This is a genomic window from Streptomyces sp. NPDC039423 (assembly GCF_055598725.1).
In genome coordinates, this window is sequence record NZ_JBVKAH010000001.1 from 1,227,430 (window position 1) to 1,271,974 (window position 44,545).

The window sequence follows — 44,545 nt, forward strand, 5'->3', positions numbered from 1 at the left end:
GTCCGCGGCGGGCTCCGCGATCCACGCGCCGTCCGCCGCGTCACCCAGGGGAATCAGCCGGCCCAGGCCGATCCGGCTCCGCACCGCCGCCATCCATCCATCAGCCGTCGTCATTCCTCCAGCCTGCCGCATCCCAGGCGCGAGATCCGGAAACCACCCTTAATGTGAGCGAAGGAGTCCAAATCCTCCCGAAGGGAAGCGGTGATGACTGACGCGTCGCAGTCAGCCCAATCAGCCCAGTCCGACCAGGCGGCGAGGGCCGCGCGGATCAGGGAACCGGCGGCCGAGGAAGCCCGGAGGACGTCCATGGCCAAGCGAAGCGGCAGCGGCGGTGACCCGGCGTCCCGTGGCCATACCACCATCGCGGACGGGGTCGTCGAGAAGATCGCCGGACTGGCCGTGCGGGACGTCGCCGGCGTCCACGCGATGGGCAGCGGAGTCTCCCGCACCTTCGGCGCGATGCGCGACCGGGTGCCCGGCGGCCGCCCCAGCGTCAGCCGCGGGGTGAAGGCCGAGGTCGGGGAGGTCCAGACGGCACTCGACCTGGAGATCGTCATCGAGTACGGCTTCCCGATCCACGACGTCGCCCGGGCGGTGCGCACGGACGTGATCTCGGCGGTCGAGCGGATGACCGGTCTCGAAGTCGTCGAGGTCAACATCGCCGTCAGCGACGTGAAGCTGCCGGAGGACGAGGAAGACGAGCCGGAGTCCCGGCTCCAGTAGGCAGCCAGGTGAGGAGCGCACGATGAACATGGCGATGGTCGGCCTATTGGCCGGAATGGCGCTCGGTTTCGCCGGATACTTCGGCGGCTTCGGGGCGTTTCTGCTGGTAGCCGCGTTGGGAGCGGTCGGCTTCGTGACCGGGCGGTTCCTCGACGGGGACCTCGAACCCGGTGACCTCTTCCGGAGCCGTGACCGTTACGACCGGCGGCGGTGACGCGGTGACGGGGGCCCTGGCGGCGGAACGCGGATCGGTCACCATCGCCGACCGCGTGGTGGCCAAGATCGCGGCGCGTGCGGCGCGCGAGGCGCTCGCGGGCGCGGCGGAGGACGAGGGCGGCGGCGGTCGCGGCGGTCTGCCCGGCACGGGAGGCGGCCGGCCGCCGCACGCGACGGTGGTCGTGCACCGGGATACCGCGCGCGTCCGCATCAGCCTGGAGCTCGGCTACCCGTCCGACATCGGCGCCCGCTGCGGCGCCGTACGCCGCCATGTGACCCGGCGCGTGGAGACGCTGGCCGGCCTCGCGGTACCCGAGGTCGCGGTCCAGGTGGAACGGCTGCACTCCTCGTACACCCGCGACCACGACAAGGGACGGGGGAGGGTCCGATGAGCACGATCGCGTCCCACGCTCCCGAGCCCGAGCCCGAGCCGGAGTCGCAGCCGGCGCGGGAGCCCGGGCAGGGGACGGTCCCGGTGCCGGAGGACGCCCCGCCGGGGCGCGCGCACCGCTTCTGGTCCGTGCGGCGCGTCCCGGCAGCCCTGCTGGCGCTGCTGGTGCTCGCCGGCGCCGGACTGCTGCTGTACGACGTCGCGTCCGTGCAGGCGGGGCGGCCCGGCATGCGCTGGCGCCGGGTCCTCGCCGACGACCTGGCCGCCCGGCAGCTCGACGACGTGGCGGTGCTCGCCGGCTCGGCGGTCGCGATCGCGCTGGGCCTCTGGCTGCTGGCGCTCGCCTGCACGCCCGGCCTGCGCGCGCTCCTGCCCATGCGGCGCGGTGCCGATCTGCGCGCCGGGCTGCGGCGGGAAGCGGTCGAGACGGTGCTGCGCGACCGGGCGATGGCGGTGTCGGGCGTGCAGTCCGCGCGGGTACGGGCCCGGCGGCGCAAGGCCGTGGTACGGGCCGTGTCCCACTTCCGCGAGCTCGGCGACGTACGGACCGACCTGGACGGCGCGCTGCGGGCCGCGGTCGACGAGCTGGGCCTGGCCCGGCCGCCGCACCTCGCGGTGCACGTGGCGCGACCGCCGCGGAAAGGGTGAGGACATGCTGAGGACCGTCAACCGGGTGCTGCTGGGTCTGGCCGGGGCCGCGCTGCTGTGCGTGGGCGGGGCGATGCTCGTGGCCGGCCTGGACCTGGGCGTGCCGTCGTGGTGGCCGTGGCGGGGCCCCGACGCCGTGGTGCTCACCGAGTCGGTGCGCACGCGGTGGGCGTGGGGGGTCGTCGTCGCGGTGCTGGCGGCGGTGGTGCTGCTGGCGCTGTGGTGGCTGCTGGCCCAGCTTCGGCGGCCCCGGCTCGCGGAGGTGCTGGTCGACAGCCGGGACGGGGAAGGCGTAGTGCTGCGGGGCCGGGCGCTGGAGGGTGCCGTGGCGGCGGAGGCGGAGGGGCTGGACGGCGTGTCGGGCGCCCGTGTCCGGCTGGCCGGCCGCCGTACGGCACCGTCCGCGCGAGTGTCGCTGCTGCTGGAGCCCCACGCGTCCCCGGCGGCGGCCCTGGCACGCCTCCGGGACGGCGCGCTGCGCCACGCCCGCGAGTCGGCGGGCCTCCCGCACCTCCCCGCGGAGGCCCACCTCCGGGCCGCCAAACACCCCGCACGCCGCGTCACCTGACGGCCCGCGGCCCGGAGGTGGGCGTCCGTCCGGCGCCCGGCGCCCGGCACCGCCGCCGGGCGCACCGCCCCGCGGGGCGGCCGGAAGCCCCCGCCGGCCGGCCGGAAGCCGTGCCGGGCGGTCAGAAGCCGTGCCGGGCGCCGCCGTCGACGGGGAGCATGACGCCCGTGAGGTACGAGGCGGCCGGCGAGAGCAGAAACGCCGCGGTGTTGCCGAACTCCTCCGGGGTGCCGTAGCGGCGCAGCGGGATCCGGGACTCGTTGGCGGCGCGGGCGGCGGCCTCGTCGCCGGACAGCGCGTCCAGTTCGCGGACCCGGTCGGTGTCGATACGGCTCGGGAGCAGGCCCACGACCCTGATGCCGCGCGGGCCCAGCTCGTCCGCGAGCGACTTGGCGAAGCCCGCCAGGCCCGGCCGCAGCCCGTTGGAGATGGTCAGCCCCGGGATCGGCTCGTGCACCGAGCCGGACAGGACGAACCCGATGACCCCGCCCTCGGGGAGCGCGGCCGCCGCCGCCCGGGCCATCCGTACCGCGCCCAGGAACACCGAGTCGAACGCCGTCCGCCACTGGTCGTCCGTGCTGTCCGCCGCCCACCCCGGGGGCGGGCCGCCCACGCTGATGAGCACGCCGTCGAAGCGCCCGAAGTGCGTCCGGGCGGCGCCGATCAGACGGTCGGGGGCGGACGGGTCGGCGTTGTCCACCGCGACCCCGACCGCGCCGTCACCCAGCGCGGCGGCGGCCCCGGCCACCGCCTTCTCGTCGCGCGAGGACACGACGACCTTCGCGCCCTCCGCCACCAGGGCCCGCGCCGAGGCGTTGCCCAGTCCGCGGGAGGCGCCGGTCACGACGTACACACGGTCCTTCAGTCCAAGATCCATGGGCCTATCCTGCCGCCTCCTCCCGCGCCAGGGCGAGGGCCGTCCCCACCAGGCCGATGTGACTGAACGCCTGGGGGAAGTTGCCGAGCTGCCGCCGCGCGGCGGCGTCGTACTCCTCGGCCAGCAGCCCCACGTCGTTGCGCAGCGCCAGCAGCCGCTCGAACAGCTCCTTCGCCTCCTTCGTCCGGCCCGTCATGCGCAGGGCGTCCGCCATCCAGAACGAGCAGACGAGGAAGGTCCCCTCGTCGCCGGGCAGCCCGTCGACCGGCACGCCCTCGGTGCTGTACCGGCGGATCAGCCCGTTGTGGTTGAGCTCGGCCCACACCGCGTCCACCGTGCCGACCACCCGCGGGTCGTCGGGCGGCAGGAAGCCGACCCGGGGGATGAGCAGGGTCGCCGCGTCCAGCTCCCGGGAGCCGTACGACTGGGTGAAGGTGTTCCGCTCCGGGTCGTACCCCTTCTCGCACACCTCCCGGTGCACCTCGTCCCGCATCGCCCGCCACCGGTCCGCCTCGCCGCGGAGCGACGGGTCCCGCTCCAGGGTGCGCACCGCCCGGTCGGCGGCCACCCACGCCATCACCTTGGAGTGCACGAAGTGGCGGCGCGGTCCGCGCACCTCCCACAGCCCCTCGTCGGGCTGCCGCCAGGTCGACTCCAGGAAGCCCAGCAGGCTGAGCTGGAGGTTCCAGGCGTGCGACTGGGACGCGAGCCCCGCCTCGCGGGCCAGGTACAGCGCGTCGATGACCTCCCCGTACACATCGAGCTGCAACTGGCGCACCGCGGCGTTGCCGGTCCGCACCGGCGCCGATCCGGCGTACCCGCGCAGCCATGGCAGCTCGGTCTCCGGCAGCCGGCGCTCGCCCGAGATGCCGTACATGATCTGGAGGTCCGCAGGGTCGCCGGCCACCGCCCGCAGCAGCCAGTCGCGCCAGGCCGCCGCCTCGTCCAGGTAGCCGGCGGACAGCAGCGCCCCGAGCGTGAGGGTGGCGTCGCGCAGCCAGCAGTAGCGGTAGTCCCAGTTCCGCACGCCCCCGATGTCCTCCGGCAGCGAGGTCGTCGGCGCGGCGACGATCCCGCCCGTCGGGGCGTGCGTCAGCGCCTTGAGCGTGATCAGCGAGCGCATCACGGCATCGCGGTGGGGCCCGTCGTAGGTGCACTGGGCGGCCCAGGACTCCCAGTCCTCCAGCGTGTGCTCCAGCGACTCGTACGGGTCGATCAGCGGCGGCCGGGGGTGGTGCGAGGGGTGCCAGGTCAGGACGAACGCCACCTTCTCGCCCGCGCCCACCGTGAACGAGGAGCGGGTGCTGAACTGCTGACCCCACGTCTTGACCTCGGGCTCGCTGCGGAGCCATATCGCGTCGGGGCCGGCGACGGCCACCCGGTGCCCGTCGGTCCGGCGCACCCACGGCACGATGTGGCCGTAGTCGAAGCGCAGCCGCAGCACCGAGGCCATCTCCACCGTGCCGCTGACGCCTTCCACGATGCGTACGACATCGGGGGCCTGGTCGCGCTGCGGCATGAAGTCCAGCACCTTCACCGTGCCGGTGCGGGTCTCCCAGAGGGACTCCAGGACCAGCGAGTCACCGATGTACCGGCGCCGTGTGCAGGCCTGGGCGTCTTTGGGGGCGATCCGCCAGTGGCCGTTGTCCTCGTCGCCCAGCAGCGCGGCGAAGCAGGCCGCCGAGTCGAACCGTGGCAGGCAGAGCCAGTCGATCGAACCGTTCCTGCCCACGAGTGCGGACGTTTGCAGATCCCCGATGAGGGCGTAGTCCTCGATGCGTTGCGTCACGCTCTGGCGTGTTCCCGCCACGGTGTACCGCTAAGCAAGCGCGTACGTCACTCCCGGTGCCGCGCCGGCGCGGCACCGGGTCAGGCCGGGGCGTGCTCGGCCGGTTCGGGGGCGGCCGGGGGTGCCGGGTCGGACGCCGCCGCCTCGCGGTCGCGCTTCTCACGGCGTACCAGCACCACCCAGCCGACCGGAACGCCCGCGGCGAAGAGCCACCACTGCACCGCGTACGCCATGTGCGGGCCGATGGAGTCGTGGTCGGGCTCCGGGATGAGCTCCGGGGTGTCCCCGGCCGGGACCGGCGCGGTCTGCTCCAGGTAGCCGCCCAGCACCTGGCGGCCGAGGCTCTTGGCCTGCTGCCCGCTGTTGATCAGCATGACCTGGCGGGGCGGCAGCCCGCTGAGGTCCTTGATGCCGCTGGCGCCGGTCGTCTCGTCGGCCTTGAGTCGGCCGGTGACGGTGACCTCGCCCCTGGGGGCGGGCGGTACCTCGGGGAAGGACATCTGGTCGGCTGCGGCGGGGATCCAGCCCCGGTTGACCAGGACGGCGCGGCCGTCGGCGAGGATCAGGGGAGTGAGCACCAGGACGCCGATCCGTTCGTCGGCGTTGGTCCGGCGGCGTACGACGACCTCGTGGGCGGTGTCGAAGGTGCCGGTGGCGGTGACCCGGCGCCAGTAGTCGGGGCGGGGCACGGTGTGGCCGGGGGAGGTGAGGTCCGTCACGGGGACGGGCGCCGCCTCGAGGTTGTCCGCGATCAGCCCGTTCTGCGCCACCCGGTGCTCGTGCCGGTGGAACTGCCAGAAGCCCAGCTCGACCATCACGGGGATGAGAACGAGGGCGATGAGGGTGAGGATCACCCACTGCCGGGACAACAGGAAGCGGTACACGGCTTCGACCGTACCTGCTCGTGTCCGGCCGCCGGAGAGCGGGTCCGGCCGCCGGGTCCGTGCCTGCTGGTCCCCCGGGTCCGGCCGCCGTCCGGGTCGGGGCCGCCACCGGGGGGCCTGGGCGGCGCCCCGGTGACGGCCCCGCCGGGTGCCGTCGGGTCACACCTTGTCGACGATGCCCACCTGACCCTTCTCCGCGCGGGCGCAGTGCGCCCCGCAGAACCACTGGCCGTCGGCCTCGACGCCCTGGCCGATGATCTGGACCCGGCAGTGCTCGCAGATGGGCGCCATGCGGTGGATGGCGCAGGCGAAGCAGTCGAAGACGTGCACCGCGCCTTGCGCGTGCACCTCGAAGGACATGCCGTAATCGTTTCCGCAGACCTCACAACGTGCCATGCGCCACAGGGTGCGGTCCGGCGCTCCGCGAGGAGCGGCGAAACGCCCGGCGGTCACCCGTCTGCCTACTCGTCTGCCGGGGCCACGTCACGGAGCAACTGGGTGAACGCCGCCTCGTCGACGATCGGCGTGCCGAACGCCGTGGCCTTGACCGTCTTGGAGGTGGCGGCGTCCGGGTCGTTGGTGACGAGCAGGCTGGTCAGCCGGGAGACGCTGCTCGCCACGTGCAGGCCCGCCTCGACCGCCCGGTCCTCCAGCAGCTCCCGGTCGATGGAGGTGTCACCCGAGAACGCCACCCGCATGCCCTGCTTGAGCGGCTTGTCTGCTTCGTACCGCCCGGGGTTGGGGTACGGGCAGGCGGGCCGCTTGCGGGACGGCCGCCAGCCGTTCCCGTGGTACGAGGTCTGCCGGGGCACTCCCGGGGCGGCCGGCGAGGACGCCCACTCGGTGAGCGGACGGCATTCCAGCAGCGGCAGCCGCACGCCCCGCTCCGCCGCCGCGTGCAGGCTCGGACGGAACGCCTCGGCCAGGACGCGGGCGTCGTCCAGCGCGTTGTGCGCGCGCCGCTGCACCACACCGAAGTGCGTGGCCAGCGACTCCAGCTTGAAGTTGGCCAGCGGCAGGCCCAGCTCCTTGGAGAGCGCGATGGTGCACAGCCGCTGCCGCACCGGCGCGGTCCGCTCCGCCCGTGCGTACTCGCGGGCGATCATCGACCAGTCGAACATCGCGTTGTGCGCGACGAGGACCCGGCCGTCGAGCCGCTCGGAGAACTCCGCCGCGATCTCCGGGAAGAGCGGCGCCCCCTCCAGTACGTCGCTCGTCAGGCCGTGGATCCACACCGGTCCCGGATCGCGCTCGGGGTTGACCAGCGTGTACCAGTGGTCCTCCACGTTTCCCTGCGCGTCGAGCCGGTAGACGGCAGCGGACACTATCCGGTCGTCGCGGGCGAGGCCGGTGGTCTCCACGTCGACGACCGCGTACCCCTGGGTCGGGTAGGCGGTCGGCCACGGTGCTGCTGTCGTACGGTCGTCGAGCATGGTCACTGAGAATAGAGGCCGCCACTGACAATGGCGCCGCCGGGTTTGCCCCGAGGGGTCGTCCTGTTGACGCCGGGTGCCCCTGGAGCCGTTCCGCGAGAGCGGGTTGACGCCGCCGCGGCATGTCCCATTCGTACGGATACGTTCCGCCTCGACGTGGTGCGGAGTCCGGCGCGGCGGGCCGGCCGGGTGCCAACCCGCCCGTCACGGGCCCTCGTTCGTGGCTCCCGGGGCGACCGGGCCGTCGACGCGGCCGGCCGCACCACCCCCCTCAGGGTGGACCTCACGGCCTGCCCGTCGGTCCGTCGGCCCCGCGCCGAGGGCGGTGGAGTCCCGAACTCGCCGGACCGACCCGCCTCCTGGCGGCCCCGGTGTCAGGCCGTGGCCCACCGGGCGGGGTCCGTGCCCCAGAGGCCCGAGGGGCGGGCCCAGTTCGCCGGGGCGCCCTCGTACGCGATCGGCGGCAGCGCGTGGCGGAGCCGGCCCATGGGGCTGTCCGTCTCGGTCGTCCAGCGCTCCGGATCGTGACCCGTGCTCCCCGCGGGCGGCCCGCCCGCCGCCGGGCCCGCGTCCCCGGCCAGGCCGTGCACCAGCCAGTGCGCGGTCTGCGTCAGGGCCAGCCGGGCGAGCCACGTCCCGCCGCCGTCCGGGCCGAGCCGCCCGGTGAGCGCCCGCAGCACGGCGGCGGCCAGCAGGTAACCGGTGCCGTGGTCCAGGGCCTGCGCGGGCAGCGCGCCCGGCTCGTCGGCGGAGCCCTCCAGCACGGCGATGCCCGTCGCCGCCTGGACCAGGCTGTCGAAGCCGCGCCGCTCCCGCCACGGCCCGTACCGGCCCCAGGCCGACAACTGCGCCACCACCAGTCCGGGGCGGCGCTCGGCGAGGGCCTCGGGGGAGAGCCCGAACCGGTCCAGCGCGCCCGGCCGGTAGCCGGTCACCACGACGTCGGCGCCGGCGAGCAGGTCCTCGAAGACGCGGTGGTCCGCGCCGCGCCCGAGGTCCAGCGTCGTCGACCGCTTCCCCATCCCGGTGTCGTTGTGGGCGTCCTGGCTCTCCGGGAGCCCCGGCGCGTCGATCCGCAGGACGTCCGCGCCCAGCAGCGCCAGCGTCCGCGTGGCGACCGGCCCGGCCAGCACCCGCGTCAGGTCCAGCACCCGCACCCCGGCGCAGGGGAGCCGCGGCGTACCCGGCGTCCGGCTCCACGCGCGCGTGCCCCCCGCCCGGGTGGGGGCCGGCGCCTGCGCCCCGCCGATCCGCTCCAGCGTCAGCAGCGGCCGGCCCGCGACCAGGGCGCCCTGCTCGTGCGCCGCCCACCGCCGTACGTCCCGGGCGGCGACGGCCAGGCCGCCCGCCGCGTACACGGTGTCCTCCACGTCCGTGGCGCGGCGCCCGGCCACCGCCTCGGCGACCGCGTCCACCCCGGCGTCCCCGGGCAGGCCGAGCGCGACGAGCAACCGCTCCCGGTGGTGCGGGTAGTTGGCGTGCGTGCGCACCCAGCCGTCGGCCGCCCGCCAGAACCGCGACAGCGGCGCGAACGTCGCCGCCGCCCGGCCGTCGACCCTGACCAGCCGGTCGCTGAGGAACGCCGTGGCGACCGCTCCGTCGTCGACCCGTACCCGGGGCACCGGACCCCCGGTGCGCGCCGCGGCGAGCTCGGCGGCCGCCAGGGAGCAGACCGCGACGGTCGCCCGCGCCAGCTCGCGTACCGGCAGCCGCGCGGGGAGGCCGTCGGTGGGCCCGCCGTAGGAGACCCGATCCAGAAGGGCCGGATCGGCACCCAGTGCCGCCCATGCCTGGGACGTACCCGGAGAAACATCGCTGCTCATGGCAGCACTATGGCACTCAGTGCCACCTTCGCGGAAGATCCCGGACACGACCGGGCCCGGACACGACCGGGACCCGAGCCCGACCCGGACCCGCACATGACCGGGGCCCGAACCCGAACACGACCCGCACACGACCGGGCCCACGGCACGACCGGGCCCCGGGCACGGTGGCACGCACCGCACCCGGGGCCCGGGGCCGCTCACGGCTCCGCCGCGTCAGCGGCGCACCGCGTCCAGCGCGTCGGTCAGGCCCGCGCCGTAGAAGCCGTTGCCGCGCTTGCCGCCCTCGCACACCGCGTCGACCGTGCCGTCACCGTTGATGTCGTACGGGTCGGTGCACGCCATGGGGTCGGCCTGCTTGTACAGCAGGGCCTTCACCTCGGCGGGCGAGGCGTGCGGGCGCGTCGACCGGATCAGCGCGGCCACACCGGCCACGTGCGGCGACGCCATCGACGTACCGGCCTTGTAGCCGTACTTGCCGCCCGGCAGCGTCGACAGGATCAGCCCGTTGGTGGCCGGAGCCTCCGGCGGCTGGTACGCCGTCGAGTCACCGCCCGGGGCGGCGATGTCCACCACGCCCAGGCCGTAGTTGGAGTACGAGGACTTCAGGTCCTTGGCGCCCGTGGCGGAGACCGTCACCACACCGTCCAGCATGGTCGGGACGTCCGGGCACACCTCGGGGTCGACGACCCGCTCCACCGGCGTGGTGTCGTTGGGGCTGGTCTTGTCGGTGACCTCGTCCGCCGCCAGGTCCGTACGGGAGTTGCCCGCCGCGGCGACGTTGACCGCGCCCTTGCGCTCCGCGTACCGCGTGGCCCGCTGGAGCGCCTCGACCAGGGCGCCCTGGTCGAGGTCGTTCTTGCACGTGTACAGCCACGGGTCGACGTAGTAGCTGTTGTTCGTCACCTCGACGCCGTGCTCGGCCGCCCAGACGAAACCGCAGACCACGGACTCGGTGTAGAAGAACCCGTCGGGGTTGGACACCTTGATGCCGGAGACCTTCACGCCCGGCGCGACACCGGTGACGCCGACCCCGTTCTTCGCGGCGGCGATGGTGCCCGCCACGTGCGTGCCGTGGTCGCTCTCCGTCGGGCCCGGCCGCCAGGAGCCGTCGGTGGTGTCCGGCGCGCCCGTCACGCAGTTCGCGGACGCCGCGCGGTCGAAGTTGGGGGCCAGGTCCGGGTGGGTGTCGTCGACACCGGTGTCCAGGACGGCGACGGTGACCCGCTTGCTGCCGAGGGACTTCTCATGGGCCTTGTCCGCCTTGATGGCCGGCAGGTCCCACTGGAGGGGCTCGAAGGGGTCCTGGTCATCGCTCGCCCGGTCGGCCGCCGAACGGGCCTCCGCGGCGGACAGGGGCTGCTCCGCACCGATGTCCGTGGTGCTCTGGGCGGCCAGGGGAGCGGTCCTGGTGGCCCCCGCCGACTTCACGCCCCGCACCCCGCGGATCGTGGCGGCGAACTCCGGGTTCTGCGAGTGGACGACGATGACGCCGATCTGGTCATAGGCGATCACCACGGTGCCGCCCGCCGCGGCTATCGCCTTCTTCACCGCCTTGACGGTGGAGTGACCACCCGTCACGTTCACGACGTACGACATCTTCGCACCGGTCGTCGCGGCGGCGGTGACACCGCCGGCGCCCGGCGCCCCCTCCAGCGGGGCGGCCGAGGCCCCGGCGACCGGAACCAGACCGAGTGAGGCCGTGAGCGCCAGGCCGGCGGGCAGCGTGAGTATTCGCCCGCGTCCGGATCGCAGATGAGCCATGGGTTCTCCACATCATCCGTGAGATCCGCCCGCACACCGGTTGTGTGTGGGCGGGTACATGACGAGCGAAGCTATCGCCGATCATCCCGGCCCATCAATGACTTCGGGGAAGAAAAACGCCGCAGGTGAACCGCGTCGCCACGGCTTCCGTGCCGTTGACAGGGGAGAGCACGAGCGAGTACCGGCCCCCACCGTGAGGTTCTTGTCCATGCCCAGCGCACCCGCGTCACGAGGAGATTCCGTGGTTACCGATGCACCGCCGCCCGACGGCGGTACGGACACCAGTCCCGCCCAGCCCACGACGGAGGCGTTCGTCGAGGTGCAGGAGAGTGCCGAATTCGGCGAGCTGCGCCGCGCCCACCGCTCCTTCGCCTTCCCCCTGACCGTCGCCTTCATCGCCTGGTACCTGCTGTACGTGCTGCTGTCCAACTACGCGGGCGGCTTCATGGGCACCAGGCTGTTCGGCAACGTCAACGTCGCGCTGGTCCTCGGCCTCGGCCAGTTCCTGACCACCTTCCTCATCGCCTGGTTCTACTCCCGGCACGCCGCCGGGACGCTCGACCCCAAGGCCGAGGCCATCAAGTCCCGTATGGAGGCCGACGCATGAGCAGCACCGCCACCACCCTGCTGGCAGCCGCGTCCGACGCCTCGGAGCACCGGCCGCTGATCATCACGCTCTTCGGCGCCTTCGTCGTCGCCACGCTCGCCATCACCGTCTGGGCCGGCCGCCAGACCCGCAGCGCCTCCGACTTCTACGCCGGCGGCCGCCAGTTCACCGGCTTCCAGAACGGTCTGGCCATCTCCGGCGACTACATGTCCGCCGCGTCGTTCCTCGGCATCGCCGGCGCCATCGCCCTCTTCGGGTACGACGGCTTCCTCTACTCCATCGGCTTCCTGGTCGCCTGGCTGGTCGCCCTGCTGCTGGTCGCCGAACCCCTGCGCAACTCCGGCCGCTACACGATGGGCGACGTCCTCGCGTACCGGATGCGCCAGCGCCCCGTCCGCACCGCCGCCGGCACCTCCACCATCGTCGTCTCGATCTTCTACCTGCTGGCCCAGATGGCCGGCGCGGGCGTCCTGGTGTCCCTGCTGCTGGGCATCACCTCGGACGGCGGCAAGATCGCCATCGTCGCGCTGGTCGGCATCCTGATGATCGTGTACGTGACCATCGGCGGGATGAAGGGCACCACCTGGGTGCAGATGGTCAAGGCGGTCCTGCTGATCGCGGGGACCCTGCTCATCACCTTCCTGATCCTGCTGAAGTTCGGCTTCAACCTGTCCGACCTGCTCGGGGCCGCCGCCTCGAACAGCGGCAAGGGCGCCGCCTTCCTCGAACCGGGCCTCAAGTACGGCGCCAGCGGCACCTCGAAGCTGGACTTCATCTCCCTGGGCATCGCGCTGGTGCTCGGCACCGCGGGCCTGCCGCACATCCTGATCCGCTTCTACACCGTGCCCACGGCCAAGGCCGCCCGCAAGAGCGTCAACTGGGCCATCGGCATCATCGGAGCCTTCTACCTGATGACCATCGTGCTCGGCTTCGGCGCCGCCGCCCTGCTGGAGCCCGGCGACATCATCGCCTCCAACAAGGCGGGCAACACGGCCGCCCCGCTGGCCGCCATGGAGGTCGGCGGCGGCGGTGACTCGGCGGGCGGCGCGATCCTCCTCGCCGTGATCTCCGCGGTCGCCTTCGCCACCATCCTCGCCGTGGTCGCCGGGCTCACCCTCGCCTCGTCGTCGTCCTTCGCGCACGACATCTACGCCAATGTGATCCGCCGCGGGCAGGCCACCGAGAAGGAGGAGGTACGCGCCGCCCGCTGGGCGACCGTCCTCATCGGTGTCGTCTCCATCGCCCTCGGCGCGCTCGCCCGTGACCTGAACGTCGCCGGCCTGGTCGCCCTGGCCTTCGCGGTCGCGGCGTCCGCCAACCTGCCGACCATCCTCTACAGCCTGTTCTGGAAGAGGTTCACCACCCAGGGCGCCCTCTGGTCCATCTACGGCGGCCTGCTCGCCTCCGTGACGCTCGTGCTGTTCTCGCCGGTCGTCTCCGGCAAGCCCAGCTCGATGTTCCCGGACGCCGACTTCGCCTGGTTCCCGCTGGAGAACCCGGGCCTGGTCTCCATCCCGCTGGGCTTCCTGCTCGGCTGGCTGGGCTCCCTGCTCTCCAAGGAGGAGCCGGACCGGGGCAAGTACGCGGAACTGGAGGTCAAGTCCCTCACCGGTGTCGGTGCGCACTGATCCGCACACCCTGTGCGACCGTACGCGGCCGCGCCGTGGGGATCGTCGTAGATCCCTACGACGCGGCCGTGCCTCTCCTGTGGACAACGGCCCGTGTCGTCGCCGGTGGGGTCACGTAGGCTCCTTGGTATACGGAACCTGGTAACCGGGGGAGGGCGCCCACAGTGCTCATCGACACATACGGCCGCGTGGCCACCGACCTGCGCGTCTCGCTCACCGACCGGTGCAACCTGCGGTGCACGTACTGCATGCCCGAAGAGGGCCTCCAGTGGCTGGCCAAGCCGGATCTGCTCACCGATGACGAGATCGTCCGCCTGATAGACATCGCCGTCACCGCGCTCGGCATCACCGAGGTCCGCTTCACCGGCGGCGAGCCCCTCCTGCGTCCCGGCCTGGTCGGCATCGTCGAGCGCTGCGCCGCCCTCGAACCCCGCCCCAGGATGTCCCTGACGACCAACGGCATCGGCCTCAAGCGCACCGCGACCGCCCTGAAGGCCGCCGGACTGGACCGGGTCAACGTCTCCCTCGACACCCTGCGGCCCGACGTCTTCAAGACCCTGACCCGCCGCGACCGCCACAAGGACGTCCTGGAAGGCCTCCAGGCCGCCCGGGACGCCGGACTGACCCCGGTCAAGGTCAACTCGGTCCTCATGCCGGGCCTCAACGACGACGAGGCCCCCGACCTCCTCGCCTGGGCCGTGGAGAACGACTACGAGCTGCGCTTCATCGAGCAGATGCCGCTGGACGCCCAGCACGGCTGGAAGCGCGACGGCATGATCACCGCCGGGGACATCCTGGAGTCGCTGCGCACGCGCTTCACCCTCGACCCGGAGCCCGACGAGGCACGCGGCTCGGCGCCCGCCGAGCGCTGGATCGTCGACGGCGGACCCCACCGGGTGGGCGTCATCGCCTCCGTCACCCGCCCCTTCTGCCGGGCCTGCGACCGCACCCGGCTCACGGCCGACGGCCAGGTGCGCACCTGCCTGTTCGCCCAGGAGGAGACCGACCTCAGGGCCGCCCTCCGCTCGGACGCGCCGGACGAGGAGATCGCCCGGCTGTGGCGGTTGGCCATGTGGGGGAAGAAGGCGGGCTCCGGTCTGGACGACCCGTCCTTCCTCCAGCCGGACCGCCCGATGTCGGCGATCGGCGGCTGACCGGCCACCCGCACCGGCCGGCAGGCCGCACCGGCCGGCCACCTGCACCGGCCACCCCGCACCCGCCGGCCGCACCGGCCGCGGGAGCGCGGCCCGGTCACCCCTCGGGCGGGCGGGACTCCCACTCGGCCAGCGTGACGACGTCCTTCAGGAAGCCCCGTACATCCAGGAACCGGGACAGGTGCTCGCGGTGGTCCTCACAGGCGAGCCAGGTCTTGCGGCGCTCCGGGGTGTGCAGCTTCGGGTTGTTCCACGCCAGCACCCACACCGCCGCCGTACGGCAACCCTTGGCGGAACAGACAGGGGTGGTCTCGTCGCTCACAACACGTCCAAACGAAGGCCCGAACTACCCGGACAAAGGCGACGCCGGGCAGCCACGGGGGGAGCTGCCCGGCGTCGGTCCGTCGCTCCGACGGGGGATGCGGAGCGCCTACGAAGTATGTCACGGGGACCGGGTTCGAGTGCACTGAAACCACATGATTGATCTGAGCTTTTCTTGAGCTTTGCAGACCGGAGGCGGCTCAGCCCTGCTCGAACTCCCGGTCCCGCCGGGGCTTTCCGCCGCCCGGCCGGTCCTCCGTGCCGGGTTGCGCGACCGGTTCCGCGGTGGGTTCCGCCGCCGGGTCCGCGTGGGCCCGCGTCCCCTCCTCGTCCGCCGGGCGTCCCGGCGTCAGCATCGGGTTCCCGGTCGCCGGCGGCACGAAGGCGCGCGGCTGCGGGGGCGCCGTCTCCCGGCCCGCGTTGGCGATCACCACCGCCACGTACGGCAGCACCGCCCCCAGGACCAGGGCCACGATCGCCACGTGCCGCTCGACGTTCCACAGCGACGCGGCCGCGATCACCGCCACCGTCCGCACCGACATCGAGATCACATAGCGCCGCTGCCTGCCGCGCACGTCGTCGGCCAGTCCCTGACGGGCGCCGGTGATCCGGAAGACCTCGTCGCTCCCACGCTTCCGCATCACGTTCCACCACCCGGCATCGCGCCGGACGCTCCCCGGTCCGGCCTGCTTCCACGGTACGCCCGCCCTCCGCCGCGTACGAGACCGGGGGCGCCCCCCACCAGCCCGGACGCCACCGTACGGCGCACGTACGGGGCCCTCCGACATGCGCCGTACGCCGAGCGGGCCGAGACTTGTCGGGACTGCTCACGTCGATCCACCGAGGAGGCAGCCATGGGCTGGTTGTGGGCGATTGTCGTCGGTTTCGTGCTGGGTCTGCTGGCCAAGGCGATCCTGCCGGGCAAGCAGCACAGCCCGCTGTGGCTGACGACCATCTTCGGCATCATCGGCGGCATCGCCGGCAACGCCCTCGCCAGGGCGTTCGGCATCGAGGCGACCCCGGGCATCGACTGGGGCAGGCACGCACTCCAGGTCGTGGCGGCCGTCGTCCTCGTCGGACTCGGCGACATGATCTACATGTCGATGCACCGCAACAGACAACGCGCCTGACCGACGTACGACGCGAGGCGGCGCCCCGGGATGCTCCGCACACCCCGGGGCGCCGCCCCATGACCACACGGGCCCAACCCCCTCACGCCTCGCGGCGTGGGACCGGCCCGACCGCCGGCCGACGGCGGCCTCACGACCGACCGGCGACCGCCGGCCGACGACGGCCCTACGGCCGACCGCGACCGCTCAGCCGGCCGCGACCTCGATCGCCGCGAGGTTCTTCTTGCCGCGCCGCAGCACCAGCCAGCGCCCGTGCAGCAGCTCGTCCGCGGACACCTCCGCGTCCTCGGCGGTCACCTTGACGTTGTTCACGTACGCGCCGCCCTCCTTGACCGTGCGGCGGGCCGCCGACTTGCTCGGCGCCAGGCCGACCTCGGCGAACAGGTCCACCACCGGGCCGGGCGCGGGGACCCTGGCGTGCGGCAGCTCCGCGAGCGCCGCGGCGAGCGTCGCCTCGTCCAGCTCCGCCAGGTCACCCTGACCGAACAGTGCCTTCGAGGCGGCGACGACCGCGGCGCACTGCTCGGCGCCGTGCACCAGCGTCGTCAGCTCCTCGGCGAGCGCACGCTGGGCGGCACGCGCCTGCGGCCGCTCCTCGGTGAGCTTCTCCAGCTCCTCGATCTCCTCGCGGGACTTGAAGCTGAAGATCCGCAGGAACTTCGACACGTCCCGGTCGTCCGCGTTCAGCCAGAACTGGTAGAACGCGTACGGCGTGGTCCGCTCGGCGTCCAGCCAGACGGTGCCCGACTCGGTCTTGCCGAACTTGGTGCCGTCCGCCTTCGTGATCAGCGGCGTCGCCAGGGCGTGCACCGCCGCGTCCGGCTCGACCCGGTGGATCAGGTCGGTGCCCGCGGTGAGGTTGCCCCACTGGTCGCTGCCGCCGGTCTGCAGGACGCAGCCGTGGCGCCGGTACAGCTCCAGGAAGTCCATGCCCTGGAGGATCTGGTAGCTGAACTCGGTGTAGCTGATGCCCGCGTCCGAGTTCAGCCGCCGGGCGACCGCCTCCTTCGCGATCATCTTGTTGACGCGGAAGTACTTGCCGACGTCCCGCAGGAAGTCGATCGCCGACAGCCCCGACGTCCAGTCCAGGTTGTTCACCATGGTCGCGGCGTACGGTCCCTCGAAGTCGAGGAACCGCTCGATCTGCGCCCGCAGGCGCTCCACCCAGCCCGCGACGACCTCCGGCGCGTTCAGCGTGCGCTCCGCGTTGGGCTTGGGGTCGCCGATCAGGCCCGTGGCCCCGCCCACCAGGCCCAGCGGACGGTTGCCCGCCTGCTGGATCCGGCGCATGGTGAGGATCTGGACCAGATTGCCCAGGTGCAGGCTGGGGGCCGTCGGGTCGAAGCCGCAATAGAACGTGACGGGACCGTCCGCGAACGCCTTGCGCAATGCGTCCTCGTCAGTGGAAAGGGCGATCAGCCCCCGCCACTGCAGTTCGTCGACGATGTCCGTCACGGTGCCGTCTCTCCTTGAGCGAAATGGGATCGAACAGGTGCGGTGTTCCCCGCCAGTCTATGGGCGTCACACGCCCTGGCTGACCGAACTCATGTTGAAGTCGGGCACCCGCACCGGTGGCATCGCGGCCCGGGTGAACCAGTCGCTCCACTCGCGCGGCAGCGTCCGCTCCGTCCGGCCGGCCTCCGTGGCCCGCGACAGCAGGTCCACCGGCGACTCGTTGAAGCGGAAGTTGTTCACCTCGCCGACGACCTCGCCGTTCTCCACCAGGTACACGCCGTCCCGGGTCAGCCCGGTCAGCAGCAGCGTCGCCGGGTCCACCTCGCGGATGTACCAAAGGCAGGTCAGCAGCAGCCCGCGCCCGGTGGAGGCGACCATCTCCTCCAGCGACCGCTCGCCCCCGCCGTCCAGGACGAGGTTGCCGGCCGCCGGGCTGACGGGCAGCCCGGTGAGCCCCGCGCTGTGCCGGGTGGTGACGAGGTGCTCCAGCCGGCCGTCCCGCACCCAGTCGGTCGGTGACAGCGGCAGCCCGTTGTCGAACACCGACGAGTCGTCGCCCGACGCGTGCGCGATCACGAACGGCGCCGACTCCAGGCCCGGCTCGTTCGGGTCGCTGCGCAGCGTCAGCGGCAGCGGGGACAGCGCCTCGCCGATCCGCGTGCCGCCGCCCGGCTTGGCGAACACCGTGCGGCCCTCCGCCGCGTCCCGGGCGGCCGACGACCAGAGCTGGTAGATCAGCAGGTCCGCCACGGCCGTGGGCGGCAGCAGCGTCTCGTACCGCCCCGCGGGCAGCTCCACGCGGCGCTCCGCCCAGCCCAGGCGCCGCGCCAGCTCGGCGTCCAGGGCGATCGGGTCGACGTCCTTGAAGTCCCGCGTCGAGTGCCCCGTCCACGCCGAGCGCGTCCGGTCCGGCGACTTGGCGTTGAGTTCCAGCGTCCCGGACGGCTGGTCGTGCCGCAGCCGCAGCCCCGTCGAGGTGCCCAGGTACGTCGAGGTCAGCTCGTGGTTGGCGAACCCGTACAGTTCCCGGCCGCCCGCGCGGGCCCGGGCGAACGCCTCGCCCAGGGCGGGCGCGAAGTCGGCGAACACCGCCGACGAGGTCTCGGCGGGCGCGTCCGTGAAGTCCGGCGACGCCTCCCGGCCCGGCACCAGCGGCTGGGCGTCCTCGGCCGGCCCGGCGCCCCGCGCGGCGGCCTCGGCCGCCCGTACCAGCGGCTCCAGCTCCTCGGCGGTGACCGCCGACCGGGACACCACGCCGGACGCGGTGCCCTCCGCCCCGTCGACCGTGGCGATCACGGTGAGCGTCCGGCCCCGGGTGACGCCGTTGGTGGTCAGCGCGTTGCCGGCCCACCGCAGGTTGGCGGACGAGTGCTCGTCCGCGATGACGACGCACCCGTCGGCGCGGGACAGCTCCAGCGCCCGCTCGACGATCTCGTACGGCTTCACTACGGGGCTCATCGGCCACCCTCCTGCGCGGTGTTGAGAATGTTCACGCCCCGGAACAGGGCCGAGGGGCAGCCGTGCGAGACCGCCGCGACCTGGCCCGGCTGGGCCTTGCCGCAGTTGAAGGCGCCGCCCAGGACGTACGTCTGGGGGCCGCCGACCTTCTCCATCGAGCCCCAGAAGTCCGTCGTCGTCGCCTGGTACGCGACGTCGCGGAGCTGACCGGCCAGCCGCCCGTTCTCGATCCGGAAGAACCGCTGGCCCGTGAACTGGAAGTTGTACCGCTGCATGTCGATCGACCACGAGCGGTCGCCGACCACGTAGATCCCGCGCTCGACCCCGCCGATCAGGTCCTCCGTCGCCAGCCCGCCCGGATCCGGCTGAAGCGACACGTTCGCCATGCGCTGCACCGGCACGTGCCCCGGCGAGTCCGCGTAGGCGCAGCCGTTGGACCGGCCCAGCCCCGTCAGCTTCGCGATCCGCCGGTCGAGCTGGTAGCCGACCAGCGTGCCGTCCTTCACCAGGTCCCAGCTCTGCGCCTCGACGCCCTCGTCGTCGTACCCGATGGTCGCCAGCCCGTGCTCGGCGGTCCGGTCACCGGTCACGTTCATGATCGGCGAGCCGTATGCCAGCTTCCCGAGCTGGTCGAAGGTGGCGAAGGACGTCCCCGCGTACGCCGCCTCGTAGCCCAGCGCCCGGTCCAGCTCGGTGGCGTGCCCGATCGACTCGTGGATGGTCAGCCACAGGTTCGACGGGTCGACCACCAGGTCGTACCTTCCCGCCTCGACGCTCGGCGCCCGCATCTTCTCGGCGAGCAGTGCCGGGATCTCCTCCAGCTCGGCGTCCCAGTCCCAGCCGGTGCCGGTCAGGTACTCCCAGCCGCGCCCGACCGGCGGCGCGATCGTCCGCATCGAGTCGAACTCGCCCGTCGTCCCGTCCACCGCGACCGCCGTGAGCTGCGGGTGCAGCCGCACCCGCTGCTGCGTGGTCACCGTCCCCGCCGTGTCCGCGTAGAACTTGTTCTCGTGCACGGTCATCAGCGAGGCGTCCACGTGCGCCACCCCGTCCGCCCGCAGCAGCCGGGCGCTCCACTCCGCCAGCAGCCCGCTCTTCTCGGCGTCCGGCACGGTGAAGGGGTCGATCTCGTACGACGAGACCCACGTCCGGTCCGCGTGCACCGGCTCGTCCGCGAGCTCCACGTGCTCGGACGACCCCGCCGCCGCGATCACCTGCGCCGACAGCTTCGCCATGGCCACCGCCTGGGAGGCCACCCTGGCGGCCGCGTCCATGGACAGGTCGACCCCGGAGGCGAACCCCCAGGCCCCGCCGTGCACGACCCGCACCGCGTAGCCGAGGTCGGTAGTGTCCGACGAACCGGCGGGCTTGGCGTCCCGCAGCCGCCACGAGGCGCTGCGCACCCGCTCGAAACGGAAGTCGGCGTGCGCGGCGCCGAGCGCCCTGGCCCGCGCGAGCGCCGCGTCGGCGAGCGCCCGCAGCGGCAGCGCCGTGAAGGCTTCGTCGATGGAATGAGGCACGAATGTCTCCTGTCGTATGCGACCGGTCGCCCTGATCATGTCGCGCCGCACGGTTCCCTGCCCAGCACTTTGCGTAGGGCCCCCGGCCGCTTTCTGTAGGGACCCGACAGTGACGCCCCTGCGCCACTGTCAGGGGTCGATTCTCCGTAGCGGGGGCGGGACCGATAGGTTTCCGGGGTACCACACCGCTACGGAAAGGGTGATCCGTTGAGCCGCTCGGTTCTCGTCACCGGAGGTAACCGGGGCATCGGCCTCGCCATCGCCCGCGCTTTCGCCGACTCCGGCGACAAGGTCGCGATCACGTACCGCTCCGGCGACCCGGCAGAGCTCGCCGAGGAGGGCTTCCTGGCCGTCCGGTGCGACATCACCGACGCCGAGCAGGTGGAGCAGGCCTACAAGGAGATCGAGGAGAAGCACGGTCCCGTGGAGGTGCTGGTGGCCAACGCCGGCGTCACCAAGGACCAGTTGCTGATGCGGATGTCGGAGGAGGACTTCACTGCCGTCCTCGACACCAACCTCACCGGCACCTTCCGCGTCGTCAAGCGTGCCAACCGTGGCATGCTGCGCGCCAAGAAGGGCCGTGTCGTGCTGATCTCCTCCGTGGTCGGCCTGCTGGGCTCCGCGGGCCAGGCGAACTACGCCGCGTCCAAGGCCGGACTGGTCGGCTTCGCCCGCTCCCTCGCCCGCGAGCTGGGCTCGCGCAACATCACCTTCAACGTCGTCGCACCCGGCTTCGTCGACACCGACATGACCAAGGTGCTGACCGACGAGCAGCGCGCGAACATCGTGTCGCAGGTGCCGCTCGGCCGCTACGCGCAGCCCGACGAGATCGCCGCCGCGGTCCGGTTCCTCGCGTCCGACGACGCCTCGTACATCACTGGAGCCGTCATCCCCGTTGACGGCGGATTGGGCATGGGTCACTGAGTCACATGAGCGGAATTCTCGAGGGCAAGCGCGTCCTGATCACCGGTGTGCTGATGGAGTCCTCCATCGCCTTCCACACCGCCAAGGTGGCCCAGGAGCAGGGCGCCGAGGTCATCCTGACGGCCTTCCCCCGGCCCACGCTGACCGAGCGCATCGCCAGGAAGCTCCCCAAGCCCGCCAAGGTCATCGAGCTGGACGTCACCAACGACGAGCACCTGGCCCGCGTCGAGGACGTGGTGCGCGAGGAGCTCGGCGGCCTCGACGGCGTCGTCCACTCCATCGGCTTCGCCCCGCAGGACGCGCTCGGCGGCAACTTCCTCAACACGCCGTTCGAGTCGGTGGCCACCGCGATGCACGTCTCGGCGTTCTCGCTGAAGTCGCTGACCATGGCCTGCCTGCCGCTGATGCAGAACGGCGGCTCGGTCGTGGGCCTGACCTTCGACGCGCAGTTCGCCTGGCCGCAGTACGACTGGATGGGCCCGGCCAAGGCCGCCCTGGAGGCCACCAGCCGCTACCTGGCCCGTGACCTCGGCAAGCAGAACGTGCGCTGCAACCTGATCTCGGCGGGCCCGATCGGCTCCATGGCCGCCAAGTCCATCCCGGGCTTCGGCGAGCTGGCGAAGGTGTGGGACGAGCGCTCCCCGCTGGCCTGGGACATGGCCGACCCGGAGCCCGCCGGCCGCGGCGTCGTCGCGCTGCTGTCGGACTTCTTCCCCAAGACCACCGGCGAGATCGTCCACGTCGACGGCGGCGTGCACATCATGGGCGCCTGAGCCCTCCCGCGCCCGAAGGCCGCGCACCGCTCCGGGGGAGCGGTGCGCGGCCTTCGCTTTTCCCCACGGACGGCTTCTCTCGCACGTCCGTACGCTCCGAAGCGCCTTCGAGTCGAAGAGTCACCGAAAACCCGGCAAACTGGTCGGGAACGGACAGGCGTGATCCGTGGCTCGGGGAGACGGGGAGGAGGTGTGACCGTGGTGAGCGAAGCCGTGGTGACGAAGACCGGGGTGGCGGGGGCCCCGGTGAGGACCCGGGCGGCGAGGCCCCCGGCGAGGCACCTGACAGGGCGCGGGACGGCCGGGGCGCCGGTGGCGGACGGCGACGGGCCGCCCGCGAGGACCGTTCCGCCGGCGGGGCGCCGCCGCGTCGGCGCCCTGGCGGCCACCGCGGCCCTGCTGTCGGGCGTCGCCCTCGGGGCCCAGGCCCAGGCGGCCGGGCAGGAGGTGTACGTCGCCTCCTGCCGTACGTCGGTCGAGGGCTCCCGCGTCACCGCGTACTGCCACAACCCCTATCCCGGTACGGACCGTGTCCAGTTGCACGTCGAGTGCGCCCGCTGGTGGGACATCGACTCCGACAGTCGTCCCGTGGACGTCGGCCCCACGGTGTACGCCGAGCTGACCCAGCGCTGCTGGAAGGAGGTCGGTGACGCCTGGATCAGCCACCGGCCGGTGAACGATCGGGCGACGCCCGGATCAGCGACCGGCCGGTGAACGATCGGGCGACGCCCGGATCAGCGACCGGCCGGTGAACGATCACCGCCGAGGCACATGAACGGGTAGCCGGCCGCCTCAGAGGCCGCCGCGTCGGCGTCGCCGGCCCGGATCGCCTCCACCAGCCGGGCGTGGTCCATGTGGTTCTCCGGCCGCAGGTCCTGGCCCACGTCGTCGCGCAGCCAGTCCCGCAGCAGATGGCCCAGGTCGGCGTACAGCTCGGACATGACGTCGTTGTGCGAGGCGGCGACCACCGCCAGGTGGAACGTCGCGTCGGCCGCCACGAACAGCTCCGCGTCACCCGCCTCCCACGCCTCCTCGCGCCGCGCCAGCAGGGTGTCGAGCTGCCGCATGTCCCGGTCGGTGCGACGCGCGGCCGCCAGCCGGGCGGCCGACGACTCCAGCGTGGAGCGCAGCTCGGCGATGTGCCGGGGGTCGGCGGCTGCGAACCGGCGGTGCATCACCCCGGCCAGCTCGCTGGTCGCCACGACGTAGGTCCCGGAGCCCTGGCGGATGTCCAGCAGGCCGTTGTGGGCCAGTGCCCGCACCGCCTCCCGGACCGTGTTGCGGGCCACGCCAAGCTGCTCGACCAGCTCCGGCTCGGTGGGGATCCGGGAGCCGACCGGCCACTCGCCCGAGGTGATCTGGTTCCGCAGTTGGGCGATCACCTGGTCGGACAGCGCGGACCGGCGGGGAGAGCTGAGCGCCATGGTGCTCCTTGGCTCCGGCGGGATGGGACGGGCAGGGGGCCTGGGCGGGCCCTTCCCAGGTTCTCAGAAGGACCGCATCCGGACCCTCAGGAGACCGGGTCTCATGAGGCCCGGCAGAGGATTGGACAGTCAATCATCCCATGATTCTATGATGGGGTCATGCCCGACGAGCCGCAGACCCGGACCCAGAGCCGGACGCAGACCCCCACCCGTACGGACAGCCACGCCCCGGCGGCACCTGCCGACGGCGCCGGAACCGCCCCCGCCGCGACCGCCCCGCAGCAGCAGGGGACGGTCTGGCTGGCCCGGTTCCTGGTCGTCGGGCTGGTCCTCGCCGCCCTCAACCTCCGCCCCGCCATCACCAGCCTCGGCGCCCTCCTGGAAGAGGTGCGCACCGGACTGCACATGAGCGGCGGAGTCGCCGGCGTCCTCACCTCCGTACCGCCGCTCTGCTTCGCCGTCTTCGGCATCACCGCCCCCCGCCTCGCGCGCCGCTTCGGCCCCGGAGCCGTCGTGTTCGCCGGCATGGCCGCCATCACGGCCGGCCTGGTGATCCGCCCCTTCACCGGCGGCACCGCCGCCTTCCTGGCCGCCAGCGCCCTGGCCCTGATGGGCATCGCCGTCAGCAACGTCCTGATGCCGGTGATCGTCAAGCGGTACTTCCCCGACCGCGTCGGCACCATGACGGGCCTGTACTCCATGGCCCTCGCCCTCGGCACCTCGCTCGCCGCCGCCGCGACCGTGCCCGTCACGGACGCGCTCGGCGGGAGCTGGCGCGCCGGGCTGGCCGTGTGGGCGGTCCTCGGCGCCCTCGCCGTGGTGGCCTGGCTCCCGCTCGTACGCCACCGCGGCGGCGACGCCGCCCCGGCCGGCACGGGGGAGCGCGCCGGTACGGGCCCGGCCGGAGCCGGCCGGCGGGAGGCACCCGCACCCGCCTTCCGCATCACCCGCAGCCGCACCGCCTGGGCGCTGGGCTGTTTCTTCGGCCTCCAGGCCACGGGCGCCTACATCACCATGGGCTGGATGCCCCAGATCTTCCGCGACGCCGGGGTGTCCGCCGGCACCGCCGGGGTGCTGCTCGCGGTGACCATGGTGATGGGCGTGCCGCTCGCCTTCGTCATCCCCCGGCTCGCCACCCGCATGAAGAACCAGGGCCCCATCGTCGTCGTCCTCGGCCTGTGCGGACTGAGCGGGTACGCCGGTCTCCACTTCGCCCCGGCCGCGGGGGCGTGGGCCTGGGCGCTGCTGCTCGGCGTCTCCAACTGCGCCTTCCCGCTCGCCCTCACCATGATCGGCATGCGGTCCCGGACGGGCGGGGGTGTCGTGCGCCTCTCGGCCTTCGCGCAGAGCGTCGGCTACCTGATCTCCATCCCCGGGCCCACGCTGGTCGGCGCCCTCTACGAGCACAGCGGCGGCTGGGGCACCCCGCTGGCCCTGATGATGGGGCTGATGGTGCCGCAGATGGCCGTGGGGATCATCGCCGGACGGGACCGGACGATCGAGGACGAAGCCTGAGGTGCGAGACTGGGCCCATGCAGCCCGTACTCGACCCGAACCCCCCGAACGGCCAGAAGAAGCTCCTGCTCGTGCTCGGCGCGATGCTGGCGATCGGTGTGGTCATCGGCATCATCGCCACGCTCGCCTCTCCGTGACCGGTGACCGGTGACCGGTCACCGCCGGGGCGGGGGTGGGGCTGGCCCCACCATCCCCTAGGGGGCCAGGGTCAGGGTCGAGTGGGTGGCTTGCCGGATGGGCCCGACAGCCCATGATCCGTAACGTGGAAGCCACTTCGACCACCACCTCGGCACCACGGACCCACGGAGGCTGCCATGCCGGCCCGTACGCAGCAGCGGCGGACGCCCGCCATCCCCGTCGGCCGGGCCTCCTCCGGCGGCGCCGACACCCGGCTGCCCTGGTGGTCCCTCGCCCTCCCCGTGCTCGCCTTCGCCGTGCTCTTCGGGCTCCTCACCGGGAGCGGTGAGGCACACGCGGCGGGCGGTGACCCGGCGGTCGCCCGGATCCTGGAGCAGATCCAGCACACGCTCGCGCGCTAGGCGGTGTCCTGTCGATCAGGCCGCGGCGAGGCGCGGTGCCAGGCGAGACTTCGCGGACACGATCTAGGGGCGAGCTGGTCAACACCCAGCGCCCGGCGGCGTGTTTCATGCGAAGCTGGTGAGCATGAGCGTCGATACACCCCGCAGGATCGTGCTACTCCGGCATGCGAAGGCCGACTGGCCCCAGGTGTCCGACCACGAGCGGCCGCTCGCGGAGCGAGGCCGCAAGGACGCCCCCGTGGCCGGCCGCCGGCTCGCCGAGACCGGAATCGCCTTCGACCTGGCCCTGTGCTCCACCGCGGTCAGGACCCGCGAGACCTGGAAGCTGGCGGTCCAGGAGCTGCCACAGCGCCCCAAGACCGTCTACGAGGAGCGGCTCTACGAAGCCTCACCCGGGGAGATCATCGCGCTGCTCAACGAGACCCCGGAGGACGTGAACGACCTCGTGGTCATCGGGCACAACCCGGGGATGCACGCCGTCGCCGACGCCCTCGCCGGCTCGGCCGACGGGGACACCCTGGCCCGGATGAACCAGGGCGCCTTCCCCGCCTCCGCCTTCGCCGTCGTCGGCTTCAGCGGCTCCTGGAAGTCCGTGGAGCACGGCGTGGGCAAGCTGCTGAGCTACTGGGCGCCCCACGACTAGGCCGTACCTCCGCGCGTACACGACGGAGGCCCGGACACCGAGCGGTGTCCGGGCCCTTCACCGACCCCGGGATCCTGGCCCGGGCCCGGGGCTAGTCCTGGTCGGCGTCCGCCGCCTCGACCTCTTCCCGGGTGATGCCCAGCAGGTACAGCACCGTGTCCAGGAAGGGCACGTTGACCGCGGTGTGGGCGGCCTCCCGCACCACCGGCTTGGCGTTGAAGGCCACGCCCAGGCCGGCCGTGTTCAGCATGTCCAGGTCGTTGGCCCCGTCACCGATCGCGACCGTCTGCGCGAGCGGTACGCCGGCCTCGGCGGCGAACCGGCGCAGCAGTCGCGCCTTCCCGGCCCGGTCGACTATCTCGCCGGTCACCCGGCCGGTCAGCTTGCCGTCGACGATCTCCAGCGTGTTGGCCGACGCGAAGTCCAGACCCAGCCGGACCTTCAGGTCGTCGGTGACCTGGGTGAACCCTCCCGACACCACACCGACCTGGTAGCCGAGCCGCTTCAGCGTACGGATCAGCGTGCGCGCCCCCGACGTCAGCCGGACCTCGGACCGCACCTTGTCCACCACGGACTCGTCCAGCCCCTCGAGCAGCGCCACGCGCGCGTGCAGGGACTGCTCGAAGTCGAGCTCACCGCGCATCGCCCGGGCCGTCACCTCGGCGACCTGCTCCTCGCAGCCCGCGTGCGCCGCGAACAGCTCGATCACCTCGTCCTGGATCAGCGTCGAGTCCACGTCCATGACGACCAGCCGCTGCGCCCTGCGGTGCAGGCCCGCCGACACCACCGCCACGTCCACGCCGATCTCGTGCGCCTGGGGTGCCAGCGCGGTGCGCAAGGCGCTCGTCTCCGTACCCGACACGGCGAACTCCACGGCCGTCACCGGGTACTTCGCCAGCCGGAAGACGCGGTCGATGTTGCCGCCCGTGCCGGTGATCGTGGCCGCTATGGCCGCCGTGCTCTCGGCCGTCAGCGGATGGCCCAGCACGGTGACGTGCGAGCGTCCGGAGCCGCGCGGCCGGTTGTCACCCGTACCGGAGATGATCTCCGCCTGGAGCTTCAGGGAGTCGGCCCAGCTGTGCACGGTGGCCCGCAGCTCCCCCTCGGTGCTCGCGGTCGGCTCCGTGACGAGCGCGCACAGGACGATGCGGCCACGGGTCACCACCTGTTCGATGTCGACCACGTCGACGGAGAAGGCGGCCAGGGTGTCGAACAGCCCGGCGGTGATCCCGGGGCGGTCCTTCCCGAAGATCTTGACGAGGAGAGTGGGAACGTCAGAGGTCTGCGATGCGCTCATGGTCCTCCCACCGTATCGGCCCCCGCGCGGTCGGGCGCGCCCCGTCCCGACCACCGGACACCCACCCGCCCCGCCGCGCCCCCGGCCCGCCCCCCGCGTCAGCCGCCGGGCCACCCAGGCTCCCGCGCTCCCGGCCCGGGCGGCCCGGGAACCCCGGCTCCCGCGCTCCCGGCCCCGGCCGCTCTGGCCACTCCGGCGCTTCCGACAGCCCCGGCCGCCCCCCCCACGCCCACGGGCATCACGCCGACGGCCGCCCCCACCGTCACCGCGCTCGCCACCCCCGCCCCCCGACACCTCGGCGACCGGTGTCACCGAGCCACCCGTCCCGAGCACCACCACGGCCCCGTCGGCGCCGTGTCCGCGCCCAGCGGGCGCAGTGCGAGCGCCGCGCCGCCCGCCATGGCCGCCACCGCCCAGCCCGCGGCGGCGACCGAGGCCAGGATCACACCACCCCACCGGACACCCCCACCGTCGCCGCCCCCGTACACAGGACCCCGGAAGTACTCGCCATCCGTGCCGAGTTGCCCCGTTCACGCATGATCCGTACGCAGTCATGGGCTCTTGCCACCCTCGGGACGCATTTCTCCGCAGTCAACGGCACGGAGGAGCAGAGCGCCGGGGCGCCTGCGCGCTGTCTTCACACCGCCCGACTTTCGATTCCGGCTCCGGGCCTGAAATAGTTCCCCCCGATGTTCGCCATCCCTAGGCTCCCTGCACGGGGGGAACTCGGGGGACAAGTAGTGGGGCATGGAGTGCCGGAACTCGTACTGGAATTGAACGGAAGGACCTGGACTCTCGATCCGTCCAGGTCGTACACCCTCGGACGTGATCCGCAGGGCGACCTGGTGATCGACGACGCCAGGGTCTCGTGGCGGCATGCCACGGTGAGCTGGAACGGCCGTGGTTGGGTCATCGAGGACCACGGCTCCACCAACGGCACGTACGTGCAGGGCCAGCGGATCCACCAGATGGAGATCGGCCCCGGCTCCGCCGTGCACCTCGGCAACGCGACCGACGGTCCCCGGGTGAGCCTGACCGACGCCGCGGCGGCGGGCGGGGCGGGCGCGGCGGGAGCGGGCGCGTACGGCGCCCAGGCCGTCACGCCCCAGCCCCAAGCCCAGGCGCATGCCCAGGCCCCGCAGGCCGCCGCGCACCAGGCGCCGCAGCAGCAGGCCTGGCAGCAGCAGGCCCCGGCCGCCCCGCAGCAGCAGCCCCAGCAGGGCTGGCCCCAGCAGCCGCACCAGGCTCAGGCCCAGCCCCAGGCGCAGCCGCACGTCCCGCACCAGCAGTCCGGCCCGGCCGGTCACCACGGCGGCCCCGCCGGTCCCGCGGAGCCGTACCCGCGGGGCGTCCCGGGCCAGGGCGGCGGCAGCGCCCCCGCGGTCCCGCCGGTCCACGGCGAGCGCAGCCCGACCACCTTCCACCAGTTCGCGCTGGGCCGCGTCATGCGCATCGGTCGTGCGCTGGAGAACGAGCTGGTGGTCTCCGACCTCCAGGTCTCGCGCCACCACGCCGAGTTCCACGCCACGCCCGACGGCCGCTTCGAGATCCGCGACCTCGGCTCGCACAACGGCACGTACGTCAACGGCCAGCCGCTCGCCAAGTCCGGCTCCGCCCTCATCGGCCCGAACGACATCGTCGGCGTCGGTCACTCGACGTTCCGGCTCGTCGGCGACCGGCTCGAGGAGTTCGTCGACACCGGTGAGGTCTCCTTCTCGGCCCGCCACCTGACCGTCACGGTCGACGGCGGCAAGCAGATCCTGAAGGACGTCTCCTTCGGCGTCCCCGAGAAGTCGCTCGTCGCGGTCATCGGCCCGTCCGGCTCCGGCAAGTCGACGCTGCTCAAGGCGCTCACCGGCTACCGCCCGGCCAACCAGGGCGATGTCCTCTACGACAACCGGAACCTGTACAAGCAGTTCGCCGAGCTCCGCCAGCGCATCGGTCTGGTCCCGCAGGACGACATCCTGCACAAGGAGCTGACCGTCCGCACCGCGCTCAAGTACGCCGCGAAGCTCCGCTTCCCCGCGGACACCACCGCGCAGGAGCGCGAGGCGCGGATCGACGAGGTCCTGCGCGAGCTGAAGCTCGACATCCACAAGACCAAGAAGATCACCGCCCTCTCCGGCGGCCAGCGCAAGCGCGTCTCGGTGGCCCTGGAGCTGCTGACCAAGCCGTCGCTGATCTTCCTGGACGAGCCCACCTCGGGCCTCGACCCGGGCATGGACCGCGACGTCATGCAGCTCCTGCGCGGCCTGGCCGACGACGGCCGCACGGTCCTGGTCGTCACCCACTCCGTCGCCGAGCTCGCGCTCTGCGACAAGCTGCTGGTCATGGCGCCCGGTGGTTCCGTGGCGTACTTCGGCCCGCCGGAGGAGGCGCTCAACTTCTTCGGCTACGAGACGTGGGCCGACGTCTTCTCCGCCTTCGAGAACTACCGCGACTACGACTGGGCGGGCCGCTGGAAGGGCTCGCAGCACTACCAGATGTACGCGGCCGACCTCGACGCCGTCGCCCCGCAGTCCGTGGAGATGCCCCCGGCCCAGGCGATGCGCCCGCCCAAGCCGCAGGGCTGGGGCGCCCAGTTGCTGACCCTGATCCGCCGCTACCTCTCGGTCATCGCCTCCGACAAGGGCTTCATGGCCCTGATGGTGATCCTGCCGGCCGTCCTCGGCGTGGTCTCCACGCTGATCAGCTCGAACTACGGCCTCCGGCCCAGCCCGCGCGGCCCGAACGGCAGCGCCGCCACGATCCTGCTGATCCTGGCGGTGGGTGCCTGCTTCGCCGGCGCCGCCAACTCCGTACGAGAACTGATCAAGGAACGGGTCATCTACGAACGGGAACGGGCGACCGGCCTGTCACGTTCGGCGTACCTGATGTCGAAGGTGATCGTCCTCGGTCTGATCACCATCCTCCAGGGCGCGATCATCGGTGGCATCGGCTTCGGCATGCGGGACGTGCCGGACGAGGGCCTGATCTTCGGCTCCTCCCTGGTACGGCTGGAACTGAGCCTGCCGATCATGGCGCTCGGCTTCACCTCGATGATGTTCGGCCTGATCATCTCCTCGCTGGTGAAGACCGCCGAGAAGACCATGCCGCTGCTGGTGATGTTCGCGATCATCCAGGTCGTCTTCACCGGATGCCTGTTCACCCTGCACGGCCAGGTCGGCGTCAACGAGTTCTCCTACCTGATGCCGTCCCGCTGGGCGGTCGCCGCCGCCGGAACGACCGTCGAGCTCAACCGCCTGTTCCCCAACCAGGACGACCCCACCGACACGGACCCGCTGTGGGACAGCGAGGTGGGCCAGTGGATGGTCGACATGGGCGCGCTCCTGGCGCTCGGCGCCCTCTGCGGCGTGATCGTGGCGCGGCTGCTGCGCCGCCACGAGCCGGAGGTCATGCGCAAGTAGCGCACGGGGGCGGGCCCGAGGGGCACGCACACGCGCCGGAGGGCGGCACCCACGTGGGGTGCCGCCCTCCGGCGCGTGCGGACGACGGGTGCCGGCCGGCTCAGTAGGCGCTGTTCACGTTGTCCATGGAGCCGTAGCGGTCGGCCGCGTAGTTGCAGGCGGCGACGATGTTGGCGACCGGGTCGTACTGGTCGAACTTGGTGCCCGGCACGTGGTAGGTCTTGAAGGTCGGGTAGATGACCTGCAGCAGACCCTTCGAGGGGATGCCGTTGATGGCGTTGATGTCCCAGTTGTTGATCGCCCGGGGGTTACCGCTGGACTCCCGCATGATGTTGCGGTGGATGCCCTCGTAGGTACCCGGGATGTTGTGCTTCTTCATGATGTGCAGCGCCTCGCGGATCCAGCCGTCGAGGTTGTTGGCGAAGACCGGCTTGCGGGCGGCGGCGCGGCTCGCGGCGGCCTTGGCGGCGGCGCGCTTCTTCGCGGCGGCCTCGGCCTTCGCCTTCGCGGCGGCCTGCGCCTTGGCCTTCGCGGCGGCGGCGGCCTGGGCCTTCGCCTTCGCGGCGGCGGCGTCGGCCTTCGCCTTGAGCTCGATGGTCGTCTGCTGCTCGGTGATGCCGAGGTGCAGCGGCTTGGTCTGCGTGTTCATGAACGCGACCGGAGCAGCGGCGGCGGCAACGGCCTGCGGCTCCGTCTCGGCGGCGGCGTCGTTGCCCGGAACGACGGAGAACGCGAGCGCGGCGGCGCTCAGCGTGGCTACGCCGGCGAGGGAAAGCTTGTGGTTCTTCTTGAGACGGCTGAAGCCGGGGCGGGTGCTGAACGCGGACATGCAGTCGTACCTCTTCGAATCGCGGGACGTCGCAAGGCCAGGGCGGCGCTTCGCCTGCTCGGCGGGCGACGGATGCAATTCTTAGCGGCAGCAAAATCCTGGGGCAAAGGTGTGACGTACGAAGGCGCGTAGTGGATCAGCGGGTGCCGCGGAGCGCCCCAGGACCCTCCCGACACCCGCTGGGCCAGCGCTGATCTGACCTTTATGGCACCCACTAACCACTTTCGTAAGTGACCTGGGTCCTATGTGCGGGCTCACATCGAGCACGTGACGGTCTCACCTGCTGTTGCACAAGCGATGCTCTCCGTGCACCCCCTCCTGGGGGAGGATGAGGTGGACGTCGCCGAACTCGTGCCACAGGTACCGGCGCCGAAGCGCCTCGGCGTACGCACGGCCCAGCGCCTCCCTGCCCGCCACCGCCTCCAGCATCAGCAGGTGCGACGCCTCCGGCTCGTGCAGTCCGGTCAGCAGCCCGTCCACGGCCCGCACCCCGCGCCGGGGCGTGACCACCAGGTCCGTCCAGCCCTCCGCCGCCCGCACCACACCGTCCGCACCGGTCGCCGACTCCAGGGCTCGCACCGCCGTCGTCCCCACCGCCACGATCCGGCCGCCGCCCGCCCGCGCCGCCCCCACCAGCCACGCCGTGGCCGCCGGCACCTCGAACCGCTCCGGGTAGGGAGGCTCGTGCGCCTCCGCCGACGCCACCCCCGTGTGCAGCCTCACCGGCGCGAACTGCACGCCCCTGCTCACCAGCTCCGCCACCGTCCCCGCGGTGAAGGGCCGCGCCGCGCTCGGCATCTCCGCCGACCCCGCCCCGTCCCGGGACGGCCGCGCGAAGACCGTCTGGTACGCCGACAGCGGCTGGTCCCGCTCCGTGTAGCCGTACCGGATCGGACGCCCGTACCCGGCCAGCAGCCCGGGCACACCCACCGACACCGACGCCCACCACAGCCGGCCCGCCACCGGCCCGGCCGACGCCACCAGCGGCTCCTCCAGCACCAGGTGCGCGCCACCGGGCAGCCGCACCACCCCGCCCGCCGGCCCGCCCGGCCGCGGCCGCGTACTGCCCCGCCCGTCCGGGTCCCGCAGCTCCACCGACCAGCGCCCGTCGTCCCCCCGCGTCGAGAAGTGCACCACCACGGCGTCCCCGCCCAGCCGCCCGGTCACCGCCGCCGCCAGCGTCGGCGACGTGTTCACCACCAGCACGTCCCCCGCCCGCAGCAGCGCCGGCAGCTCCCGGAAGGCGTGGTGCGACACGGCCGGCCCCCGCGACACCATCAGCCGTACGTCGTCCCGCCCCGTGCCGCGCTCCTCGGCCGGCACCCGGGCGGACAGCTCCTCCGGTACCCGCAGCGCCTCCAGCACGCTCATGCCTCCACCCCCACCAGCGCGGGAGCCACGTACCGCCCGCTCGCCGGCCGCTGCGCCAGCAGCCGCAGGAAACCCGGCACGACCGACTCCGGCCCCGGCCTGCCCGAGTCGTCGTCCAGGGGGACGGCGGCCCGGTACAGGTCCGTCCGCATGTCACCCGGGTCCACCGCCCACACCCGCAGCCCCGGCTCCTCGACCGCCAGGACCGCCGCCAGGTGGTCCAGCGCCGCCTTCGACGCCCCGTAACCGCCCCACGTCTCGTACGCCTCCACCGCCGCGTCCGAGCTCACCGTGATCACCGACCCCGCCGCACTCGCCCGCAACAGCCCGAGCGCCTCCCGCACCAGCCCCAGCGCGGCCACCACATTGGTCTCCAGCGCCGCCCGCAACCCCTCCGGGGACAGCGCGTCCAGCCGCACGAGCGGCTCCGCGCCCAGCGCGCTGGCATTGCTCACCAGCAGGTCCAGCCCGCCCAGCTCCCGCGCCGCCGCCACCAGGGCCGCCCGGTGCCACCCGTCCGTGACGTCCCCCGCCAGCGCCACCACCCGCGTCCCGTGCGCCCGCACCTCCCTCGCCGTCTCCTCCAGCACGGGGCCGGTCCTGGCGTCCAGCACCAGGTCCCAGCCCTGACGGGCGAGCGCGACGGCCAGCGCCCGCCCCAGTCCCTTCGACGCACCCGTGATGATCGCGACAGCCATGACACCCATCCCCTTTGTGAACCGTGACGACGTTGAACAAGCCGGTAGGAGCCGCACCGGACCGGGGCCCCTGCCGGGACGACCCGGACCGGCCGACGCCCCCAGCCTGGAACCCCGCCCCCGGCCCCCGCCTCGGCCGCCGGCCCCCACCCCTCAGGGGACTTCGACCTAGGACCTCCGCCCCACCCACCGCCGTCCCCGGTCCGATACGGACCGTCACACCACGCCGGTAACGTGAACGCATGACCGATCGACCGCCCCGCTCCGGCCTCGCCGCCGTCAGCACCGCCCTGCTCGCCATGAGCAGACACCTGGAGGTGCGCGACGTCCTCAAGACGATCGTCGCCTCCGCCCGCGAGCTGCTCGACGCGGAGTACGCGGCCCTCGGCGTCCCGGACGACCACGGAGGCTTCGCCCAGTTCGTCGTGGACGGCGTCAGCGAGGAGCAGTGGAAGGCCATCGGCCCCCTGCCGCGCCAGCACGGCATCCTCGCGGCGATGCTCCACGAGGCGAAGCCCGAGCGGCTGGCCGACGTCCGCAAGGACCCCCGCTTCGAGGGCTGGCCCGCCGCCCACCCCGACATGTCCGACTTCCTGGGCCTGCCCGTCCGGGACGGCGACGAGACGATCGCCGCCCTGTTCCTCGCCAACAAGCGCTGCCCCCGGGGGCCCGCCCCCGAAGGCCGCTGCGGCTTCACCGAGGACGACGAGGAACTGCTCGGCATCCTCGCCCAGCACGCCGCGATAGCCCTCACCAACGCCCGGCTGTACGAGCGGAGCCGCGAGCTCACCATCGCCGAGGAGCGCTCCCGCCTCGCCCACGAGCTGCACGACGCGGTCAGCCAGAAGCTGTTCTCCCTCCGCCTCACCGCCCAGGCCGCCGCCGCGCTGGTGGACCGCGACCCCGGCCGCGCGAAGGGCGAGCTCCAGCAGGTCGCCGTACTCGCCGCCGAGGCCGCCGACGAGCTGCGCGCCGCCGTCGTCGAACTGCGCCCCGCCGCGCTCGACGAGGACGGCCTGGTCCACACCCTCCGCGCCCAGATACAGGTCCTGGACCGCGCCCACGGCGCGCACGTCACCTTCGACAGCTCCGGGGTACGGGCCCTGCCCGCCGCCCAGGAGGAGGCGGTCCTCCGGGTCGCCCAGGAAGCCCTGCACAACGCCCTCCGCCACTCCGGGGCCGACCGGGTCGCCGTGTCCCTCGTACGCCGCGGCCAGGGCGCGCTGCTCAGCGTCACCGACGACGGCAAGGGCTTCGAGCCCCGCTCGGTCCGCCGGGCCGGCCGCCACCTCGGCCTGGTCTCCATGCGGGACCGCGCGAGCGGCGTCGGCGGCAGGCTCACCGTCCAGTCCCGGCCCGGTGAGGGCACCACGATCGAGATGGAGGTCCCCGGTGGCTGACAAGACGATCCGCGTCCTGCTGGTCGACGACCACCAGGTGGTCCGGCGCGGGCTGCGCACCTTCCTGGAGGTTCAGGACGACATCGAGGTCGTGGGGGAGGCCGCCGACGGCACGGAGGGCGTGGCCCGTGCCGAGGAGCTCCGCCCGGACGTCGTCCTGATGGACGTCAAGATGCCCGGCATGGACGGCATCGAGGCGCTCCGCAAGCTCCGCGAGCTGGCCAACCCGGCCAAGGTCCTGATCGTCACCAGCTTCACCGAGCAGCGCACGGTGATCCCCGCGCTCCGGGCCGGGGCCTCCGGCTACGTCTACAAGGACGTCGACCCGGACGCGCTGGCCGGCGCCATCCGCTCCGTGCACGCCGGGCACGTACTGCTCCAGCCGGAAGCGGCCGTGGCGCTCCTCTCCCAGGAGGAGACCAACGGCGGCACGGGCCGCGGCACCACCCTCACCGAGCGGGAGCGCGAGGTCCTCGGCCTGATCGCCGACGGCCGCTCCAACCGCGAGATCGCGCGGGCACTGGTCCTCTCCGAGAAGACCGTCAAGACGCACGTCTCGAACATCCTGATGAAGCTGGACCTCGCCGACCGCACCCAGGCCGCGCTCTGGGCGGTCCGCCACGGCCTGACCGGCTGAGTCAAGGGGAGGCCCGGCACCGGTCCGAGATTCATACTGTCGGGTGTATGTCACCCACTCGGCGCAACCCGGGCGCCGCGTGGCCGTTCTCCATGGCGTGCCGCGGTGACCGCCGCGGCGGTAGTCGACGGAGGATGGACGAAGTGAAGAACCTGAAGAAGGCCGCAGCCGTCACCATGGTCGCCGGCGGCCTCGTCGCCGCCGCCGCGGGCGCCGCGTCCGCCAGCAGCGGTGCCCACGCGGACGGCGCGGCCATCGGCTCCCCCGGCGTCGCCTCCGGCAACCTGGTCCAGGTCCCGGTCCACGTCCCGGTGAACGTCTCGGGCAACAGCGTCAACGTGATCGGCCTGCTCAACCCGGCCTTCGGCAACACCGCCGTCAACCACTGACGCCCCGGCCCCCAGCCCCACCTGGGGGCCGCCCCTCAGCCAGGGCCCCACGGCCCTCGGCCCGCACGGTGCGGGGCGGTGGGTCGGCCGATAGCCAGGCCCCGGCCGTCGGCCGAGGCAGCCCCCGCCCCACCCGGGGCGCTGCCCCTCCCCGGCGACGCCACGAGCCGTGACTCGCCCGGGCCCTCGGCTCCGGCCCACGCCCGCCGGACGAGGCCGCCACGCCTCTCGGAGCCCAGCCGAAGCCGGCCTGGGGCCCGACCGCCGGCGAATGCCCGCCCGACAGAAGCCGACCAGCCGAAGGCCCCGTCCCGCCCGCCCGGCGGCCCAGCCAGGCGAAGCGGCAGTCTTAAACCCCCGCCACCGGCCGCCCGGCCCCACCCCCGAGGTCCCGCCCCCAGGCCCCGCCTCAGCCCCGCTCGCGCTCCTCCACCCAGGCGTTGAACGCGGCCACCTGCGCCCGCCGGGCCACCCGCTCCACCGGCCGCAGGGCCTCGGCGCGGGCGGCCATCTCCGACGCGCTCACCGCCCCGCCGTGCGCACCCCCCGTCCCGTACGCGGGGGAGTGGGCGAGCGACACCAGCAACCCCACCCGCTGCGCCAGCTCCAGGACCCGCACCGCGCGCGGCGGGTACCCCGGCGCCAGCACCTCACGACCCGCCTCCGCCCGCGCCCGGTACGCGTCCAGCGCCGCCTCCGCCACCGGGCCCGACGCCGCCACGTTCAGCCGCGTCAGCACCACCGTCGCGTCGCGCAGCGCCTCCGCCAGCTCCCGCTCCGCCTCCCCGAGCGACGGCACGTCCGCCGGCGGGGCCTCCCGGACCGGAAGGCAGTGCCACACCACCTCCACGTGCACGTCGTCCACGGGTCCCGCCTCGTACACCTCGGGTACGAGGCCGAAAGCCGCCCCGTACCCGACGACCGCCTCCTCGGCCTCCAGCGCCCGCGCGTTGAAAGCCGGCGGCCCGCTCAGCCCCAGCGGGTGCCCCGGCGCCGGGAGCGCCACCCGCCACCCCTTCACCCCGAGCGTCCGCAGCCGCCCGAGCGCCAGCGTCAGACCGACCGGCCTCTCCTCGCCCGGCAGCCCCTCCACCCGGTGCACGGCATCGTCCCCGACAATCGCGAGCACGGCCTCATCCGGCGACACCATCCCGGCCAGCAGGGCGTTCCCCCATGCGGCCAACCGTCCTGAACGTGGTTCCGAAAGCATCCCCCCACCCTAGGCACTGCCGACCGGCCACTGTCCGGAACCGGCCCTAAGGACCGACCCCCGTCACCGGTGGCGTAGGTTTTCCCCTGGAGCTTCGCCCGCCGGCGCAAGCGACGACGAGACTCGACCGCATAGGGGAGACAACGCGCTCATGAGCGATGTACTGGAGCTGGTGGACGTATCCGTGGTCCGCGACGGACGCGCTCTGGTGGACGACGTCTCCTGGTCGGTCAAGGAGGGCGAGCGCTGGGTCATCCTCGGCCCCAACGGCGCCGGCAAGACCACCCTCCTCAACCTCGCGTCCAGCTACCTCTTCCCGAGCTCCGGAACCGCCCGCATCCTGGGGGACCTGCTCGGCAAGGTGGACGTCTTCGAGCTGCGCCCCCGCATCGGCATGGCCGGCATCGCGATGGCCGACAAGCTGCCCAAGCGGCAGACCGTACTCGAGACCGTGCTCACCGCCGCGTACGGCATGACCGCCACCTGGCGCGAGGACTACGACGCCATCGACGAGGACCGCGCCCGCGCCTTCCTCGACCGCCTCGGCATGACGGAGTTCCTCGACCGCCGCTTCGGCACCCTCTCCGAGGGCGAACGCAAGCGCACCCTCATCGCCCGCGCGATGATGACCGACCCCGAGCTGCTGCTCCTCGACGAGCCCGCCGCCGGCCTCGACCTCGGTGGCCGCGAGGACCTCGTCCGCCGCCTCGGACGCCTCGCCCGCGACCCGTACGCCCCGTCCATGGTCATGGTCACCCACCACGTCGAGGAGATCCCCCCGGGCTTCACCCACGTGCTGATGATCCGTCAGGGCAAGGTCCTCGCCGCCGGCCCGATCGAGATGGAGCTGACCAGCCGCAACCTCTCGCACTGCTTCGGCCTGCCCCTCGTCGTCGAACGCGTCGGCGACCGCTACACCGCCCAGGGCCTGCCCCTCTCCTGACCCCGCGGGCCTCCGCGGCCCCCAAGGCCCCTCGACCGGCCGCGGCCCCCCCCAACGGCAGCGCCACGGCCCCCTGGTGGCCTCGGAGCAACCCCGGCGCCCCACCGCGCCCTGTCCGCGACCCGACGCACGGTCCTACCATGACCAGGTGGACATCGACGCATGGGTCTGGTGGCTGATCGGCGCGGTGGGACTCGGCATCCCGCTCGTCCTGACGGCGATGCCGGAATTCGGAATGCTGTCCGTCGGAGCGGTCGCCGGCGCCCTCACCGCGGGCCTCGGCTTCGGCATGGTCGCCCAAGTGGTGGTCTTCGCCGCCGTCTCCGTCGCCCTCATCGCGGTGGTACGCCCCATCGCCGCCCGTCACCGCGACGGACGGCCACAACTGGCCACCAACATCGATGCGCTGAGAGGCCGCCGGGCCGTCGTGCTCGAACGCGTCGACGGCAGCGGCGGCCGCATCAAACTCGCCGGCGAGATCTGGTCCGCCCGCACCCTCGACGGCGACCAGGCCTTCGAACCGGGACAGCAGGTCGACGTGGTCGAGATCGACGGGGCCACCGCCGTGGTGATGTGATGGGCGGTCAGACATGACGGCCACGCGCCGCAACCCGGTCAACTCCCGCGGAACGGCGCACGCGACGGCCCGCCGTCTGCGAAACTCGATCATCGAACCACACCGGCAACGAACCGGCAGACAACCGGCAGCGAAGGGCACGGGGAACACGCGATGCCATCAGTCATCATCGTCCTGGTCATCCTGGTGGTGCTCGTCTTCATCGCCCTGATCAAGACGATCCAGGTCATCCCGCAGGCCAGCGCCGCCATCGTCGAGCGCTTCGGCCGCTACACCCGCACCCTCAACGCGGGACTGAACATCGTCGTCCCGTTCATCGACTCGATCCGCAACCGGATCGACCTGCGCGAACAGGTCGTCCCCTTCCCGCCCCAACCGGTGATCACCCAGGACAACCTGGTCGTGAACATCGACACCGTCATCTACTACCAGGTGACCGACGCCCGCGCCGCGACCTACGAGGTCGCCAGCTACATCCAGGCGATCGAGCAGCTCACCGTCACCACCCTCCGCAACATCATCGGCGGCATGGACCTGGAGCGGACCCTCACCTCCCGCGAGGAGATCAACGCGGCCCTCCGCGGCGTCCTCGACGAAGCCACCGGCAAGTGGGGCATCCGCGTCAACCGCGTCGAGCTCAAGGCCATCGAGCCGCCCACCTCCATCCAGGACTCGATGGAGAAGCAGATGCGCGCCGACCGCGACAAGCGCGCCGCGATCCTCACCGCCGAGGGCATCCGGCAGTCGCAGATCCTCACCGCCGAGGGCGAGAAGCAGTCCGCCATCCTCCGCGCCGAGGGTGAGGCCAAGGCCGCCGCCCTCCGTGCCGAGGGCGAGGCCCAGGCCGTCCGTACGGTCTTCGAAGCCATCCACGCCGGTGACCCCGACCAGAAGCTCCTCTCCTACCAGTACCTCCAGATGCTCCCGAAGATCGCCGAAGGCGACGCCAACAAGCTCTGGATCGTCCCCAGCGAGATCGGCGACGCCCTCAAGGGCCTCTCCGGCGCCTTCGGCAACCTCGGCAACGGCACCCCCGGCTTCAACACCGGCGGCACCGGCACCGGCAAGGAACGCCCCCCGGCACAGCGACGCGAAGAGCCCCCCGTCGACTGACCCGCCCCACCCTTCGTGCATGATCAGTGCACCAAGCACGGATCCGCCGAGCACCGATCCTGTACGAAGGGCACAGCGTGACGATCTGGGAGATGCTCGCCGTCCTCGCCGCGGGCGTCGGCGCCGGCACGATCAACACCATCGTCGGATCGGGAACGCTGATCACGTTCCCGGTCCTGGTCGCCACCGGCCTCCCGCCGGTCACCGCCACCGTCTCCAACGCCCTCGGCCTGATCCCCGGCTCCATCAGCGGGGCCATCGGCTACCGCGCCGAACTCACCGGACAGCGCCGCCGCATCCTGCGCCTCGGTGCCGCCGCCGCGACCGGAGGACTCTGCGGAGCCGTACTGCTCCTCCTCCTGCCCGCCACCGCCTTCGAGACCATCGTCCCGGTCCTGGTCGCGCTCGCCCTGCTGCTGGTCATCCTGCAACCCCGCATCTCCAAGGCCGTCCAGCGCCGCCGCGACCGGGAAGGCACCCCCGGCAACCCCGACGGCGGCCCGCTCCTCGTCACCGGCCTCCTCCTCGCCAGCGTCTACGGCGGCTACTTCACCGCCGCGCAGGGGATCATCTACCTCTCCCTGATGGGCATGCTGCTCGACGACAGCCTCCAGCGCCTCAACGCGACCAAGAACATCCTCGCGGCCGTCGTCAACACCATCGCCGCGCTCTTCTTCCTCTTCGCCGCCCGCTTCGACTGGACGGCGGTCCTGCTCATCGCCGTGGGCTCCACCATCGGCGGCCAGATCGGCGCCAAGGTCGGCCGCCGGCTCCCGCCCACCGCGCTGCGCGCGGTGATCATCGCCGTGGGTATCCTCGCGATCATCCAACTCACCGTCAGGAGATGACCCCATGGCACTGGAGATGCGCGGCACCTGCGAGCGGTGCGGAACACCGCTGTCCACCACCGGCACCGCGTACATCTGCAGCTACGAGTGCACCTTCTGCCAGGCCTGTACGACGGCGATGACCCACGCCTGCCCGAACTGCGGCGGGAACCTCGTCCGCCGCCCCGTACGCGAAGAGCCCGCCCCCTCCTGACGGACGGGACGGGCTCCCCTCACACCCCGCGGCTCACGCGGCCGCCGAGGACAGCCACTCGGGCAGCTCCGCCCGGTCGCGCACCCCGAGCGCCAGCAGCATCGCGTCCGCCGGCGACGGGACGAACGGCTGGTGCAGCAGCGGCATCCCCGCCTGCTCCGGCGTCCGGTCCGCTTTGCGGTGATTGTCCTCCGCGCAGGACGCCACCGTGTTCAGCCAGTTGTCCCCGCCACCCTGCGCCCGCGGCACCACGTGGTCCACGGTCGTCGCGCGTCTCCCGCAGTACGCGCACCGGTGCTGGTCCCGCACCAGCACACCCCGCCTCGACCACGGGGCCTGTCTTCGGAACGGCACCCGGACGTACCTGCACAACCTGATCACCCGCGGCACCGGCAGTTCGAGGGCGGCCGCCCGCATGCGCAGACGAGGATGCTCCTGCTCGACGACGGCCTTGTCCTGGAGCACCAGGACCACCGCACGGTTCAGCGTCACCGTCGACAGCGGCTCGAAGCTCGCGTTGAGCACCAGCGTGTCCCGCATCCTGCCCACCTCCCGTGTGCCGGCCCCGCCCTCATGGCGGGCCTGGGGCTGGGGACCAACTCTGGCCGGGCGCGCCGGGTTGGACAACGCAATATCCGTGCGCAACGAAAGATGCCCGCTCCTGATCTCTCCAAGACCAGGAGCGGGCAAACAAAAAGCGAACGGTCAGCTTTCCGCCGGCTCGGCGTAGTGACCGACCAACTGCGCCCGCGCCAGCGTGTGGAAACGCAGGTTGAACCCGACCACGGCGGGCGAGGCGTCCGCGTCCGGCCCGAGCTTCTCGGTGTCCACCGCGTACACGGTGAACACGTAACGGTGGTCCTCCCCGGCCGGCGGCGCCGCCCCGCCGAAGTCCCTCGTCCCGTAGTCGTTGCGGACGTGCACCGCCCCCTCGGGCAGCCCCTCGAACTTCCCGCCGCCCGCGCCCGCCGGCAGCTCGGTGACCGTCGCCGGGAGGTCGAACAGCACCCAGTGCCAGAACCCGCTCCCGGTCGGCGCGTCCGGGTCGAAGCACGTCACCGCGAAGCTCTTGGTCTCCGCCGGGAACCCTTCCCACCGCAGGTGCGGCGAGGTGTTCCCCTTCGCCTGGACCTGTGCGTCCGCCAGTACGGCCCCCTCCGCGACGTCGTCGCTCACCACGGTGAACGACGGCACCCGTGGATGGAATTCGTGGGGAAGCGGTGCCCTCTTCTCGCCCTGGGTCACGCCAGAACCTCCGTTTCGCTGTTGTTCCTATCGGCTCCGCCGAGCCTAGGTCGGGTCCGTGAAGTCTCGTCCGGTCCGCCCTCCGGGCGGACGCCGATACTTTCCGGACACTCCCTAGAGCCAGTTGCGGCGCCCACCGACGTCGGCGAGCCACTGGTTGAGGTACGCCGCCCAGTCCGTGTTCCGGAAGTCGTGCAGCCCCACCGTGAACGCCCGGTACGAGTCGCTGCCCTCGCTGAACAGCCCCGGCTTCTTGTCCATCTCCAGAACGACGTCCATCTCGCGCTCGTCCGCGACGAACGTCAGCTCGACCTGGTTCAGCCCCCGGTACTGCTGCGGCGGCAGGAACTCGATCTCCTGGTAGAACGGCAGCTTCTGCCGCGTCCCGCGGATGTGCCCGCGCTCCATGTCCGCGCTCTTGAAGCGGAAGCCGAGCTGGATGAAGGCGTCCAGGATGGCCTGCTGGGCCGGCAGCGGGTGCACGTTGATCGCGTCCAGGTCACTGGAGTCCACGGCCCGCGCGATCTCCAGTTCCGTGGAGACCCCGATGTCCATCCCGCGAAGCTGCTGACCGGCGATGGTGGTCACCGGCGTCTCCCAGGGGATCTCCAGCCCGAACGGCACCACGTGCACCGCCCCGGCCCGCACCTCGAAGGCCCCGCCGAGCCGCACCTTGGTGAATTCGACGTCCTGCTTGTACTCCTGGTCACCGCCCTCGACCTCGACGCGGGCCTGGAGACCGACCGACAGCCCCTCGATCCGCTGGTCGACCGAACCGCCCTGGATGCGCACCTCGCCCTGGACGACACCACCGGGCACGACGTTCGCCTCGGTGAGCACCGTCTCCACCGAGGCGCCGCCCGCACCCAGGCTCGCGAGCAGCTTCTTGAACCCCATGTTCACTCCTTATCCGGATCCTGACCCCTACATACGCGCATACGCCCAGGGACCGCGGCCGGTTCCCAGTACGCTCGTACGACATGATCGAGAGCTCCGACCGTACGCCGCTGCCCCGGGACTTCTTCGACCGCCCCGTACTGGAGGTCGCCCCCGACCTCCTCGGCCGCACCTTGGTACGCACGACGGACGACGGCCCCATCGAGCTCCGCCTCACCGAGGTGGAGGCCTACGCGGGCGAGGCCGACCCAGGCTCCCACGCCTTCCGCGGCCGCACCGCCCGCAACGCCGTCATGTTCGGCCCGCCCGGTCACGCGTACGTCTACTTCACCTACGGCATGTGGCACTGCCTGAACCTGGTCTGCGGTCCCGAAGGCTCCGCGAGCGGTGTCCTGCTCCGCGCCGGCGAGATCCAGGTCGGCCAGGAGCTCGCCCGCAAACGCCGGCTGTCCGCCCGGTACGACAAGGAACTGGCCAAGGGCCCCGCCCGGCTCGCCACCGCCCTCGACGTCGACCGCACCCTGGACGGCACCGACGCCTGCGCCGGCCCGGACTCGGCCCTCACCGTCCTGACCGGTGACCCCGTCCCGTCCGACCAGGTCCGCAACGGCCCCCGCACCGGTGTCGGCGGCGACGGTGCCACCCACCCCTGGCGCTTCTGGATCGAGGGCGACCCCACCGTCAGCCCCTACCGGGCCCACGCGCCCCGCCGGAAGAGGACTTGACTCGAGGGACGGAAGCGCCTAATGTCTACCGAGCTGCAAGAGCTGGGCCTGCCGTTCCAGGCACCCCAGGGGCAGCCATCCACCACCTAAGATCGATCTCCCACAATGGGTCTGATTTTCGGCATGTCCGGAATGAAATCCAGCGGCCCGATTATGAGCCGTCAGGGAAATGGTCTAAAGTGATGGAGCGCCGAAAGGCAAAGGCCCTCCAACGGCCACCGGAAACAGAATCCGAACCGGAAACGGAACGGAAAACGGATCTGGTAAGGTTGGAAACACGAAATACCGAAGGGAAGCGCCCGGAGGAAAGCCCGAGAGGGTGAGTACGAAGGAAGCGTCCGTTCCTTGAGAACTCAACAGCGTGCCAAAAATCAACGCCAGATTAGTTGATACCCCGTCCATCTTCGGATGGTCGAGGTTCCTTTGAAGAAAACACAGCGAGGACGCTGTGAACCGAGGGGATCATTCCTCCCCTCCGGTTCCGCTCAACGCGAGTGTCAACCGGATAACCGGTAAACATTCACGGAGAGTTTGATCCTGGCTCAGGACGAACGCTGGC

The 44,545-nt window shown here is 72.4% G+C and carries 48 protein-coding genes (1 of these 48 cut by a window edge); 26 read left to right on the plus strand and 22 right to left on the minus strand.

Annotated elements, in window-relative coordinates:
- Positions 1-114 carry the 5' portion of a hypothetical protein gene (locus ACZ7LK_RS05635; RefSeq protein ID WP_469464606.1) on the minus strand. The gene continues 594 nt to the left of window position 1, outside the view, so only the first 114 of its 708 coding nucleotides appear in the window; it begins with the start codon at positions 112-114; its stop codon lies off the left edge, out of view.
- Positions 115-306: 192 nt separating this feature from the next.
- On the opposite strand from ACZ7LK_RS05635, the gene ACZ7LK_RS05640 reads away from it, so the two are divergent.
- Genes ACZ7LK_RS05640 through amaP form a run of 5 tightly spaced genes read left to right on the plus strand, consistent with a single transcriptional unit; the run spans position 307 to position 2,546 of the window.
- Positions 307-723, plus strand: coding sequence for an Asp23/Gls24 family envelope stress response protein (locus tag ACZ7LK_RS05640; RefSeq protein ID WP_392276368.1), 417 nt, complete (start codon positions 307-309; stop codon positions 721-723).
- Positions 724-745: 22 nt separating this feature from the next.
- A complete protein-coding gene (locus ACZ7LK_RS05645; RefSeq protein WP_392276369.1) occupies positions 746-937 on the plus strand; it encodes a hypothetical protein in 192 nt (63 codons plus the stop codon).
- Positions 912-1,331, plus strand: coding sequence for an Asp23/Gls24 family envelope stress response protein (locus ACZ7LK_RS05650; protein WP_392276370.1), 420 nt, complete (start codon positions 912-914; stop codon positions 1,329-1,331). The genes ACZ7LK_RS05645 and ACZ7LK_RS05650 overlap by 26 nt, the downstream gene beginning before the upstream one ends.
- Positions 1,328-1,978 carry a DUF6286 domain-containing protein gene (locus ACZ7LK_RS05655; protein ID WP_469464607.1) on the plus strand — a complete coding sequence of 217 codons (651 nt, stop codon included), beginning with the start codon at positions 1,328-1,330 and terminating at the stop codon, positions 1,976-1,978. Before ACZ7LK_RS05650 ends, ACZ7LK_RS05655 begins: the two co-directional genes overlap by 4 nt.
- A gap of 4 nt (positions 1,979-1,982) precedes the next feature.
- Complete coding sequence (gene amaP, locus ACZ7LK_RS05660; RefSeq protein ID WP_392276372.1) at positions 1,983-2,546, plus strand: alkaline shock response membrane anchor protein AmaP; 564 nt, start codon at positions 1,983-1,985, stop codon at positions 2,544-2,546.
- Positions 2,547-2,667: 121 nt separating this feature from the next.
- On the opposite strand, the gene ACZ7LK_RS05665 is transcribed toward amaP, so the two are convergent.
- The 7 genes from ACZ7LK_RS05665 to ACZ7LK_RS05695 form a co-directional block, all read right to left on the minus strand.
- Positions 2,668-3,423, minus strand: a complete 756-nt coding sequence (locus ACZ7LK_RS05665; protein ID WP_392276373.1) for an SDR family oxidoreductase — start codon at positions 3,421-3,423, stop codon at positions 2,668-2,670.
- A gap of 4 nt (positions 3,424-3,427) precedes the next feature.
- Positions 3,428-5,212, minus strand: coding sequence for a glycoside hydrolase family 15 protein (locus tag ACZ7LK_RS05670; RefSeq protein ID WP_392276374.1), 1,785 nt, complete (start codon positions 5,210-5,212; stop codon positions 3,428-3,430).
- 80 nt (positions 5,213-5,292) lie between these two features.
- Positions 5,293-6,096, minus strand: a complete 804-nt coding sequence (locus ACZ7LK_RS05675) for an SURF1 family cytochrome oxidase biogenesis protein (RefSeq protein WP_392276375.1) — start codon at positions 6,094-6,096, stop codon at positions 5,293-5,295.
- Between the two features lie 159 nt (positions 6,097-6,255).
- A complete protein-coding gene (locus ACZ7LK_RS05680) occupies positions 6,256-6,492 on the minus strand; it encodes a hypothetical protein (protein ID WP_064071372.1) in 237 nt (78 codons plus the stop codon).
- 65 nt (positions 6,493-6,557) lie between these two features.
- A complete protein-coding gene (locus ACZ7LK_RS05685; RefSeq protein WP_392276376.1) occupies positions 6,558-7,535 on the minus strand; it encodes a DEDDh family exonuclease in 978 nt (325 codons plus the stop codon).
- A gap of 368 nt (positions 7,536-7,903) precedes the next feature.
- A complete protein-coding gene (locus tag ACZ7LK_RS05690) occupies positions 7,904-9,352 on the minus strand; it encodes a CoA transferase (RefSeq protein ID WP_471138560.1) in 1,449 nt (482 codons plus the stop codon).
- A 216-nt stretch (positions 9,353-9,568) separates the two neighbouring features.
- The gene (locus ACZ7LK_RS05695; RefSeq protein ID WP_392276378.1) at positions 9,569-11,116 is read right to left on the minus strand and encodes a S8 family peptidase; all 1,548 of its coding nucleotides are present in this window, start codon (positions 11,114-11,116) and stop codon (positions 9,569-9,571) included.
- A 241-nt stretch (positions 11,117-11,357) separates the two neighbouring features.
- Here ACZ7LK_RS05695 and ACZ7LK_RS05700 point away from each other — a divergent pair, with 241 nt between their 5' ends.
- From ACZ7LK_RS05700 to moaA, 3 genes are all read left to right on the plus strand, one after another.
- The gene (locus tag ACZ7LK_RS05700; protein WP_392276379.1) at positions 11,358-11,723 is read left to right on the plus strand and encodes a DUF485 domain-containing protein; all 366 of its coding nucleotides are present in this window, start codon (positions 11,358-11,360) and stop codon (positions 11,721-11,723) included.
- Entirely contained in the window at positions 11,720-13,351 is a 1,632-nt protein-coding gene (locus ACZ7LK_RS05705) for a solute symporter family protein (RefSeq protein WP_392276380.1), read from the plus strand. The genes ACZ7LK_RS05700 and ACZ7LK_RS05705 overlap by 4 nt, the downstream gene beginning before the upstream one ends.
- Positions 13,352-13,515: 164 nt before the next feature.
- A complete protein-coding gene (gene moaA, locus ACZ7LK_RS05710; RefSeq protein ID WP_471138563.1) occupies positions 13,516-14,505 on the plus strand; it encodes a GTP 3',8-cyclase MoaA in 990 nt (329 codons plus the stop codon).
- A 97-nt stretch (positions 14,506-14,602) separates the two neighbouring features.
- Here moaA and ACZ7LK_RS05715 read toward each other — a convergent pair whose 3' ends face one another.
- Complete coding sequence (locus ACZ7LK_RS05715) at positions 14,603-14,827, minus strand: hypothetical protein (RefSeq protein ID WP_471138565.1); 225 nt, start codon at positions 14,825-14,827, stop codon at positions 14,603-14,605.
- 199 nt (positions 14,828-15,026) lie between these two features.
- Positions 15,027-15,467: a DUF3099 domain-containing protein gene (locus ACZ7LK_RS05720; protein WP_471138567.1), complete on the minus strand. Its 441-nt coding sequence runs from the start codon at positions 15,465-15,467 to the stop codon at positions 15,027-15,029.
- Between the two features lie 213 nt (positions 15,468-15,680).
- Between ACZ7LK_RS05720 and ACZ7LK_RS05725 the strand changes: the two genes are divergently transcribed.
- Positions 15,681-15,956 (plus strand): GlsB/YeaQ/YmgE family stress response membrane protein, encoded by a 276-nt coding sequence (locus ACZ7LK_RS05725; RefSeq protein ID WP_392276384.1) that lies wholly within the window; start codon positions 15,681-15,683, stop codon positions 15,954-15,956.
- 186 nt (positions 15,957-16,142) lie between these two features.
- On the opposite strand, the gene tyrS is transcribed toward ACZ7LK_RS05725, so the two are convergent.
- The 3 genes from tyrS to ACZ7LK_RS05740 all read right to left on the minus strand — a co-directional run bounded on the left by tyrS (position 16,143) and on the right by ACZ7LK_RS05740 (position 20,389).
- Positions 16,143-17,411 (minus strand): tyrosine--tRNA ligase, encoded by a 1,269-nt coding sequence (tyrS, locus tag ACZ7LK_RS05730; protein WP_392276385.1) that lies wholly within the window; start codon positions 17,409-17,411, stop codon positions 16,143-16,145.
- A gap of 66 nt (positions 17,412-17,477) precedes the next feature.
- Positions 17,478-18,869 (minus strand): metallopeptidase TldD-related protein, encoded by a 1,392-nt coding sequence (locus ACZ7LK_RS05735; protein ID WP_392276386.1) that lies wholly within the window; start codon positions 18,867-18,869, stop codon positions 17,478-17,480.
- Positions 18,866-20,389: a TldD/PmbA family protein gene (locus ACZ7LK_RS05740; protein ID WP_392276387.1), complete on the minus strand. Its 1,524-nt coding sequence runs from the start codon at positions 20,387-20,389 to the stop codon at positions 18,866-18,868. Before ACZ7LK_RS05740 ends, ACZ7LK_RS05735 begins: the two co-directional genes overlap by 4 nt.
- Positions 20,390-20,596: 207 nt before the next feature.
- Here ACZ7LK_RS05740 and fabG point away from each other — a divergent pair, with 207 nt between their 5' ends.
- The 3 genes from fabG (at position 20,597) to ACZ7LK_RS05755 (ending at position 22,800) form a co-directional block, all read left to right on the plus strand.
- Positions 20,597-21,313, plus strand: a complete 717-nt coding sequence (fabG, locus tag ACZ7LK_RS05745) for a 3-oxoacyl-[acyl-carrier-protein] reductase (protein WP_392276388.1) — start codon at positions 20,597-20,599, stop codon at positions 21,311-21,313.
- A gap of 5 nt (positions 21,314-21,318) precedes the next feature.
- A complete protein-coding gene (fabI, locus tag ACZ7LK_RS05750; protein WP_392276389.1) occupies positions 21,319-22,086 on the plus strand; it encodes an enoyl-ACP reductase FabI in 768 nt (255 codons plus the stop codon).
- Between the two features lie 198 nt (positions 22,087-22,284).
- Positions 22,285-22,800, plus strand: a complete 516-nt coding sequence (locus tag ACZ7LK_RS05755; RefSeq protein ID WP_471138570.1) for a hypothetical protein — start codon at positions 22,285-22,287, stop codon at positions 22,798-22,800.
- A 20-nt stretch (positions 22,801-22,820) separates the two neighbouring features.
- Here the strand turns inward: ACZ7LK_RS05755 and ACZ7LK_RS05760 are convergent, their stop codons facing one another.
- Positions 22,821-23,510 (minus strand): FadR/GntR family transcriptional regulator, encoded by a 690-nt coding sequence (locus ACZ7LK_RS05760; RefSeq protein WP_471138572.1) that lies wholly within the window; start codon positions 23,508-23,510, stop codon positions 22,821-22,823.
- A gap of 159 nt (positions 23,511-23,669) precedes the next feature.
- Between ACZ7LK_RS05760 and ACZ7LK_RS05765 the strand changes: the two genes are divergently transcribed.
- From ACZ7LK_RS05765 to ACZ7LK_RS05780, 4 genes are all read left to right on the plus strand, one after another.
- Positions 23,670-25,025 carry a CynX/NimT family MFS transporter gene (locus tag ACZ7LK_RS05765; RefSeq protein ID WP_469464612.1) on the plus strand — a complete coding sequence of 452 codons (1,356 nt, stop codon included), beginning with the start codon at positions 23,670-23,672 and terminating at the stop codon, positions 25,023-25,025.
- A gap of 17 nt (positions 25,026-25,042) precedes the next feature.
- Positions 25,043-25,162, plus strand: a complete 120-nt coding sequence (locus ACZ7LK_RS05770; RefSeq protein WP_392276392.1) for an SGM_5486 family transporter-associated protein — start codon at positions 25,043-25,045, stop codon at positions 25,160-25,162.
- Positions 25,163-25,339: 177 nt separating this feature from the next.
- Positions 25,340-25,564 (plus strand): hypothetical protein, encoded by a 225-nt coding sequence (locus ACZ7LK_RS05775; protein WP_392276393.1) that lies wholly within the window; start codon positions 25,340-25,342, stop codon positions 25,562-25,564.
- A gap of 124 nt (positions 25,565-25,688) precedes the next feature.
- Entirely contained in the window at positions 25,689-26,207 is a 519-nt protein-coding gene (locus ACZ7LK_RS05780) for a SixA phosphatase family protein (RefSeq protein WP_392276394.1), read from the plus strand.
- A 91-nt stretch (positions 26,208-26,298) separates the two neighbouring features.
- Here ACZ7LK_RS05780 and serB read toward each other — a convergent pair whose 3' ends face one another.
- A complete protein-coding gene (serB, locus tag ACZ7LK_RS05785) occupies positions 26,299-27,504 on the minus strand; it encodes a phosphoserine phosphatase SerB (protein WP_392276395.1) in 1,206 nt (401 codons plus the stop codon).
- 752 nt (positions 27,505-28,256) lie between these two features.
- Here serB and ACZ7LK_RS05790 point away from each other — a divergent pair.
- Positions 28,257-30,911, plus strand: coding sequence for an ABC transporter ATP-binding protein/permease (locus tag ACZ7LK_RS05790; protein WP_392276396.1), 2,655 nt, complete (start codon positions 28,257-28,259; stop codon positions 30,909-30,911).
- Positions 30,912-31,011: 100 nt separating this feature from the next.
- Here ACZ7LK_RS05790 and ACZ7LK_RS05795 read toward each other — a convergent pair whose 3' ends face one another.
- The 3 genes from ACZ7LK_RS05795 to ACZ7LK_RS05805 all read right to left on the minus strand — a co-directional run bounded on the left by ACZ7LK_RS05795 (position 31,012) and on the right by ACZ7LK_RS05805 (position 33,809).
- Complete coding sequence (locus ACZ7LK_RS05795; RefSeq protein WP_392276397.1) at positions 31,012-31,740, minus strand: transglycosylase SLT domain-containing protein; 729 nt, start codon at positions 31,738-31,740, stop codon at positions 31,012-31,014.
- Positions 31,741-32,016: 276 nt separating this feature from the next.
- Positions 32,017-33,111, minus strand: coding sequence for an S-adenosylmethionine:tRNA ribosyltransferase-isomerase (locus ACZ7LK_RS05800; RefSeq protein ID WP_471138576.1), 1,095 nt, complete (start codon positions 33,109-33,111; stop codon positions 32,017-32,019).
- Positions 33,108-33,809 carry an SDR family NAD(P)-dependent oxidoreductase gene (locus tag ACZ7LK_RS05805; RefSeq protein ID WP_392276399.1) on the minus strand — a complete coding sequence of 234 codons (702 nt, stop codon included), beginning with the start codon at positions 33,807-33,809 and terminating at the stop codon, positions 33,108-33,110. The genes ACZ7LK_RS05800 and ACZ7LK_RS05805 overlap by 4 nt, the downstream gene beginning before the upstream one ends.
- A 242-nt stretch (positions 33,810-34,051) precedes the next feature.
- Here ACZ7LK_RS05805 and ACZ7LK_RS05810 point away from each other — a divergent pair, with 242 nt between their 5' ends.
- The 3 genes from ACZ7LK_RS05810 to ACZ7LK_RS05820 all read left to right on the plus strand — a co-directional run bounded on the left by ACZ7LK_RS05810 (position 34,052) and on the right by ACZ7LK_RS05820 (position 36,235).
- Complete coding sequence (locus ACZ7LK_RS05810) at positions 34,052-35,209, plus strand: GAF domain-containing sensor histidine kinase (RefSeq protein WP_392276400.1); 1,158 nt, start codon at positions 34,052-34,054, stop codon at positions 35,207-35,209.
- Positions 35,202-35,846: a response regulator gene (locus ACZ7LK_RS05815; RefSeq protein ID WP_392276401.1), complete on the plus strand. Its 645-nt coding sequence runs from the start codon at positions 35,202-35,204 to the stop codon at positions 35,844-35,846. Before ACZ7LK_RS05810 ends, ACZ7LK_RS05815 begins: the two co-directional genes overlap by 8 nt.
- A gap of 143 nt (positions 35,847-35,989) precedes the next feature.
- Positions 35,990-36,235, plus strand: coding sequence for a chaplin (locus ACZ7LK_RS05820; RefSeq protein ID WP_064072640.1), 246 nt, complete (start codon positions 35,990-35,992; stop codon positions 36,233-36,235).
- A gap of 409 nt (positions 36,236-36,644) precedes the next feature.
- On the opposite strand, the gene ACZ7LK_RS05825 is transcribed toward ACZ7LK_RS05820, so the two are convergent.
- The gene (locus ACZ7LK_RS05825) at positions 36,645-37,445 is read right to left on the minus strand and encodes a hypothetical protein (RefSeq protein WP_392276402.1); all 801 of its coding nucleotides are present in this window, start codon (positions 37,443-37,445) and stop codon (positions 36,645-36,647) included.
- A gap of 151 nt (positions 37,446-37,596) precedes the next feature.
- On the opposite strand from ACZ7LK_RS05825, the gene ACZ7LK_RS05830 reads away from it, so the two are divergent.
- The 5 genes from ACZ7LK_RS05830 (at position 37,597) to ACZ7LK_RS05850 (ending at position 41,119) form a co-directional block, all read left to right on the plus strand.
- Positions 37,597-38,388, plus strand: a complete 792-nt coding sequence (locus ACZ7LK_RS05830) for an ABC transporter ATP-binding protein (protein WP_392276403.1) — start codon at positions 37,597-37,599, stop codon at positions 38,386-38,388.
- 148 nt (positions 38,389-38,536) lie between these two features.
- On the plus strand, positions 38,537-38,965 hold the full coding sequence (locus ACZ7LK_RS05835; RefSeq protein WP_392276404.1) for an NfeD family protein: 429 nt from the start codon (positions 38,537-38,539) through the stop codon (positions 38,963-38,965).
- Positions 38,966-39,118: 153 nt separating this feature from the next.
- The gene (locus tag ACZ7LK_RS05840) at positions 39,119-40,078 is read left to right on the plus strand and encodes an SPFH domain-containing protein (protein WP_392276405.1); all 960 of its coding nucleotides are present in this window, start codon (positions 39,119-39,121) and stop codon (positions 40,076-40,078) included.
- 77 nt (positions 40,079-40,155) lie between these two features.
- On the plus strand, positions 40,156-40,926 hold the full coding sequence (locus tag ACZ7LK_RS05845; protein WP_392276406.1) for a sulfite exporter TauE/SafE family protein: 771 nt from the start codon (positions 40,156-40,158) through the stop codon (positions 40,924-40,926).
- 4 nt (positions 40,927-40,930) lie between these two features.
- Positions 40,931-41,119 (plus strand): DUF1272 domain-containing protein, encoded by a 189-nt coding sequence (locus ACZ7LK_RS05850; protein ID WP_392276407.1) that lies wholly within the window; start codon positions 40,931-40,933, stop codon positions 41,117-41,119.
- A 33-nt stretch (positions 41,120-41,152) separates the two neighbouring features.
- On the opposite strand, the gene ACZ7LK_RS05855 is transcribed toward ACZ7LK_RS05850, so the two are convergent.
- The 3 genes from ACZ7LK_RS05855 to ACZ7LK_RS05865 form a co-directional block, all read right to left on the minus strand.
- Complete coding sequence (locus ACZ7LK_RS05855; RefSeq protein WP_392276408.1) at positions 41,153-41,659, minus strand: HNH endonuclease; 507 nt, start codon at positions 41,657-41,659, stop codon at positions 41,153-41,155.
- Positions 41,660-41,824: 165 nt separating this feature from the next.
- Positions 41,825-42,364, minus strand: coding sequence for a YbhB/YbcL family Raf kinase inhibitor-like protein (locus ACZ7LK_RS05860; RefSeq protein ID WP_469464616.1), 540 nt, complete (start codon positions 42,362-42,364; stop codon positions 41,825-41,827).
- Positions 42,365-42,478: 114 nt separating this feature from the next.
- Positions 42,479-43,261 (minus strand): sporulation protein, encoded by a 783-nt coding sequence (locus ACZ7LK_RS05865; RefSeq protein WP_392276410.1) that lies wholly within the window; start codon positions 43,259-43,261, stop codon positions 42,479-42,481.
- Positions 43,262-43,344: 83 nt separating this feature from the next.
- Here ACZ7LK_RS05865 and ACZ7LK_RS05870 point away from each other — a divergent pair, with 83 nt between their 5' ends.
- Positions 43,345-43,986, plus strand: a complete 642-nt coding sequence (locus ACZ7LK_RS05870) for a DNA-3-methyladenine glycosylase (RefSeq protein ID WP_392276411.1) — start codon at positions 43,345-43,347, stop codon at positions 43,984-43,986.
- Positions 43,987-44,545 lie beyond the last annotated feature (559 nt).

Bases quoted from the DNA above. Each gene is read 5' to 3' on its own strand.
- ACZ7LK_RS05825 (WP_392276402.1), bottom strand. From the start codon at position 37,445: ATGCTTTCGGAACCACGTTCAGGACGGTTGGCCGCATGGGGGAACGCC.
- ACZ7LK_RS05690 (WP_471138560.1), bottom strand. From the start codon at position 9,352: ATGAGCAGCGATGTTTCTCCGGGTACGTCCCAGGCATGGGCGGCACTG.
- ACZ7LK_RS05850 (WP_392276407.1), top strand. From the start codon at position 40,931: ATGGCACTGGAGATGCGCGGCACCTGCGAGCGGTGCGGAACACCGCTG.
- ACZ7LK_RS05645 (WP_392276369.1), top strand. From the start codon at position 746: ATGAACATGGCGATGGTCGGCCTATTGGCCGGAATGGCGCTCGGTTTC.
- ACZ7LK_RS05735 (WP_392276386.1), bottom strand. From the start codon at position 18,869: ATGAGCCCCGTAGTGAAGCCGTACGAGATCGTCGAGCGGGCGCTGGAG.
- serB (WP_392276395.1), bottom strand. From the start codon at position 27,504: ATGAGCGCATCGCAGACCTCTGACGTTCCCACTCTCCTCGTCAAGATC.
- ACZ7LK_RS05810 (WP_392276400.1), top strand. From the start codon at position 34,052: ATGACCGATCGACCGCCCCGCTCCGGCCTCGCCGCCGTCAGCACCGCC.
- ACZ7LK_RS05680 (WP_064071372.1), bottom strand. From the start codon at position 6,492: ATGGCACGTTGTGAGGTCTGCGGAAACGATTACGGCATGTCCTTCGAG.
- ACZ7LK_RS05800 (WP_471138576.1), bottom strand. From the start codon at position 33,111: ATGAGCGTGCTGGAGGCGCTGCGGGTACCGGAGGAGCTGTCCGCCCGG.
- ACZ7LK_RS05830 (WP_392276403.1), top strand. From the start codon at position 37,597: ATGAGCGATGTACTGGAGCTGGTGGACGTATCCGTGGTCCGCGACGGA.
- ACZ7LK_RS05640 (WP_392276368.1), top strand. From the start codon at position 307: ATGGCCAAGCGAAGCGGCAGCGGCGGTGACCCGGCGTCCCGTGGCCAT.
- ACZ7LK_RS05655 (WP_469464607.1), top strand. From the start codon at position 1,328: ATGAGCACGATCGCGTCCCACGCTCCCGAGCCCGAGCCCGAGCCGGAG.
- ACZ7LK_RS05665 (WP_392276373.1), bottom strand. From the start codon at position 3,423: ATGGATCTTGGACTGAAGGACCGTGTGTACGTCGTGACCGGCGCCTCC.
- ACZ7LK_RS05770 (WP_392276392.1), top strand. From the start codon at position 25,043: ATGCAGCCCGTACTCGACCCGAACCCCCCGAACGGCCAGAAGAAGCTC.
- ACZ7LK_RS05855 (WP_392276408.1), bottom strand. From the start codon at position 41,659: ATGCGGGACACGCTGGTGCTCAACGCGAGCTTCGAGCCGCTGTCGACG.
- ACZ7LK_RS05780 (WP_392276394.1), top strand. From the start codon at position 25,689: ATGAGCGTCGATACACCCCGCAGGATCGTGCTACTCCGGCATGCGAAG.
- ACZ7LK_RS05795 (WP_392276397.1), bottom strand. From the start codon at position 31,740: ATGTCCGCGTTCAGCACCCGCCCCGGCTTCAGCCGTCTCAAGAAGAAC.
- fabI (WP_392276389.1), top strand. From the start codon at position 21,319: ATGAGCGGAATTCTCGAGGGCAAGCGCGTCCTGATCACCGGTGTGCTG.
- ACZ7LK_RS05725 (WP_392276384.1), top strand. From the start codon at position 15,681: ATGGGCTGGTTGTGGGCGATTGTCGTCGGTTTCGTGCTGGGTCTGCTG.
- ACZ7LK_RS05705 (WP_392276380.1), top strand. From the start codon at position 11,720: ATGAGCAGCACCGCCACCACCCTGCTGGCAGCCGCGTCCGACGCCTCG.
- ACZ7LK_RS05695 (WP_392276378.1), bottom strand. From the start codon at position 11,116: ATGGCTCATCTGCGATCCGGACGCGGGCGAATACTCACGCTGCCCGCC.
- ACZ7LK_RS05760 (WP_471138572.1), bottom strand. From the start codon at position 23,510: ATGGCGCTCAGCTCTCCCCGCCGGTCCGCGCTGTCCGACCAGGTGATC.
- ACZ7LK_RS05765 (WP_469464612.1), top strand. From the start codon at position 23,670: ATGCCCGACGAGCCGCAGACCCGGACCCAGAGCCGGACGCAGACCCCC.
- ACZ7LK_RS05865 (WP_392276410.1), bottom strand. From the start codon at position 43,261: ATGGGGTTCAAGAAGCTGCTCGCGAGCCTGGGTGCGGGCGGCGCCTCG.
- ACZ7LK_RS05805 (WP_392276399.1), bottom strand. From the start codon at position 33,809: ATGGCTGTCGCGATCATCACGGGTGCGTCGAAGGGACTGGGGCGGGCG.
- amaP (WP_392276372.1), top strand. From the start codon at position 1,983: ATGCTGAGGACCGTCAACCGGGTGCTGCTGGGTCTGGCCGGGGCCGCG.
- ACZ7LK_RS05720 (WP_471138567.1), bottom strand. From the start codon at position 15,467: ATGCGGAAGCGTGGGAGCGACGAGGTCTTCCGGATCACCGGCGCCCGT.
- ACZ7LK_RS05775 (WP_392276393.1), top strand. From the start codon at position 25,340: ATGCCGGCCCGTACGCAGCAGCGGCGGACGCCCGCCATCCCCGTCGGC.
- ACZ7LK_RS05840 (WP_392276405.1), top strand. From the start codon at position 39,119: ATGCCATCAGTCATCATCGTCCTGGTCATCCTGGTGGTGCTCGTCTTC.
- ACZ7LK_RS05870 (WP_392276411.1), top strand. From the start codon at position 43,345: ATGATCGAGAGCTCCGACCGTACGCCGCTGCCCCGGGACTTCTTCGAC.